The sequence below is a fragment of the Mesorhizobium sp. M0500 genome (genome assembly GCF_040321165.1).
Taxonomy (GTDB): Bacteria; Pseudomonadota; Alphaproteobacteria; order Rhizobiales; family Rhizobiaceae; genus Mesorhizobium.
Window position 1 is genome coordinate 1 of sequence record NZ_JAMYRB010000014.1, and the last position, 56143, is coordinate 56143.

58 protein-coding genes and 1 pseudogene (1 of these 59 cut by a window edge) are annotated in these 56143 nt (G+C 61.9%); 40 read left to right on the top strand and 19 right to left on the bottom strand.

All coding sequences use genetic code 11. The features are described 5' to 3' along the window. Both NKI70_RS22370 and NKI70_RS22375 read right to left on the bottom strand, forming a co-directional pair. A partial coding sequence (locus tag NKI70_RS22370) for a sulfotransferase family protein (protein ID WP_352724909.1) occupies positions 1-338 on the bottom strand: 338 nt, incomplete at its 3' end. A gap of 116 nt (positions 339-454) precedes the next feature. Next, positions 455-1708: an NAD(P)/FAD-dependent oxidoreductase gene (locus tag NKI70_RS22375; RefSeq protein ID WP_352724910.1), complete on the bottom strand. Its 1254-nt coding sequence runs from the start codon at positions 1706-1708 to the stop codon at positions 455-457. Between the two features lie 426 nt (positions 1709-2134). On the opposite strand from NKI70_RS22375, the gene NKI70_RS22380 reads away from it, so the two are divergent. From NKI70_RS22380 to trmB, 18 genes are all read left to right on the top strand, one after another. After that, entirely contained in the window at positions 2135-3424 is a 1290-nt protein-coding gene (locus NKI70_RS22380) for an imelysin family protein (protein ID WP_352724926.1), read from the top strand. 56 nt (positions 3425-3480) lie between these two features. After that, complete coding sequence (locus NKI70_RS22385; protein WP_023676882.1) at positions 3481-3792, top strand: (2Fe-2S)-binding protein; 312 nt, start codon at positions 3481-3483, stop codon at positions 3790-3792. Further along, positions 3758-4243, top strand: a complete 486-nt coding sequence (bfr, locus tag NKI70_RS22390; RefSeq protein ID WP_023676883.1) for a bacterioferritin — start codon at positions 3758-3760, stop codon at positions 4241-4243. The genes NKI70_RS22385 and bfr overlap by 35 nt, the downstream gene beginning before the upstream one ends. Positions 4244-4255: 12 nt before the next feature. Beyond that, on the top strand, positions 4256-5863 hold the full coding sequence (locus tag NKI70_RS22395) for a di-heme oxidoreductase family protein (RefSeq protein WP_352724911.1): 1608 nt from the start codon (positions 4256-4258) through the stop codon (positions 5861-5863). Continuing rightward, positions 5863-6936, top strand: a complete 1074-nt coding sequence (locus NKI70_RS22400) for an imelysin family protein (RefSeq protein WP_352698160.1) — start codon at positions 5863-5865, stop codon at positions 6934-6936. The genes NKI70_RS22395 and NKI70_RS22400 overlap by 1 nt, the downstream gene beginning before the upstream one ends. Positions 6937-6938: 2 nt before the next feature. After that, complete coding sequence (locus NKI70_RS22405; protein ID WP_352570326.1) at positions 6939-8045, top strand: DUF1513 domain-containing protein; 1107 nt, start codon at positions 6939-6941, stop codon at positions 8043-8045. Between the two features lie 159 nt (positions 8046-8204). Beyond that, a complete protein-coding gene (gene tsaB, locus NKI70_RS22410; RefSeq protein WP_352570328.1) occupies positions 8205-8957 on the top strand; it encodes a tRNA (adenosine(37)-N6)-threonylcarbamoyltransferase complex dimerization subunit type 1 TsaB in 753 nt (250 codons plus the stop codon). Beyond that, a complete protein-coding gene (gene rimI / locus NKI70_RS22415) occupies positions 8957-9451 on the top strand; it encodes a ribosomal protein S18-alanine N-acetyltransferase (protein WP_352698158.1) in 495 nt (164 codons plus the stop codon). The genes tsaB and rimI overlap by 1 nt, the downstream gene beginning before the upstream one ends. A gap of 21 nt (positions 9452-9472) precedes the next feature. Then, on the top strand, positions 9473-10273 hold the full coding sequence (olsA, locus tag NKI70_RS22420; RefSeq protein WP_352570330.1) for a lyso-ornithine lipid O-acyltransferase: 801 nt from the start codon (positions 9473-9475) through the stop codon (positions 10271-10273). A 63-nt stretch (positions 10274-10336) separates the two neighbouring features. Next, the gene (gene miaB, locus NKI70_RS22425; protein ID WP_352570332.1) at positions 10337-11746 is read left to right on the top strand and encodes a tRNA (N6-isopentenyl adenosine(37)-C2)-methylthiotransferase MiaB; all 1410 of its coding nucleotides are present in this window, start codon (positions 10337-10339) and stop codon (positions 11744-11746) included. A 26-nt stretch (positions 11747-11772) separates the two neighbouring features. Further along, on the top strand, positions 11773-12822 hold the full coding sequence (locus NKI70_RS22430; RefSeq protein WP_023676891.1) for a PhoH family protein: 1050 nt from the start codon (positions 11773-11775) through the stop codon (positions 12820-12822). Between the two features lie 17 nt (positions 12823-12839). Then, complete coding sequence (gene ybeY / locus NKI70_RS22435; protein WP_352589041.1) at positions 12840-13337, top strand: rRNA maturation RNase YbeY; 498 nt, start codon at positions 12840-12842, stop codon at positions 13335-13337. A 28-nt stretch (positions 13338-13365) separates the two neighbouring features. After that, positions 13366-14439: a hemolysin family protein gene (locus tag NKI70_RS22440; RefSeq protein ID WP_352448597.1), complete on the top strand. Its 1074-nt coding sequence runs from the start codon at positions 13366-13368 to the stop codon at positions 14437-14439. An 88-nt stretch (positions 14440-14527) separates the two neighbouring features. Next, entirely contained in the window at positions 14528-14758 is a 231-nt protein-coding gene (locus tag NKI70_RS22445; protein ID WP_352589044.1) for a VOC family protein, read from the top strand. Positions 14759-14898: 140 nt separating this feature from the next. Then, positions 14899-16485 (top strand): apolipoprotein N-acyltransferase, encoded by a 1587-nt coding sequence (gene lnt, locus NKI70_RS22450; protein WP_352589047.1) that lies wholly within the window; start codon positions 14899-14901, stop codon positions 16483-16485. Between the two features lie 137 nt (positions 16486-16622). Then, on the top strand, positions 16623-17042 hold the full coding sequence (locus tag NKI70_RS22455; RefSeq protein ID WP_023676895.1) for a helix-turn-helix domain-containing protein: 420 nt from the start codon (positions 16623-16625) through the stop codon (positions 17040-17042). 330 nt (positions 17043-17372) lie between these two features. Next, positions 17373-18662: a methionine adenosyltransferase gene (gene metK / locus NKI70_RS22460; RefSeq protein ID WP_023676896.1), complete on the top strand. Its 1290-nt coding sequence runs from the start codon at positions 17373-17375 to the stop codon at positions 18660-18662. A gap of 11 nt (positions 18663-18673) precedes the next feature. Next, a complete protein-coding gene (gene trmB / locus NKI70_RS22465) occupies positions 18674-19375 on the top strand; it encodes a tRNA (guanine(46)-N(7))-methyltransferase TrmB (RefSeq protein WP_352589053.1) in 702 nt (233 codons plus the stop codon). Between the two features lie 60 nt (positions 19376-19435). Here trmB and NKI70_RS22470 read toward each other — a convergent pair whose 3' ends face one another. Beyond that, positions 19436-19600, bottom strand: a complete 165-nt coding sequence (locus NKI70_RS22470) for a hypothetical protein (RefSeq protein WP_352448601.1) — start codon at positions 19598-19600, stop codon at positions 19436-19438. Between the two features lie 281 nt (positions 19601-19881). Between NKI70_RS22470 and rimP the strand changes: the two genes are divergently transcribed. From rimP to NKI70_RS22525, 11 genes are all read left to right on the top strand, one after another. Further along, the gene (gene rimP / locus NKI70_RS22475) at positions 19882-20514 is read left to right on the top strand and encodes a ribosome maturation factor RimP (protein WP_352589057.1); all 633 of its coding nucleotides are present in this window, start codon (positions 19882-19884) and stop codon (positions 20512-20514) included. A gap of 47 nt (positions 20515-20561) precedes the next feature. Beyond that, on the top strand, positions 20562-22157 hold the full coding sequence (gene nusA, locus NKI70_RS22480; protein ID WP_352589060.1) for a transcription termination factor NusA: 1596 nt from the start codon (positions 20562-20564) through the stop codon (positions 22155-22157). A gap of 38 nt (positions 22158-22195) precedes the next feature. Next, positions 22196-22846 carry an RNA-binding protein gene (locus NKI70_RS22485; RefSeq protein ID WP_352589063.1) on the top strand — a complete coding sequence of 217 codons (651 nt, stop codon included), beginning with the start codon at positions 22196-22198 and terminating at the stop codon, positions 22844-22846. Next, positions 22843-25410 (top strand): translation initiation factor IF-2, encoded by a 2568-nt coding sequence (infB, locus tag NKI70_RS22490; RefSeq protein ID WP_352589066.1) that lies wholly within the window; start codon positions 22843-22845, stop codon positions 25408-25410. The genes NKI70_RS22485 and infB overlap by 4 nt, the downstream gene beginning before the upstream one ends. Before the next feature lie 16 nt (positions 25411-25426). Beyond that, positions 25427-25999 (top strand): hypothetical protein, encoded by a 573-nt coding sequence (locus NKI70_RS22495; RefSeq protein ID WP_352724913.1) that lies wholly within the window; start codon positions 25427-25429, stop codon positions 25997-25999. A 104-nt stretch (positions 26000-26103) separates the two neighbouring features. Next, on the top strand, positions 26104-26529 hold the full coding sequence (gene rbfA / locus NKI70_RS22500) for a 30S ribosome-binding factor RbfA (RefSeq protein WP_352613883.1): 426 nt from the start codon (positions 26104-26106) through the stop codon (positions 26527-26529). After that, positions 26529-27482 carry a tRNA pseudouridine(55) synthase TruB gene (truB, locus tag NKI70_RS22505; RefSeq protein ID WP_023676905.1) on the top strand — a complete coding sequence of 318 codons (954 nt, stop codon included), beginning with the start codon at positions 26529-26531 and terminating at the stop codon, positions 27480-27482. The genes rbfA and truB overlap by 1 nt, the downstream gene beginning before the upstream one ends. Before the next feature lie 133 nt (positions 27483-27615). Beyond that, complete coding sequence (gene corA, locus NKI70_RS22510; RefSeq protein WP_023676906.1) at positions 27616-28710, top strand: magnesium/cobalt transporter CorA; 1095 nt, start codon at positions 27616-27618, stop codon at positions 28708-28710. Between the two features lie 140 nt (positions 28711-28850). Continuing rightward, entirely contained in the window at positions 28851-29162 is a 312-nt protein-coding gene (rpsO, locus tag NKI70_RS22515) for a 30S ribosomal protein S15 (protein ID WP_280940423.1), read from the top strand. Between the two features lie 418 nt (positions 29163-29580). Then, entirely contained in the window at positions 29581-31728 is a 2148-nt protein-coding gene (gene pnp, locus NKI70_RS22520) for a polyribonucleotide nucleotidyltransferase (protein ID WP_292654001.1), read from the top strand. A gap of 89 nt (positions 31729-31817) precedes the next feature. After that, positions 31818-32831 carry a class I SAM-dependent methyltransferase gene (locus NKI70_RS22525; RefSeq protein ID WP_352455121.1) on the top strand — a complete coding sequence of 338 codons (1014 nt, stop codon included), beginning with the start codon at positions 31818-31820 and terminating at the stop codon, positions 32829-32831. A 36-nt stretch (positions 32832-32867) separates the two neighbouring features. On the opposite strand, the gene fabI is transcribed toward NKI70_RS22525, so the two are convergent. The 3 genes from fabI to fabA form a co-directional block, all read right to left on the bottom strand. Next, entirely contained in the window at positions 32868-33680 is an 813-nt protein-coding gene (gene fabI / locus NKI70_RS22530) for an enoyl-ACP reductase FabI (protein WP_023676910.1), read from the bottom strand. A gap of 13 nt (positions 33681-33693) precedes the next feature. Further along, on the bottom strand, positions 33694-34914 hold the full coding sequence (gene fabB / locus NKI70_RS22535; RefSeq protein ID WP_352570342.1) for a beta-ketoacyl-ACP synthase I: 1221 nt from the start codon (positions 34912-34914) through the stop codon (positions 33694-33696). A gap of 122 nt (positions 34915-35036) precedes the next feature. Then, positions 35037-35555 carry a 3-hydroxyacyl-[acyl-carrier-protein] dehydratase FabA gene (gene fabA / locus NKI70_RS22540; protein ID WP_023676912.1) on the bottom strand — a complete coding sequence of 173 codons (519 nt, stop codon included), beginning with the start codon at positions 35553-35555 and terminating at the stop codon, positions 35037-35039. Between the two features lie 240 nt (positions 35556-35795). On the opposite strand from fabA, the gene irrA reads away from it, so the two are divergent. Beyond that, positions 35796-36227 carry an iron response transcriptional regulator IrrA gene (gene irrA, locus NKI70_RS22545; protein WP_023676913.1) on the top strand — a complete coding sequence of 144 codons (432 nt, stop codon included), beginning with the start codon at positions 35796-35798 and terminating at the stop codon, positions 36225-36227. 10 nt (positions 36228-36237) lie between these two features. Next, entirely contained in the window at positions 36238-36597 is a 360-nt protein-coding gene (locus tag NKI70_RS22550) for a DUF4260 domain-containing protein (protein ID WP_023676914.1), read from the top strand. An 80-nt stretch (positions 36598-36677) separates the two neighbouring features. On the opposite strand, the gene NKI70_RS22555 is transcribed toward NKI70_RS22550, so the two are convergent. Continuing rightward, positions 36678-37235, bottom strand: a complete 558-nt coding sequence (locus tag NKI70_RS22555; protein ID WP_023676915.1) for an SH3 domain-containing protein — start codon at positions 37233-37235, stop codon at positions 36678-36680. Positions 37236-37392: 157 nt separating this feature from the next. Between NKI70_RS22555 and NKI70_RS22560 the strand changes: the two genes are divergently transcribed. Next, on the top strand, positions 37393-38394 hold the full coding sequence (locus NKI70_RS22560) for a 2-hydroxyacid dehydrogenase (protein ID WP_023676916.1): 1002 nt from the start codon (positions 37393-37395) through the stop codon (positions 38392-38394). 64 nt (positions 38395-38458) lie between these two features. Here NKI70_RS22560 and NKI70_RS22565 read toward each other — a convergent pair whose 3' ends face one another. The 9 genes from NKI70_RS22565 to NKI70_RS22605 form a co-directional block, all read right to left on the bottom strand. Beyond that, entirely contained in the window at positions 38459-38947 is a 489-nt protein-coding gene (locus NKI70_RS22565) for a GNAT family N-acetyltransferase (protein WP_023676917.1), read from the bottom strand. Further along, complete coding sequence (locus NKI70_RS22570; RefSeq protein ID WP_031211813.1) at positions 38944-39705, bottom strand: molybdopterin-synthase adenylyltransferase MoeB; 762 nt, start codon at positions 39703-39705, stop codon at positions 38944-38946. Before NKI70_RS22570 ends, NKI70_RS22565 begins: the two co-directional genes overlap by 4 nt. A 76-nt stretch (positions 39706-39781) precedes the next feature. Beyond that, positions 39782-40930 (bottom strand): DNA replication/repair protein RecF, encoded by a 1149-nt coding sequence (gene recF / locus NKI70_RS22575; protein WP_023676919.1) that lies wholly within the window; start codon positions 40928-40930, stop codon positions 39782-39784. Between the two features lie 26 nt (positions 40931-40956). After that, positions 40957-42075 carry a DNA polymerase III subunit beta gene (gene dnaN / locus NKI70_RS22580; RefSeq protein WP_023676920.1) on the bottom strand — a complete coding sequence of 373 codons (1119 nt, stop codon included), beginning with the start codon at positions 42073-42075 and terminating at the stop codon, positions 40957-40959. 199 nt (positions 42076-42274) lie between these two features. Next, positions 42275-43747 carry a chromosomal replication initiator protein DnaA gene (dnaA, locus tag NKI70_RS22585; protein ID WP_352698153.1) on the bottom strand — a complete coding sequence of 491 codons (1473 nt, stop codon included), beginning with the start codon at positions 43745-43747 and terminating at the stop codon, positions 42275-42277. Between the two features lie 915 nt (positions 43748-44662). Beyond that, positions 44663-44929 carry a 30S ribosomal protein S20 gene (gene rpsT / locus NKI70_RS22590; RefSeq protein ID WP_023676922.1) on the bottom strand — a complete coding sequence of 89 codons (267 nt, stop codon included), beginning with the start codon at positions 44927-44929 and terminating at the stop codon, positions 44663-44665. A gap of 160 nt (positions 44930-45089) precedes the next feature. Continuing rightward, positions 45090-45863 carry an enoyl-CoA hydratase gene (locus NKI70_RS22595; RefSeq protein ID WP_023676923.1) on the bottom strand — a complete coding sequence of 258 codons (774 nt, stop codon included), beginning with the start codon at positions 45861-45863 and terminating at the stop codon, positions 45090-45092. A 24-nt stretch (positions 45864-45887) separates the two neighbouring features. After that, a complete protein-coding gene (gene mutM / locus NKI70_RS22600; protein WP_352698151.1) occupies positions 45888-46778 on the bottom strand; it encodes a bifunctional DNA-formamidopyrimidine glycosylase/DNA-(apurinic or apyrimidinic site) lyase in 891 nt (296 codons plus the stop codon). Further along, positions 46771-48012, bottom strand: a complete 1242-nt coding sequence (locus NKI70_RS22605; RefSeq protein ID WP_352570350.1) for a phosphopentomutase — start codon at positions 48010-48012, stop codon at positions 46771-46773. Before NKI70_RS22605 ends, mutM begins: the two co-directional genes overlap by 8 nt. 159 nt (positions 48013-48171) lie before the next feature. On the opposite strand from NKI70_RS22605, the pseudogene NKI70_RS33995 reads away from it, so the two are divergent. Beyond that, positions 48172-48300, top strand: a pseudogene (locus tag NKI70_RS33995) (phosphate/phosphite/phosphonate ABC transporter substrate-binding protein); the annotation flags it as partial. 102 nt (positions 48301-48402) lie between these two features. Here NKI70_RS33995 and NKI70_RS22610 read toward each other — a convergent pair. From NKI70_RS22610 to NKI70_RS22620, 3 genes are all read right to left on the bottom strand, one after another. Further along, positions 48403-49023: a TadE/TadG family type IV pilus assembly protein gene (locus tag NKI70_RS22610; RefSeq protein WP_023676926.1), complete on the bottom strand. Its 621-nt coding sequence runs from the start codon at positions 49021-49023 to the stop codon at positions 48403-48405. Between the two features lie 30 nt (positions 49024-49053). Beyond that, positions 49054-49614: a TadE/TadG family type IV pilus assembly protein gene (locus tag NKI70_RS22615; RefSeq protein ID WP_352455127.1), complete on the bottom strand. Its 561-nt coding sequence runs from the start codon at positions 49612-49614 to the stop codon at positions 49054-49056. Positions 49615-49766: 152 nt separating this feature from the next. Further along, positions 49767-50189 (bottom strand): pilus assembly protein N-terminal domain-containing protein, encoded by a 423-nt coding sequence (locus NKI70_RS22620; protein WP_352455128.1) that lies wholly within the window; start codon positions 50187-50189, stop codon positions 49767-49769. A 343-nt stretch (positions 50190-50532) separates the two neighbouring features. Between NKI70_RS22620 and NKI70_RS22625 the strand changes: the two genes are divergently transcribed. From NKI70_RS22625 to NKI70_RS22655, 7 genes are all read left to right on the top strand, one after another. Continuing rightward, the gene (locus tag NKI70_RS22625; RefSeq protein ID WP_023676929.1) at positions 50533-50703 is read left to right on the top strand and encodes a Flp family type IVb pilin; all 171 of its coding nucleotides are present in this window, start codon (positions 50533-50535) and stop codon (positions 50701-50703) included. A gap of 148 nt (positions 50704-50851) precedes the next feature. Beyond that, the gene (locus NKI70_RS22630) at positions 50852-51370 is read left to right on the top strand and encodes an A24 family peptidase (RefSeq protein ID WP_023676930.1); all 519 of its coding nucleotides are present in this window, start codon (positions 50852-50854) and stop codon (positions 51368-51370) included. 189 nt (positions 51371-51559) lie between these two features. After that, positions 51560-52375 (top strand): Flp pilus assembly protein CpaB, encoded by an 816-nt coding sequence (cpaB, locus tag NKI70_RS22635; protein WP_023676931.1) that lies wholly within the window; start codon positions 51560-51562, stop codon positions 52373-52375. After that, positions 52372-53901, top strand: a complete 1530-nt coding sequence (locus tag NKI70_RS22640) for a type II and III secretion system protein family protein (RefSeq protein WP_352589099.1) — start codon at positions 52372-52374, stop codon at positions 53899-53901. The genes cpaB and NKI70_RS22640 overlap by 4 nt, the downstream gene beginning before the upstream one ends. Before the next feature lie 14 nt (positions 53902-53915). Next, the gene (locus NKI70_RS22645) at positions 53916-54650 is read left to right on the top strand and encodes a CpaD family pilus assembly protein (protein WP_352589101.1); all 735 of its coding nucleotides are present in this window, start codon (positions 53916-53918) and stop codon (positions 54648-54650) included. Positions 54651-54705: 55 nt separating this feature from the next. Then, complete coding sequence (locus NKI70_RS22650; RefSeq protein WP_352621909.1) at positions 54706-55989, top strand: CpaE/TadZ family protein; 1284 nt, start codon at positions 54706-54708, stop codon at positions 55987-55989. 29 nt (positions 55990-56018) lie between these two features. Beyond that, on the top strand, positions 56019-56143 hold the beginning of the coding sequence (locus NKI70_RS22655) for a TadA family conjugal transfer-associated ATPase (protein ID WP_352455132.1). 1384 nt of this gene lie beyond the right edge of the window; the window shows 125 of its 1509 coding nt (coding positions 1-125); it begins with the start codon at positions 56019-56021; the stop codon falls past the right edge of the window.

Below are 56143 nucleotides of genomic sequence, written 5' to 3' on the forward strand. Positions count from 1 at the left end.
GCAGCATCCATCGTGAGTCCTATTGTTTGCGCCATGCTGTCATACCAGGCTTCCGGGTCACGAACTGTCAGGATAACCTTTGCATGAGGGTAGTGGTCACTCACTTCGCGCCAAAAATGCGCCGTTGGCCAATCGACCGCGGAAAAATAGCCGGCATATGCCGCATCCCAGGTCGGGAGTTGTCCCTGTCCGGCGGCGCGCCACAGCGCCTTCTGCTCGGGATTGGCGTGGACATCTGCCATGTGATGACACGGCCCGAACCCAAGATGCTCCAAGGCGAGCTTCAGCGAATATGTGCCAGTGCGACCCATGCATGCGCCAATGACATATAGAGCCATGAGCACCCCCGACGAATTTCAATTGGTCAAAATACCGCTGTTTCCTTTACTTCGCTATATGTTTTGAAGGTCAGCTCCCGGCCGAACTCGGTCATTCAGGGTGATTGGGTTTGATCTTATCCCGCAGCGCGGGCCGGCTCTGCCTGCTGGAAGGCGGCGAGCGCGGCCTTCAGCCCGTCGGGCCCGGTCGCGACAATCTGCGGCGACGGCGAAAAGCCGGCGCCGAGCATCTTGCGGCCAAGCATGTGGTCGCCGGGCCGGTTGACCGATTCGATGCCGAGCAGCCGGCTTCCGGCATAGTGGTAGATGGAGAATTTGTTCTCGGCCACGTCGCCCAGCACGACATGGCTGTCGCCGCCCGCAATCAGGCCGACCATCTGCAGCTTCATGTCACCGATATCGGACCAGAACCACGGCACTGCCGAGTAATTGTCGGTGTGGCCGGCGATGGTGCGTGCGGCGAGCCGCGCCTGGTCAGTGGCGTTCTGTACCGATTCCAGCCGCACATCGCCACCGGTGAACCAGTGCCGGTAAGACGCCGCGTCGCCGATGGCGAGGATTTCAGCCGTCGACGTACGCATCTGCTGGTCGACGCGGATGCCGTTGGTGATGGCAATGCCGGCGGCTTCGGCCAGTTCGACGTTCGGCACGACGCCAATGCCGATGACGACCATCTGCGCCGGCAATCTCTCGCCGGATGAGGTGATTGCAGCCGAAACACGGCCGTTCTCGTCCTCCAGCCGTTCGATGGTGGTGCCGGTGAGGACGCGCACACCGGTCGCCTCCAGCCGCTGGCGCACATGGCCGGCGATGACCGGTGCCACGGCGCGGCCGAGCAGCCGGTCGACCGCCTCGACCACCGTAACCTTGCGGCCTGCCGCGGTGAGCGTCGCGGCAATCTCCAGGCCGATGAAGCCGCCGCCGAGGATGACGACCTCCTCGCTTTGCGCGCTCAATTCGCGGATCAGGCGGGCATCGCCGAGCGAGCGCAGCGACACAACGCCAGAAAGCTCCGAACCCGGCAGCGGCAGCAGGCGCGGCCGCGCGCCGGTGGCGAGGATCAGCCGGTCAAACGGCAACACACCGCCGCCCGATATCTCCAGCCTGCGGCCGCCTACGTCGATCCGCTCGACCCGGAGGCCTGGCCGGAAGTCGATGGCGCTGCCGGTATAAAAAGCCTCGCCGCGCAACGGCTGCGGCTTTGCTTGCTGATCCTTGATGAAGGTCTTCGACAGCGGTGGCTTGTGGTAGGGCAGTTCGTTTTCGTCGCCGACGAGGATTACCGGGCCGTCATAGCCTTCTTCGCGCAGGCTGGCGGCCGCTTGCACGCCCGCATGACCCGCACCGACAATGACGACCCCGTTCTTCATAACAGCCCGATTCCTCATCCAAATCTAGGACGTCTCGCCAGGTGGCGATTGTCCGGCGCCGCCGCAAGAGCGCCGATCCGGGTCGCACCCGGAACGGCCGCCTGTCAACTGCGTCATGCGCCGGCATTCCTCATACGTCGGTGTTAAAGTTGACAGTTCTAGTTTAGAATAATTCTAAACTGTTGTTTCAATTGAATTTTTTCTATGCCACCAGTTGACATCCGGCGTCTTCGCCGTTTTATGGAAGCTCGCGCGTCAGCGCATCCCTTTGATGTCTGGGCCTTGAACCCTTTCGATTGGAGGCATTTCGGTGTCTTTCTTCCGCGAACCGCGCGATGGCGCGACCCTTCTTTGCCCGCTGGCAACTGCCCGCCGCGGCGCCGGCATTTCATTGATTCCCGAGGAGAGACAGTCATGAGAACGATGATGACCGCGCGGTATGGCGGCAGGCTTGCAGCGATCGGCGCCACCGCGATGCTGACGGCGGCCGTGTTCGTGCTGCCGGCCAAGGCGCAAGCCGATGCCAAGGCGGTCATCAAGACCTATTCCGACATTGCGCTCGCCAAATACGAGGAATCGCTGATCACGGCCGAGGCGCTCGACAAGGCTGTCGATGCGCTGCTCGCCAAGCCATCTGCCGAAACGCTGAACGCCGCCCGCGAGGCCTGGAAGGCATCGCGCGTTCCCTATCAGCAGACCGAGGTCTATCGCTTCGGCAATGCCATCGTCGACGACTGGGAAGGCAAGGTGAACTCCTGGCCGCTCGACGAAGGCTTGATCGACTATGTCGCCAAGAGCTACGGCACCGAGTCGGACGCCAACGCGCTCTACACCGCCAATGTGATCGCCAACAAGTCGATCGAGATCAACGGCAAGAAGGTCGACGCCACCGACCTGACGCCGGAGTTCCTCTCCGGCACCCTGCAGGAGGCCGGCGGTATCGAGGCCAATGTGGCGACCGGCTATCACGCTATCGAATTCCTGCTTTGGGGTCAGGACCTGCACGGCACCGGTCCGGGCGCCGGCGAACGGCCCTACACCGACTACGACCTCGCCAATTGCACCGGCGGCAATTGCGACCGTCGCGGACAGCATCTGAAATCGGCGAGCGACCTTCTGGTTTCCGATCTAAAGGATATGGTCGACGACTGGAAGGAAGGCGGCGCCGCCCGCAAGAACCTTGTCGATGGCGAGCCGAACGCCGCCATTTCGACCATCTTCACCGGCATGGGCTCGCTGTCCTATGGCGAGCTTGCCGGAGAGCGGATGAAGCTCGGCCTCTTGTTGCACGACCCGGAAGAGGAGCACGATTGCTTCTCCGACAATACCTACAACTCCCATCTTTACGATGCGATCGGCATCCGTGCCGCCTATCACGGCAGCTACAAGCGGCTCGACGGCACTGTCGTCGAGGGGCCGTCGGTGGCCGACATGGTCAAGGCGGCCGACCCGGCGGTTGACAAGGAATTGTCGGACAAACTGGACGTCACCGTCGCCAAGATGGAGGCCATCAAGGCGCGGGCGCTTGCCGGCGAGGCCTATGACCAGCAGATCGGAGAAGGCAACACGGAAGGCAATGCCACTGTGCAGGCGGCGATCGACGCGCTGGTCGATCAGACCAAGTCGATCGAACGCGCCGTCGGTACCCTGAAGCTCAATGCGATAGCCTTCGAGGGCTCGGACAGCCTCGATTCACCGGACAAGGTGTTCCAATAGACTATCGAAACCACCAGCCGCGCGACGCAACGAAGCGCCGTCAGCCAGAGCGACAAATGCTGATCTGCCATTGCAACATCATCACTGAAAAGGAGATAGAGCAGACGATCGTCGGACTGCTGGATGAGGACCCCTGGCAGCTGATCGTGCCGGCGAAGGTCTATCACGCCATGCACAAGCGCGGTCGCTGTTGCGGCTGCTTCCCAAATGTGGTCGAAACGATCATTCGGGTCACCGAAAATTACCATGCCCGCTCGGCGGCGAGCGGCGTGGACATCGTTTCACACCTGGATCGCGTCAGAGGCCTGCGCGTCCAATACGGGAGCAGAACCCATGAAAGGCGAACAGCAGATCATAGAGCGGCTTAACGAGGCTCTGTTTCTGGAACTTGGGGCGGTCAATCAATACTGGGTGCATTTCCGGCTGCTGGAAGACTGGGGATACGCCAAGCTGGCGAAGAAGGAACGCGCTGAATCGATCGAGGAAATGCACCATGCCGACCGGCTCGTGGCGCGCATCATCTTCCTCGAGGGCCATCCGAACCTGCAGTCCGTGGCGCCGCTGCGCATCGGGCAGAATGTCAAGGAAGTGCTCGAATCCGATCTTGCCGGCGAATATGACGCGCGCACCGCCTACAAGCGCTCGCGCGAGGTTTGTAACGAAGCAGGCGACTACGTGACGATGAAGCTGTTCGAGGAATTGCTGGCTGACGAGGAAGGTCACATCGACTTCCTCGAGACGCAACTCGACCTGCTCGCCTCGATCGGCGAAGAAAAGTACGGCCAACTCAACGCAGCGTCGGCCGACGAGGCGGAATAAGGACATGCCGGAATGCGGCGCCCCCTAGATTTCATGCGCCGCTTGCGGCCGGCCGAGCATTGTGGCCTGCCGCCTCAGAAGAAGCCGCGATACGGTATCCTTCGCGGCGCCTTTCTTGCCGTGGTGGCGACGCTCACAGCCTCGGCGCTGGCCGGGGCGCCGCAACCGGCGGGGCTTGCCACCAGCCGCACGGATCTGACGCCGAAGGATCTGGCGCGCGTCATCGCCATCACCAGGCCGACCAGCGATTTCTCCAAGCCCGAGCAATTCGAGCTGATGCAGGGCGGCGCCGGCACCTCGAAGAAGGACGTCAACAAGGACGCCTTCTCGCAATCCTCTGCCAACATCAGCTTCGAGGAAGAGGGTACCTTCAAGCTCGGCAACGCCATTTTCCGCAAGAACTGGGTGTCCTCGCCATCCTCGACACAAGCCTCGGATGGGCTCGGTCCGTTGTTCAACGAGCGCGCCTGCCAGAACTGTCATCTGAAGGACGGCCGCGGCCATCCGCCCGAAGGCGACAGCGGCACCACCTCGATGTTCCTGCGCCTGGCAAGGGAAGCCAGTACCGAGGAGGAGAAAGCCGCGCTCGCCGATCACAAAGTGCTCAACTTTCCCGACCCGGTCTACGGCACACAACTTCAGGAGCTAGCCGTTCCCGGCCTGCAGGGCGAAGGCAGGATGCATGTCGATTATCAGGAGCAAAAAGTAAAACTGGCGGACGGCAGCACGGTGTCGCTGCGCAAGCCGAGCTATTCGGTCGACGGTCTCGCCTACGGGGCGCTCGATCCACACACCACGCTGTCGCCGCGCATGACGCCGCCGATGATCGGCCTTGGCCTGGTCGAGCAGATCGCTCCTGCCGACATCCTTACGCGTGCCGATGCGGCCGACCGCGATGGTGACGGGATTTCCGGCAGGCCAAACATAATACGCGACGCCAGCAGCGGTGAACTGACGCTCGGCCGTTTCGGCTGGAAGGCGCAGGCGGCATCGATCCGCCAGCAATCGGCGGACGCTTTTGCCGGCGATATCGGCATTTCGACGCCTGAGGTGCCGAAGCACTGGGGCGATTGCAGCGCCGCGGAAAAGACCTGCCTTGCCCTACCTAACGGTGTACAGGAGCGCCTCGGTCCGGTCGAAGCGCCGCCGCCGGTCATGGACCTCGTGACCTTCTATTCGCAAAACCTTGCCGTGCCGGCCCGGCGCGATCTCGACAGACCGGACGTGCTCGCCGGCAAAAAACTGTTCTACGATATAGGCTGCATCTCCTGCCATACGCCGAAATTCGTCACCCGTCGCGGCACCCCGAACAAGGCGCAGGCCTTCCAGCTGATCTGGCCTTATTCCGATTTCCTGCTGCATGACATGGGACCCGGTCTTGCCGACGGACAGGCGGTGGGCGAGGCCACGGGAAGCGAATGGCGCACGCCGCCACTGTGGGGCATCGGGCTCACCCAGACCGTCAGCGGCAACACCTTCTTCCTGCATGACGGGCGCGCACGAAGCCTGGCCGAGGCGATTCTGTGGCATGGCGGCGAGGGCCAGAAGGCGCGTGACCGCTTTGCCGCTGCCGATGCGGCCGACCGCGCCGCGCTGATCAAGTTTCTGGAGTCGCTCTGATGCGGAAGCGTCTTGCATTCGCTCTGATGCTGGTCCTCGGCGGTGCGCTGCCGGCATCCGCGGCGGTGAAGGCATCGGATGTGATCCAGCGGGCGATCGACGGCTTCGTCCGCCCGGCCTATGCCAGACTGCATGACCATGCGGACAGCTTGGCCAAGACCATGCACGCGCTTTGCCAAGCGCCCTCGCGAGACAATCTCGATGCGGCACGCGCCGAATTCTCGGGTGTCGTGGATGCCTGGTCGGTGGTGGAAATCATCCGTTTCGGGCCGATCGCGGAAAACAACCGGCTTGAGCGCATGCTGTTTTGGCCGGACCGCAAGAGCATCGGCCTGAAGCAGGTGCAGGCGGCACTTGCCGGCAAGGATCCGACAGCCGCCGATCCGGCCCAGCTGGCTACAAAGAGCGTCGCCATGCAAGGGCTCGGCGCACTGGAATTCGTCCTCTACGGCGACGGAGCCAGTCAATTGGTCGGCAGGGACGACGCCTATCGCTGCGCCTACGGTGCGGCCATTGCCGGCAATGTCGAGACGATTGCCGGCGAAGTTGGCGATGCCTGGAACGAGCCCAACGGCTTTGCCGCGCTCTGGGCCAATCCGGGTCCGCAGAACGCGCTCTACCACGACGGAACAGAAGCGGTGACCGAACTGGTCGGCGTCTTCATCAACGAACTGGAAATGGTCCGCCACGTACGCCTGAAAGGCTTCCTGGGCGCCAAGCCGGAGGCCGACAAACCGAAACAGGCGATCTATTGGCGCTCGCAAAACACCGCCCGCTCGCTGACCGGGAATCTGGCGGGCATGGACACGCTGTTCCAGGCCTCGCAGCTTGGCGACGCGCTGCCGCCCGATGCGCGCTGGATGGCAGAATCGGTCCACATCCAGCTCACCAACGGGATCGAGGCGGCCAAGGCGATCAGGGGACCGATCGACAAGGCACTTGCCGATCCGGCGCTGCGCCAGAAGCTCGACTATTTCTCGCTGGTGACATCCAGCCTGACGACCCTGATCGGCACCAGGCTGACCGCCGAATTCGGCCTGACCGCCGGGTTCTCGTCATTGGATGGCGACTGATCATGAGGACGCCGCTGATCGATCGGCGCGATTTCCTGAGGGCCGCAGGCGCTGGTTTCGTAGCGGCGATGGCGCCGTCGGCCTGGGCAAAGACACTCGACGCCGACGCGGTCTTCGCCACCGCTTTCGTCAAGCGCGACGGCAGCTATGGCGCGGCCGTCCTGTCCAAGGCCGGCAAGTTGTTGCACACGATCGATCTGCCCGATCGGGGCCACGATGTTACCTTCGACCCGGTGTCCAAGCGTTCGGTGGTGTTTGCCAGGCAGCCGGGCACCTTTGCTGTCGTCTTCGACCATACCGGCCGCGGTGAACCGCGCACCATTGCCAGCGTTGCCGGCCGGCATTTCTTCGGCCATGGCGTGTTCTCGGCCGATGGCACGCTGCTCTACGCAACCGAGAACGATTTCGACAATGCCGCCGGCGTCGTCGGCGTCTATGACGCGCATGCGAAATTCAAGCGCATCGGCGAGTTTCCGACCTACGGCACAGGCCCGCACGAGCTTTTGCTGCTTTCCGACGGCAGGACGATCGCTGTGGCCAATGGCGGCATCGAGACGCATCCGGATTATGGCCGCGCCGAGCTCAACATCGCAACGATGAAGCCTTCCTATGTTCTGGTCGACCGCCTTACCGGCGATCTCACCGAAAAGCACGAATTGCCGCCGGCGCTGCACCAATTGTCGATCCGCCATATGGATGCCGACCGGTCCGGCACCGTCTGGTTCGGCTGCCAGTACAGGGGGCCGGGTACCGACCGTGCCCCGCTGGTTGGCCGCGCGCCGCGCGGCAAGGACTTGCAATTGCTCGATATGTCGCAGGATGTGCTCTCCGGCTTCAGGAACTATATCGGCTCGGTCGCCGCCAATCCTGCCGCCGGCACCATCGCCGTGTCTTCGCCTGAGGGCAATTCGCTTGCCGTGATCGACACGGCCAGCGGCCGCGTCGTCGCTACCAAGGCTCTGGTCGAGGTCTGTGGCGTTGCGCCCGATGGGAAAGGCTTCATCGCGACGACGGGTGCCGGCGAAATCATCGAAGCCGGTGGCGCGACCCGTTCCGAGCCGGACTATGTCTGGGATAATCACGTGCTGCGTATCGAGCAGGTCGGCTAGTCCCGATACCTATTGTGGCGATTGCGTGCGGTGGAACTTACATTCTTGGACCCGCGCCGAAGCCAAGTCGCCTGATGATTTATCCATTATTCCCTTGCGGGGATGAGCCCTGGCGGGCAGAGGGAAGCTGTTTTCGAAACTGTCTCAACCGGCCGCTTCATGAAATTGCTTGCCGTCGACTGTGCCGCCAATCTCTGCGCCGCCTGCGTCTACGACGCGGCGGCCGGGAAAGAACTCGGCCGTTCGGTGCTCGATCTCGGTAAGGGTCATGCCGAGCATCTGATGGGTGTCATCGAAAAGGCGTTGGGGACCAGCAGAACCGACTATTCCGGCCTCGGCGCCATTGCCGTTTCGACGGGTCCGGGCTCCTTCACCGGTCTGCGCGTCGGCGTCTCGGCGGCGCGCGGCCTTGCGCTGGCGCTGAAAATCCCGGCGATCGGCGTGACGACTCTGGAGGCCCTGGCGGCGCAAGCGAGAGCGGCATTTCCCGGTCGCGCCGTGCTCGCCGCGCTCGATGCAGGTCGCGAGGAGATCCATGCGGCACTTTACGATGAGAGGTCGGTGCTGATCTATGGTCCGGCTGTGACCACACTCTCGCAAGCCGCAGCCATGGCGGTCGACAGATCTGCGGTTCTCGCCGGCACGGCGGCAACCCAGATTGCCGCGGCGGCCGGGCGCAGCTTCGATCTCGGCGGGACGGCGGCCACCGCCGACATCGCCGTCTATGCCCGGCTGGCCGCGGCCCAAGGTGCCGGTAAACACGGCGAGAGCGAAAAACCGAAACCGCTCTATCTGCGCGGCGCCGACGCAAAGCCGCAGGCCGGCTTTATTCTATCGAGGCAAGACCATGATCCCAAAAAGTGGAAACCGGTTTTGGGAAAAGATCATGGTCCAAACGGAAACAAGTCCTGATGCGCATTCCCTTCCTCCAGTCGCGCCGCAGGGACTATGCGCTCGAGCCGTTGACGGTTGCCGATAGCGCGGCCATGTCGGTGCTGCATCGCGAGGATTTCGCGCGGCCGTGGACCGACGACGAATTCGCCGCCCTGCTCGAGCAGGACACGGTGTTCGGCTATGCCGCGCGCGAGACCGGACAGGGTGCCAAGCCGCCGGTCGGCTTCGTGCTGGCGCGGCTGGCGGCCGGCGAGGGGGAGATCCTGACGGTCGCGGTGGCACGCTCGCATCGGCGCCGGGGGCTCGGCTGGCAATTGATGGATGCGGTGCTGCGTGAACTGCACGCACAGCGCGCCGAGGCGCTTTTCCTCGAGGTCGACGAGACCAATGTCGCCGCGATCGCGCTCTACCGGCGGTTCGGCTTCCGCGAGGTCGGCAAGCGTGCCAACTATTACAAGTCGCCGGAGCACGGCTCGACCGGCGCGCTTGTCATGCGCCGCGATCTTCGTTAGCCAAACGCCGGGGTGGTGCGGATGATCGGAAAAATCAGGATTTTCCTGGCGCTGGGGCTGGTTGTCGTCGGCTCGCTGGTGCTTGTGCCGCTGCAGATCTTGTCGATGCGGACCGGGCTCTGGCGCGAGACCTTCATCCTGAAAATCTGGCACAGGATGATTGTCAGGACGCTGGGGCTGCGCATCCATGTCAAGGGAGCGCTGTCCGGCCAGCGCCCATTGCTGATTGCTGCCAACCACATCTCCTGGACCGACATCATGGTGCTGGGGTCGATGGTCGACGTGACGTTCATCGCCAGGGCCGATATGGCCGGCTGGCCGTTGATCGGCATGCTGTCGAAGCTGCAGCGCACGGTATTCATCGAACGTGAGCGTAAGCGTTCGTCGGGCGACCAGGCGAGCGAGATCGCCGGCCGCATGGCCAAGGGCGACGCCATGGTGCTGTTTGCCGAAGGCTCGACCGGCGACGGCAACATGATCCTGCCGTTCAAGAGCACGCTGTTCGGCGCCGCTACAATGGCGATTGCGGAAGGGGCGGCCGAACAGGTCTTCGTCCAGCCGGTGGCGATCGTCTATACGCGCCTGCATGGCGTGCCGCTCGGCCGCCGGCATCGGCCGGTTGCCGCCTGGATCGGCGATGAAGAGCTGATGCCGCACCTCAAGGTGCTGATGGCCGAGGGCGCCCTCGACGTCGAGGTGCATTTTGGCGAGGCGATTGCTTTCTCCAAGGGCTCCAGCCGCAAGGAGACGGCAAAGCAGATGGAACGCCAGGTGCGCGAGATGGTACAAGCGGCGCTCGCCGAACCGCGTCCGAGCCGGTAGGCTGCGCAGGTTCCGGCCAGATTCGTCTGTTTTTTGTCAGGGAAAGGCGTTAGAAGCCGCGAAATGGAATTGAACACGATAGAACGCGACGACATCGGCGCTGCCGCCGAAAACCTGGTCGTTCCGCCTGCCGCGACCAGAAAGGTCTTCGTCAAGACCTATGGCTGCCAGATGAACGTTTACGATTCGCAGCGCATGACCGATGCGCTGGCGGCCGACGGCTATGCCGCGACAGACGCTATCGGCGAGGCCGATCTGGTGCTGCTCAACACCTGCCACATCCGCGAGAAAGCGGCGGAAAAAGTCTATTCCGAACTTGGGCGCATCCGTGAGTTGAAGGCCGAGCGTGCAAAGGCCGGGCGCGAAATGCTGGTCGGCGTCGCCGGCTGCGTGGCGCAGGCCGAGGGTGCCGAGATCATCCGCCGCTCGCCGGCCGTCGACCTGGTCATCGGCCCGCAGACCTACCACCGGCTGCCCGGTGTGCTGGCGAGGGCGCGTGGCGGCGAAAAGATCGTCGAGACCGACTATGCCGTCGAGGACAAGTTCGAGTATCTGCCGCAGCCGAAGCGCGCCGAACTGATCAGGCGCGGCGTGACGGCGTTCTTGACCGTTCAGGAAGGCTGCGACAAGTTCTGCACCTTCTGTGTCGTGCCCTATACGCGCGGCTCGGAAGTCTCGCGGCCGGTGGCACAGATCGTCGCCGAGGCCGAGCGCCTGGCAGATGCCGGCGTGCGCGAGGTGACGCTGCTCGGCCAGAACGTCAACGCCTGGCACGGAAGAGGTGAAGACGGCGAGGAATGGGGCCTTGGCCGGCTGCTGTTCAGGCTGGCAGAGATTCCAGGCCTGGCGCGGCTGCGCTACACGACCAGTCATCCGCGCGACATGGAGGATGAATTGATCGCCGCCCATCGTGATTTGCCGACGCTGATGCCCTATCTACATTTACCGGTGCAGTCCGGCTCCGACCGCATACTCAAGGCGATGAACCGCAGGCATATGGCCAAGGACTATTTGACGTTGATCGACCGCATCCGTGCCGCGCGGAACGACATCGCACTGTCGGGCGACTTTATCGTCGGCTTTCCCGGCGAGACGGAAGCCGATTTCGAGGCGACGATGCAGTTGGTCGAAGACGTCAACTATGCCTCGGCCTTCTCGTTCAAATATTCTCCGCGCCCCGGCACGCCGGGCGCCGAGATGGGCGATCACGTGCCGGAGGCCGTCAAGGACGAGCGCCTGCAGCGGCTGCAGGCGCTGCTTCTGAAACAGCAGCAGCATTTCGGCGCAAGCCTGGTCGGCAGGACCATCGACACGCTGATCGAAAAGCCGGGCCGCCAGGCCGGCCAGAAGGTTGGCCGCTCGCCCTGGCTGCAGCCGGTTATTGTTGATGAAAAGGCCGGCGAAATCGGTGACATTATCCAGGTACGAATCACGAAGACGGGCTACAACAGCCTGTTCGCCGAATTGGCCTGAAGGTCTCGGCAGATGAGGAGAGACGGTTGAGCGCTGCTGAAGTGAAGAACCTGCCCCAGAACCTACCCTCGGGGGCCTCGGATATCGCGCACATCGTACTGACTTTCGACAACAACAAGCTTGCCAGCGCCCTTTACGGCCAGTTCGACGAGAATCTGGCCCGACTCGAGCAGAAGCTCGGCGTCGATATCCGCTCGCGCGGCAATCAATTGACCATCAAGGGCTCTTCCTCGGCCGCCGAGCAGGCACGCCGCGCCTTGGACAATCTTTACGGCATTCTGCAGAAAGGCACCGACATCGGCCAGTCCGATGTCGACGGCGCCGTGCGCATGGCGATCGCCAGCGACGACCAGCTGACGCTGCCGACACTGGAGCGCAAGGGCAAGGTGTCCGCCGCCCAGATATCGACGCGCAAGAAGACCATCTATGCCCGCTCGCTCAACCAGGACGCCTATATGCGCGCGCTGGAGCGGTCGGAACTCGTCTTCGGCATCGGCCCGGCCGGCACCGGAAAGACCTATCTGGCGGTGGCGCATGCGGCAATGCTGCTCGAACGCGGCATGGTCGAACGCATCGTGCTGTCGCGCCCCGCGGTCGAGGCCGGTGAACGGCTTGGCTTTCTGCCGGGTGACATGAAGGAGAAGGTCGATCCCTATCTGCGGCCGCTCTATGACGCGCTCTACGACATGATGCCGGCCGACAAGGTCGAGCGGGCGATTGCTGCTGAGGTCATCGAGATCGCGCCGCTGGCATTCATGCGCGGCCGTACGCTGGCGCACGCTGCCGTCATCCTCGACGAGGCGCAGAACACCACGCCGATGCAGATGAAGATGTTCCTGACCCGGCTCGGCGAGAACTCGCGCATGATCGTCACCGGTGATCCGACCCAGATCGATCTGCCGCCAAACACCAAGTCCGGCCTAGTCGAGGCGCTGAGAATCCTCGACGGCGTCACCGGCATGGTGACGGTCCGCTTCAACGAAGGCGACGTCGTCAGGCATCCGCTGGTCGCCGAGATCGTCAAGGCCTATGACCGCGACGGCAAGCTGGCCAGGGGCCTGGGTGTCGAAAGCTGATATGACTATGCGGCCGCATGGCTGAGGAGCAAAAGGCGGGGGGGCCGCTTCCCGTCGAGATCGATATCGCGATCGAGGCGGGCGACTGGCCCGACGAGACGACGCTGACGCGGCTGGTCGACCACGCCGTCTCGGCCGCCTTTGCCGAAACCGGTGCCGACGGCCGTTCCGAGCTCAGCATCGTCTTTTCCGACGATGCCCATATCCGCACGCTCAATGCCGGCTGGCGCGGCAAGGACAAGCCGACCAACGTCCTGTCTTTTCCGGCTTTTCCGTTTGCCAGGGGCGGGCCTCTGCCGCCGATGCTCGGTGACATCGTGCTGGCCGCCGAGACTGTCGCGCGCGAGGCGGCACTGGAAGACAAGCCCATCGAGGACCATATCTCCCATCTCGTCATCCATGGCCTGCTGCATTTGCTGGGCTATGATCACGAAACGGATGCCGAAGCGGAACTGATGGAAGCGACAGAGCGCGCAGCACTTGCGAGGCTTGCCATTCCCGATCCCTACACGTAATTACAAAAGACCAATTGACCGGACGATGATGAACGACAAACCAGAGACTGCCGCCCGCTCCGACGCCGGCAGTGTGATCAAGCCTTCCGAAACGACGGAAGAGGGCTCGAGTCCGAGTACCACGACCGGCAGCTTCGCCAGCGAGGCATCGCCTGCCGGTCCCTCCCTGTTCGATCGCGTGCTCGGGCTTTTCAGGCACCGCAACGGCACCAGCCTGCGCGAGGAGATTGCCGGTGCGCTTGCCGAAACGGCGAGCGATGCAGAATCCTTCTCGCCCGGCGAACGCGCCATGCTCAACAACATCCTGCGCCTGCGCGAAGTGCGCGTCGAGGACGTCATGGTGCCGCGCGCCGACATCGAGGCGGTCGAGATCACCACGAAGCTGGGTGATCTTCTGGGGCTGTTCGAGCAGTCCGGCCATTCCCGCATGCCGGTCTATTCGGAGACGCTCGACGATCCGCGCGGCATGGTTCATATCCGCGACGTGCTGGCGCACATCACCAAGGTCGCCCGCGTCAGAAAGGGCAGGACGACCAGGAAAACTCCGGTCGCGACGGTTCTCGATCTCGCCCAGGTCGATCTGGCGCGCACCATCGGCGATCTCAACCTGATCCGACCGGTGCTGTTCGTGCCGCCGTCGATGCTCGCCTCCGACCTGATGGGGCGGATGCAGACGACGCGGACCCAGATGGCGCTGGTCATCGACGAATATGGCGGCACTGACGGTCTCGTCTCGCTCGAGGATATCGTCGAGATGGTGGTCGGCGACATCGAGGACGAGCATGACGAGGACGAGCCGATGATTACCCAGGCCGGCGAAGGCGTCTTCATCGTCGACGGCAAGGCCGAGATCGACGACGTCGCCAAAATGATCGGCGAGGATTTCGCCGCCGGCGAGCACGGCGAATATGTCGACACGATCGGCGGCATGATCTTCAACACGCTTGGCCGGGTGCCGGCGCGCGGCGAAGTGGTGCAGGCCATACCCGGCTTCGAGTTTCATGTGCTCGACGCCGACCCACGCCGCGTCAAGCGCGTGCGCATCGTCGAGACACTGAAGGGCGAGCGCCGCCGCCGCGCCGTCCGCACCGAGCAGGCTTGAAAGACGCGACTTGCCCGATGCCGGTTGAGGACCCGTTCAAGCACTCGACTTAGGCTCCGGCGTCTTCTACCAGGATCCGCAGGCCGCATTGACCTGGCTTGAAAAGGCGTTCGGCTTCGAGCCGAGCATGGTTGTCAGCGATGCCGATGGCAGGCTCGTCCATTCCGAGATGCGGTTCGGCGATGGTTATATCATCGTCGATTCCGAATGGGCCGACCATATAGCCAGCCCGGCTTCAGTTGCAGGCAAGAACACGCGCGCGATCCTGAAGGCCATGTCTGGACCTTTTCCCAGACTGTCGGCTCTGTCCCACGCGTAGAGGCTGAGCGGCTGGGCGGGCTGAAGATACAAGGCTGGCATCGATAGCTATGAGCGGACTAGGTCGCTCTTATCCGGTTTGGAGCCAAGGCCGCGGCCTGATAAATCTTGCTTCCTGATTCGCACGACTCGGAAGCATAGATGGAGCGCCAGGCCGGCCGGATAATTCTGCTTTGGGGCTGGCGGCGCGCGCTAGTGGCGTTTCTTGCCGGGGCGCTGACGGTTCTTGCCCAGGCGCCTTACGATTTCTTCGCCGTCTGTTTCGTTTCGTTCCCGCTGCTGGTGTGGCTCCTCGACGGCGCGACCGGCGAAGCCTCGGACGGTTTTCTGCGGCGCTTGCGGCCGGCTTTCGCCACCGGCTGGTGGTTCGGTTTCGGCTACTTTCTTGCCGGTCTCTGGTGGGTCGGCTCGGCGCTGCTGGTCGAGGCCGACAGCTTTGCCTGGGCCTTGCCGTTCGCGGTGGTCGGCATCCCCCTCGCGCTGGCCCTCTTTTACGGTTTCGCTGCCGTGGTTGCCCGGCTGTTGTGGAGCAACGACATCGGGCGCATCGCCGCGCTCGCCTTCGGCTTTGCGCTGGCGGAATGGCTGCGCGGCTTCCTGTTCACCGGCTTTCCGTGGAATGCCGTCGGCTATGCGGCGATGCCGGTGCCTTTGCTGATGCAGAGCGTCTCGGTGACCGGCATGGTCGGCATGAACGCGCTTGCGGTCTTCGTCTTCGCGCTGCCGGCGCTGCTTGCGGCGCGCCAGCATCTTCGCCTCGGCGCGGCGTTGCTTGTCGTTCTCGTCGCCGCCCATGCCGGCTTCGGCTATATCCGGCTCGCCGCCCCCGAAAAGCCGGCCGCCCGCAGCCTTGACGTCCGTATCGTGCAGCCTGCCGTCGACCTTACGGAAAAATGGGATACCTCGGTGCGTGACCGTATCTTCGCCACCATGATGGGGCTTTCGGCTAAGGCGCCGGAACCCGGCCATGACAGGCCGCAATTGATCCTGTGGCCGGAGACGTCCGTGCCGTTTCTGTTCACCGAACGTCCGGATGCCCTGCCTGCGATCGGAGAGATGCTTGGCGATGGCCAGATGCTGGTCGCCGGCGTCGTTCGCGAGGAAGGCGGCTCGGTGGCCGGCAGCCGTTACTACAACTCTGTGGTGGCGATCGACGAAAGGGGCGAAATCGTCGATGCCGTCGACAAGGTCCACCTGGTACCCTTCGGCGAATACCTGCCTTTCGCCGATCTGCTCGGCCGCTTCGGGCTTGAGCAGCTTGTTGCCGGTCCAATGACCTTCGCGGCGGGCAATGAGCGGCATCCGATCGCGCTGCCCGGCGGTATCCGGGCGCTGCCGTTTATTTGCTATGAGGTCATCTTTCCCGATCTGGTCGCAGTTGACGCAACGTCAGCCGAGCTTATTGTGAACGTCACCAATGACGCCTGGTTCGGCGACACGCCGGGGCCGTACCAGCACTTCAGGCAGGCGCAGATCCGGGCGGTGGAGAATGGGGTGCCCCTGTTGCGCGCGGCTAATAACGGCATTTCGGCCGTTGTCGACCCGCGCGGTCGCATCGTCGACGCGCTGGCAATCGATGCACGCGGCGCGATCGATGTGCGTGTGCCGATCTCCGACCAAGCCATCGTTTCCTCCGGCCAACGACGCATTAACGGAATGCTGATCATGTTTTTGCTTGCCGTTGCGGCATGCATTTTGAACGTAAGGCAAAGGCTACGGGCGAATTGACAGCCGACACATTAGAAACTCATACTGTAAGCGCCTGAAAATTTTCGAAGTCGATAAGGTCGTTCTGTTGGGGCACGGGCCGCGGCGTCGTTTGGGCAGCAAAATAGAAAAAGCCGGAAAAATTCGGCGAGGAAAAAATGACAGAAGAAAACAAGAAAAAGCCGAATCCGATCGACATCCACGTCGGAAGCCGCATCCGGCTTCGCCGCAATATGCTGGGAATGAGCCAGGAAAAACTGGGTGAAAACCTCGGCATAACGTTCCAGCAGATCCAAAAGTACGAAAAGGGCACCAATCGCGTCGGCGCCAGCCGTTTGCAGGCAATCGCCTCCATACTCGGCGTCCCCGTCGCCTTCTTTTTCGAGGATGCGCCCGGTCAGGAGCCCGTGGGCAACCGTGGATTTGCCGAGGATGCTTCGATGACCTCCGCCGTCGAATTCTGCGGCAGCCCGGAAGGCCTCCAGCTGAATCGCGCCTTCGTCAAGATCGCCGACGTGAAAGTGCGCCGCAAGATCATCGAGCTGGTGAAGTCGCTTTCCACCGACGAAGTCGATTGACTGGCCCGTGAAGAGTTCAACAAGGAAGGGGTCGTCGTAGCTGGGCATGCAATTTCTCGCGGCTGCGCGCATTGAGGGATGTTCATTCCGCAGATGCGCTAAAGCGCAGATCGATTTCGCTCGACACGCTTCCTCGAAGTCGTTTTCCTCAGTCTGTTGGTGCAAGGGCTGATCGCAGTGCGCCCTGCCGCCGTCTCGGGATGCAAAGATAATAACGTCAAAATTCATGCCAGAACGGCTGCATGGCTTGACGAGCGACGCCCGGCACCGTTAACAACTGGCGCGCCAAAATCGGCGGCCTGCCGATATTTTTTTCAAGAGGGGACACCCGTGACGCGGCACAATTACTTCTTCACCTCGGAATCCGTTGCCGAGGGCCATCCCGACAAGGTCTGCGACCGCATCTCCGACGAGATTGTCGATCTCGTCTATCGCGAAGCCAGAAAGACCGGCATGGACCCGTGGAAGGTCCGCGTTGCCTGCGAGACGCTTGCGACGACCAATCGCGTTGTCATCGCCGGCGAGGTGCGCGTCCCCGAGACGCTGCTCAAGAAGGACAAGGAGGGCAACGTCCTGAAGGATGCGGCCGGCCATCCGATTGTCAACCCGGCCAAGTTCAAGTCGGTCGCTCGCAAGGCGATCCGCGAAATCGGCTACGAGCAGGCCGGCTTCCACTGGAAGACAGCCAAGATCGAGGTCCTGCTGCACGGCCAGTCGCCGGATATCGGCCAAGGCGTCGACAACGCCTCCGACCGGCAAGGCGAGGAGGGAGCCGGCGACCAGGGCATCATGTTTGGCTATGCCTGCCGCGAAACCCCGGACCTGATGCCGGCGCCGATCTATTACAGCCACAAGATCCTCGAATTGCTGGCGGCTGCGCGCCATGAAGGCAGCGGTGATGCCGGCAGGCTCGGGCCGGATGCCAAGAGCCAGGTCACCGTCCGCTATGTCGACGGCAAAGCGGCGGAAGTGACGCAGATCGTGCTGTCGACCCAGCATCTCGATGAGACGTGGGATTCGAAGAAGGTGCGCAACGTCGTCGAGCCCTATATTCGCGAAGCACTGGGCGACCTGAAGATTGCCGACAATTGCAATTGGTACATCAATCCGACTGGCAAGTTCGTCATCGGCGGGCCTGATGGCGACGCCGGCCTGACCGGCCGCAAGATCATCGTCGACACTTATGGTGGGGCTGCGCCTCATGGCGGCGGCGCTTTTTCTGGCAAGGACACCACCAAGGTCGACCGCTCGGCGGCCTATGCGGCGCGTTATCTCGCCAAGAACGTGGTTGCCGCAAAGCTCGCCGATCGCTGCACCATCCAGCTTTCCTATGCGATCGGTGTCGCCCAGCCGCTGTCGATCTACGTCGACCTGCACGGCACCGGCAAGGTTGACGAGGCAAAACTCGAGCGTGCACTGCGCGCCGTGATGGACCTGTCGCCTTCCGGCATCCGCCGCCACCTCGATCTCAACAAGCCGATCTATGCCAAGACGTCGTCCTACGGCCATTTTGGCCGCAAGGCCGGCCGCGACGGATCCTTCTCCTGGGAGAAGACCGATCTCGCCAAGGCGCTCAAGGACGCTCTCGCCGAACCGGTCGCCGAAGCAGTCGCCGCCTAACCGCGGCGCCTATGGATCCGAAGGACCGGCCAAGCCGTGCGACCGAGGCCTTTTTCGGTCGCCGGCGCGGCAAGACCATTCGACCACAACAGGCAGCGGCGCTGGAGAGCGGCTTCGCCGCCTACAGGCTCGATCTGACGGTTGAACCGCCGGCCGACTTGCGCAGCCTTTTCGAAGCCGAAGTTTCGGCTGTCCAGCTCGAAATCGGTTTTGGCGGCGGCGAACATCTTCTGCACCGTGCTACGGCCAGCCAGGCGACCGGCTTTATCGGCGTCGAGCCTTTCGTCAACGGCATGGCCAAGATGATGATGGCGGTCCGGGAGCGGCCGCTTGCCAATCTGCGCGTCTATGACGACGACGCCACACGTCTGCTGGACTGGCTGCCGCAGGCTTCGCTTGACGGCATTGACCTTCTCTATCCGGATCCGTGGCCGAAGAAGAAGCACTGGAAGCGGCGCTTGGTCAGCCCGGTCAATCTCGACCGCTTCGCGCGCGTCCTGAGGCACGGCGGAAAGTTCCACTTTGCGTCCGATATCGACAGCTATGTGAACTGGACGCTCCTGCATTGCCGGGCGCACGACGCCTTCACGTGGCAGGCAAGCGAAGCAGCCGACTGGCACCGGCCCTATGATGGCTGGCCGGGGACGCGCTATGAGGCCAAGGCCATTCGCGAAGGCCGACGGCCCGCCTATCTCACCTTCGTGCGCAAATAAGCGGGAAATTAGAGCTGAGCACAAGGCGAGCGGGCCGAAGGCTCTCGGCGCTCACTTGGCTCAGAAGCGACGGATCTTGTCGAAGGCTGCCGGCTCCATGCCGAGATTGCGCAGATCATGCGCACGCGGCTTGCGACCGCTTTCCACAGCCCGCGACGCGGCTACGGCACTGCCGAACACGCTAAAGACATCGCCTATGGCTGAAAAAAATCCACGATTGTTCATGATGGTACCCTTTCGAGCGCAGTGAGCGCTCCAATTGTGCAATGCAACATAGATAGTCGTGCGTGGCCGGTGCTCAAAGGGGGATCACGGCATGGGCGCCATGCATTTGGCGCAGCGCTGCGGACTCGGAGCCCTGCCGTCATGCAGGACGGGCTTGAAATGAGGACCACGATCGTCTATATCAGCTTCAAATTCTTGGTCGGTATGACGAAGAGTGGGTCCACCCGGTCCCGCTCTTTTTTATTACCTGCCGACCAACAGAAATCGAGTGACAGGACCGAATGACAGTGACGGCAAGCGAAGGCGACGACCGCATCATCCGCGAAAGCGGCATCGATGCGCGCATCGCGCTGATCGTTCAGCCGGTACTGCGCGCCATTGGCTTCCGCTTGGTACGTGTGCACCTGTCGGGCCAGAACGGGCTGACGCTGCAGATCATGGCCGAGCGCGAGGACGGCACCATGACGGTCGAGGATTGTGAAGAGGTCAGCCGGGCGGTGTCGCCGGCGCTCGATGTCGATGATCCGATCGAGAAGGCTTATCATCTCGAAGTGTCGTCGCCGGGCATCGACCGGCCGCTGGTCCGCAAATCGGACTTTGCAGCCTGGACCGGCCATCTGGTGAAGATGGAAACGTCGGTTCTCGTCGCCGACCGTAAGCGCTTCAAGGGCAAGATCGCCGAAAGCGACGCGGACGGTGTGCTGATCGAGCGTGACAAGGCCGCTTACGGCGAGGAGCCGACGGTACATGTTCCCTACGATGCGATTGCCGAAGCGCGGCTGATTCTGACCGACGACCTTATCCGCGATGCGCTGTCGAAGGACAATCGGGCGCGCAAGGAAGCCAGGAAACGCCGCGGCGAACCCGAAGACGCACCAGAGGGTGCGGAAGACGAAACCGAACAGGAAATGTGATTGGGCTGCCGGCCGTAAAGGTCGGCAATAAGCTCGGGAGAAAGAAGATGGTTGTAAGCGCCAACAGGCTTGAACTGCTGCAGATCGCCGATGCGGTCGCGCGTGAAAAGTCGATCGACAAGTCGATCGTCATCGCCGCCATGGCCGATGCGATCCAGAAGGCCGCGCGCTCGCGCTACGGCCAGGAAACCAATATCCGCGCCGACATCAATGCCAACACCGGCGAGATGAAGCTGCAGCGGCTGATGGAAGTGGTCGAGAAGGTCGATGACTACGCGACGCAGATTGCCATTTCCTCGGCGCGCGAGCGCAATCCGGACGCCCAGCTCGGCGATTTCATTGCCGAACAGCTACCGCCGATGGATTTTGGCCGCATCGCCGCCCAGTCCGCCAAGCAGGTCATCGTGCAGAAGGTGCGCGAGGCCGAGCGCGACCGGCAATATGACGAATACAAGGACCGTATCGGCGAGATCGTCAACGGTACCGTCAAGCGCGTCGAATACGGCAACGTCATCGTCGATCTCGGCCGCGGCGAAGCGATCATCCGCCGCGACGAGCTGATTCCGCGCGAAAACTACAAGTATGGCGATCGCGTCCGTGCCTATGTCTATGACGTGCGCCGCGAACAGCGCGGCCCGCAGATCTTCCTGTCGCGCACCCATCCGCAGTTCATGGCGAAGCTGTTCACCATGGAAGTGCCGGAAATCTACGACGGCATCATCGAGATCAAGTCGGTCGCCCGCGATCCGGGTTCGCGCGCCAAGATCGCTGTCATCTCGCGCGACAGCTCCATCGATCCGGTCGGTGCCTGCGTCGGTATGCGCGGCAGCCGCGTCCAGGCGGTCGTCGGTGAATTGCAGGGCGAGAAGATCGACATCATTCCTTGGTCGCCTTCGGCGGCGTCCTTCATTGTCAATGCATTGCAGCCGGCGGAAGTCGCCAAGGTCGTGCTCGACGAGGATGCCGAGCGCATCGAGGTCGTCGTTCCCGACGATCAGCTGTCGCTGGCCATCGGCCGCCGCGGCCAGAACGTCCGTCTTGCCTCGCAGCTCACCGGCTGGGATATCGACATCCTGACCGAGCAGGAAGAGAGCGAACGCCGCCAGAAGGAATTCGTCGAACGGTCGTCGCTGTTCATGGAAGCCCTCGACGTCGACGAGATGGTCGGCCAGGTGCTCGCTTCCGAAGGCTTCACCAGCGTCGAGGAGGTCGCGTATGTCGATTCCGGCGAAATCGCGTCGATCGACGGCTTCGACGAGGACACGGCTTCGGAAATCCAGACCCGCGCCCGCGAATATCTGGAGAAGATCGAAGCCGAGCATGACGAGAAGCGCAAGGCGCTCGGCGTCAAGGACGAGCTGCGCGAGATTCCCGGCATCACCACCGCCATGATGGTGACGCTCGGCGAGGACGGCGTGAAGACGATCGAGGATTTCGCCGGCTACGCCGCCGACGACCTGACCGGTTGGAAGGAACGCAAGGACGGCGAGACGAAGGTATTCCCGGGTGTGCTCGCCAACCACGGCGTATCACGCGCCGATGCCGAGCAGATGGTCCTGGCCGCTCGCCTGAAGGCTGGCTGGATCACCGAAGACGAGCTTGCCGCCGAGGGCGTGCCGGTTGACGAAACCGTCGGTGCGTGAGGTGAAACCGCATCGCACCGAACCCGCCCTTGGACGAGATGAACGATCGCACCTGCATCGTCACCCGCAGGCAAGCCGAAACGGATGAACTGATCCGTTTCGTCGTCGGCCCGGATTCGGCCGTCGTTCCGGACATCAAGAGAAACCTGCCCGGCCGCGGTTGCTGGGTGACGGCCGACCGCCTACATATAGAAAAGGCAGCGGCCAAAAACCTGTTTGCCCGTGCTTTTAAGGCGCAGGTGAGCGTGCCGGCCGATCTTGGCGGCATGGTCGACGCGCTGCTTTCCAGGTCCGCTCTGGGCATGCTTGGCCTGGCCCGCAAGGCGGGCGCCATAGCACTCGGAGCGACCAAGGTCGAGAGCGCCGTGCGCGGCGGACTTGCACTTTTCGTGCTCCACGCGACCGAGGCTTCCGACGATGGCGTCCGCAAGATAAGCCAGGCGCGACGGGCAACCGTCCACCTCGGCGGGCCTGCGATCCGCGCTTACAAACTTTTCTCCGAGGCCGAGTTGAGCTTGGCATTGGGGGGTACAAATGTGATACATGCTGCCGTTCTCGCGGGAGACGCGGGCAGGGCGGTCCAGAAGCGCATGGTTGCGCTCGACCGATATCGGGGCGGTTCCCCGGACGATCTGGCAATGCTTGCGGCCGTTGCTGACGAAGATGATGCCGCAGAGGATATGGAATGAGCGATACGAAATCGGGCGACGACAAGACGCTGAGTGTTACGCCGAAGAAGACCTTGACGCTGAAGCGCCCCGGTATGGAACAGGGCACGGTGCGCCAGAACTTCTCGCACGGCCGCACCAAGTCGGTGGTCGTCGAGACCAAGAAGCGCAAGTTCTCGCTGCCCGGCGACAAGCCGGAGCCGGCGGCAGCGCCTGTGTCCGTCTTCACGCCGAAGCCGGTCGCGGCAGCGCCCGCCGTGCAGGAAGCTCCCAAGGCGCCTCCCCCTCCGCCGCCGGTCGAACGCGGCGGCATGGTGCTGAACGAGTTGTCGCGCCAGGAAATGGAAGCACGCCGCCGGGCTCTCGAGGGCTCGAAGGTCCGCGATGTCGAGGATCGCCAGCGCGCCATCGAGGAAGCCAAGCGCCGCAGCGAGGACGAAGAGCGCCGCCGCCGCGAGCGCGAGGAATCGGCTCGCCGTCAGGCCGAGGAAGAGGCACGGCTGCAAGCCGAGGCCGAATCCCGCCGCCGTGCCGAGGAAGAGGCGCGCCGCCGTGCGCCGCTCGCCGCCGAACTGGCAACAGTCGATGACGAGGAAGAGGTCAAACCGAAGCGGACCGGTGCCGGCGCACCAGTGCGCCGTCTGGTCACGCCGGAAGTGGCGCGTCCGGCCAAACCGACCAAGGGCGAGGAAGACCGCCGCCGCGGCAAGCTGACGCTGAATTCGGCGCTTTCCGACGAGGATGCGCGCGCCCGCTCGCTCTCGTCGATGCGCCGCCGTCAGGAGAAATTCAAGCGCGCGTTGCATAACGAGCCACGCGAGAAAGTCATGCGTGAAGTGATCCTGCCCGAAACCATCACCATCCAGGAGCTGGCGCAGCGCATGTCCGAGCGCGCTGTCGACGTGGTCAAGTTCTTCATGAAGCAGGGCCAGATCCTGAAGCCTGGTGACGTCATCGACGCCGACACGGCCGAACTCGTCGCCACCGAATTTGGCCACACGGTCCGCCGCGTCGCCGAGTCCGACATCGAAGAGGGCTTGTTCAACATCGCCGATCGTCCCGAGGACCTGCAGCCGCGTCCGCCGGTGGTAACGATCATGGGCCATGTCGATCACGGCAAGACCTCGTTGCTCGATGCTATCCGCAATGCCAACGTCGTCTCCGGCGAGGCCGGCGGCATCACCCAGCATATCGGCGCCTATCAGGTCGAGAAGAACGGTCACAAGGTTACCTTCATCGACACGCCCGGCCACGCCGCCTTCACGGCGATGCGTGCCCGCGGTGCCCAGGCGACCGATATCGCCATCCTCGTGGTGGCAGCTGACGACAGCGTCATGCCGCAGACGATCGAATCGATCAATCACGCCAAGGCGGCCGGCGTTCCGATCATTGTGGCGATCAACAAGATCGACAAGCATGACGCCGACCCGCAGAAGGTGCGTTCGGAACTGCTGCGCCACGAGGTGTTCGTCGAATCCATGGGCGGTGAGGTGCTGGATGTCGAGGTGTCGGCGACCAAGGGCATCAATCTCGACAAGTTGCTCGAAGCGATCCTGCTGCAGGCCGAAATCCTCGACCTGAAGGCCAATCCGGACCGCACCGCCGAAGGCGTGGTCATCGAAGCCCAGCTCGACAAGGGCCGCGGCCCAGTCGCTACCGTGCTGGTGCAGACCGGCACGTTGATGCCGGGCGACATTCTCGTCGCCGGCAACGAATGGGGCCGGGTACGCGCGCTCGTCAATGATCGCGGCGAGCAGGTCAAGGAAGCGCCGCCGGCAATGCCGGTGGAGGTGCTCGGCCTGCAAGGCACGCCGCAGGCCGGCGACCGCTTCGCCGTGGTCAACAACGAGGCCCGCGCCCGCGAGATCACCGAATACCGCCAGCGTCTGGCACGCGAGAAGGCGGTTGCCAGGCATGCCGGCCAGCGCGGCTCGCTTGAACAGATGATGTCGCAGTTGCAGACCAGCGGATTGAAGGAATTCCCGCTGGTCATCAAGGGCGACGTGCAGGGCTCGATCGAGGCGATCAACGCCGCGCTCGACAATCTCGGCACCGACGAGGTGCGTGCGCGCATCGTCCATGCGGGGGCTGGCGGCATTACCGAAAGCGACGTGTCGCTGGCGGAAACTTCGGGGGCTGCGATCATCGGCTTCAACGTTCGCGCCAATGCGCAGGCCCGCGCAGCCGCGGCTGCGGCCGGCATCGAGATCCGCTACTACTCGATCATCTACAATCTGGTCGATGATGTGAAAGCGGCGCTCTCCGGCCTGCTCTCGCCGGAGCGTCGCGAGACCTTCATCGGCAATGCCGAGATCCTCGAGATCTTCGACATCACCAAGGTCGGCAAGATCGCCGGCTGCCGTGTCACCGAAGGCAAGGTCGAGCGTGGTGCGGGCGTGCGCCTGATCCGCGACAACGTCGTCATCCACGAAGGCACGCTGAAGACCCTGAAGCGCTTCAAGGACGAGGTTTCGGAAGTTCCGGGCGGCCAGGAATGCGGCATGGCCTTCCAGAACTACGAGGACATGCGCGTCGGTGACGTCATCGAGTGCTTCCGCGTCGAGATGGTGACCAGGACGCTATAAAGCGCTTGGCACCGATATGGGCCAGGACGTTCCAAATTTGGAAGGTATGTTCCCTCTATGGGAGTATACCTTCCAGACAAATGATACGCAGCTTAAACGTGCTGCGCGTTCGTTTTCCGATCTGAGGTATGGTCGATCCAGGCGTTGGATTCTTACAGGGCTTGCTTGGCTGATTTTGATAGCCGCAATTCTTTTGATTATCTGGACATCTGCGTTGGCCGTCGCTCTGCTGGAGTACCTTGCAAAGGGCGTGGTTTCCAGTGAGACAATTTACGTTCTGGCCCCAATTGCTATGGGGACAATATATATAATAATAGCTCGTAGTTTTTTGGTTCCTTTAAAAAGGAAGGCAAATAATAAGAAGCTTGGCAATATCGCTGAATCGGTTAAGATTTTCGACGGGTATATTATCCAGTTTTTGGACGAGAGCTCGATAAAGAATCGAAAGATAGAACGGATGCATCTCAGCAACGATTATTTATTCTTCGTTATTGACGACGGCACCCGTTTCGTTTTTGTCCCGAGAGATGTCGTTACCGCCGATGCGCTTGCGAAAATAATAATCTGGGTAGCTGACGCTCGGTCATAGAATGAGGACCAATTAACGCAGGTTCCCAAGGGTAGCCAAGCCAGTTCAACAGCGCTAAGTGGGCGGCTTGAGGCGGTTTGAACCCGCGCGAAGGAAGAATTTTTATGCCTAGACCATCAACGGCTGGCCCATCCCAGCGCATGCTGCGTGTCGGCGAGCAGGTGCGCCATGCGCTGTCCGAGACCTTGCAGCGCGGCGAGATCCTCGATCCGCTGATCGAGAACACGGTGGTTTCGGTCTCGGAAGTGCGCATGTCGCCCGATCTCAAGATCGCCACCGCCTTCGTTTCGCCGCTCGGCGCCAAGGATGCCGGGGCGGTGATCGAGGCGCTCAACAAGCATGCGAAGTTCGTGCGCGGCCGCGTCTCCGGCGCGCTGCGCCAGATGAAGTACATGCCGGAATTCCGCTTCCGGCTCGACACCAGCTACGACAATTTCCAGAAGATAAACGAGTTGCTGCACTCGCCCGAAGTGGCGCGCGATCTCAGCGCCGACGACAAAGACAAAGACGACCGGAAGGACAGCGAATAGTGGCGCGTCGCGGCAAGAAGAAGGGCCGGCCGATCTCGGGCTGGCTGGTACTGGACAAGCCGGTCGGCATGGGCTCGACTGAAGCCGTCTCCAAGATCAAATGGCTGTTCCAGGCGGAAAAGGCCGGCCATGCCGGCACGCTCGACCCGCTGGCGTCCGGCATGCTGCCGATCGCGCTCGGCGAAGCGACCAAGACCGTGCCATACGTCCAGGACGGCGCCAAGGTCTACCGCTTCACGGTTGCCTGGGGCGAGGAGCGTTCGACCGACGACCTCGAAGGCCCGGCGACCAAAAGCTCGGACCGCCGTCCGGCGGAAGCCGACGTACGGGCGCTGCTTTCGAAATATACCGGCGTCATCATGCAGACGCCGCCGCAATTTTCGGCGATCAAGATCGCCGGCGAGCGCGCCTACGACCTTGCCCGCGATGGCGAGACGATCGACATTCCGGCACGCGAGGTCGAGATCGGCCGGCTCGATCTGGTCGAGCACATGGCCGATCGCACCATCTTCGAGGTCGAATGCGGCAAGGGCACCTATGTCCGCTCGCTGGCGCGCGACATGGGCCGCGACCTTGGCTGCTTTGGTCACATCGCCGAGCTGCGGCGGGTCGAGGTCGAGCCGTTCACGCAGGAAGATTTCGTTACGCTGGCCGAGCTGGAAGCCGCCCGCTTCGGCGAGCAGGGCGAGCCGCAAGCAGCAGACGCCCCGATCGACTTCGGTGCCATCGATGCACTTCTGGTCGACACCGCCGCCGCGCTCGAATGCCTGCCGCAGGTCGCGATCAGCGATGATGCGGCAACCAAAATCCGCCTCGGCAATCCGGTCATCATTCGCGGCCGTGACGCGCCGGTAGAAGCGGAGGAGGCCTGCGCCACCGCGCGCGGCAAGCTGGTCGCCATCGGCGCCATCGAGCAAGGCATGTTCAAGCCAAAGCGGGTCTTTATCGGGTAACAGCTGTCTCGCGGCGCATGATCTCCAACCGGATTCTATTTTGCGAAAGGATCATGCGCTAAATCAACAGGGCGACGGCGTCGTTTGCCGTCCGAAGGGATGCGCGGCACCGACGCTGCATTCGAGGGGGCACATGGCAAAGGCTGAGACGGGCAGGAAGCGGGCGGTGCTCAACACACGGCGGCCGCCCGTCGGGGCTTCGCCCGGCACGCTGATCGCCGACCCGGCGGCACGCCGTTCCGAGCTCAGGCTGACATTGATCTCGCCCGAAAAGTTCAAGACCATCGACAATGCCAGCATCGACGACGTCAACACCCATTGCCACAATTGGCCGGTTATCTGGCTCGATTGCACAGGCCTCGCCAACATCCAGCTGATCGAGGAGATCGGCCGGATCTTCAACCTGCATCCGTTGGCGCTGGAAGATGTCGTCAACACCGGCCAGCGGCCGAAGGTGGATTTCTTCGAGGACCATGCCTTTGTCGTCGTCAGGATGATCGACGATGTCACCGCGCATCGCTACGAACAGATCGCCGTCTTCTTCGGCAGGAACTTCGTCGTCACCTTTCAGGAGCGCGAAGGCGACCCGTTCGATCCCGTCCGCAAGCGGATCGCAAGCTCGGTGCCCAACCGCTTGCGCTCGCGCGGCGCCGACTATCTCGCCTATGCTTTGATCGACGCCATCGTCGACAGCTATTTCCCGCCGATCGAGGCTGCCGGCGAATTGGTCGACAGCATTGAGGACCAGATGCTGAACCAGGCGCACAAGCATCAGATGCGGCAGCTTCACGAATTGCGGCGCGATGCCAATGTGCTGAAGGGCGTGCTTTGGCCGATGCGCGACGCGCTGGCGACCATGATCCGCAACGACGTCTCTTATGTGAAGGCCGAAACCAAGATATTTCTGAACGACACGCTCGATCATTCGCTGCGATTGATCGAACTGGTCGAAACCCAGCGCGACATGCTGACCGGCCTGATCGAGATGCACTTGTCGCTCAGCCAGGCGCGCACCAACGACGTCATCAGCTATCTGACGATCGTCTCGGTGATCTTCATGCCGCTTACCTTTCTCGTCGGCGTATGGGGCATGAATTTCGACCCCGACACCTCGCCCTGGAACATGCCGGAGCTGAAAGCCTATTACGGCTATCCCCTGTCGCTCGTCTTCATGGCGCTTGTTGCGGTCGGGCTCTTTGCGTACTTCAAATGGAAGAAATGGCTCTGACTAGGCGGAAGTGCCCGTTTATGCAGCAAAAAGCCGGCTTGTGAATTAGGCTGGCCTTTTTGTCGGAATTGCACTATATGCGCCGCAGCCTCGCGCTTTGACGCGTTGCTTGCACCGGCCCCTGCTGGACGACATCCCGGCTGAGGGCGTCCCGTTTCCTCAAACAGACAAGGAAAAACACGATGTCGATTACTGCCGAACGCAAGAAGGAATTGATGGGCGAATTCGCAACCGCCAAGGGCGATACCGGGTCTCCGGAAGTCCAGGTGGCCATCCTTTCGGAGCGCATCAAGAACCTGACCGACCATTTCAAGGACCACAAGAAGGATAACCATTCCCGCCGTGGTCTGCTCGCTCTCGTTTCCCAGCGCCGCAGCCTGCTTGATTATCTCAAGCGCAAGGACGACGCGCGCTATCAGACGCTGATCGAGAAGCTCGGTCTGCGCCGTTGACGAATTGACCGGCGGGTTCTTTCGAGAGCCCGCCGGTCGCGCATTGGAGCATCGGGTCATCCAAGGCTCCATGAAGGAAGTAGGAAGGAAGTAGAGCGCCGCGCATCGGTTTGGATGCGCAAAGGACGCTCTGAAGTTTAGATTTGCGCAGGATATTTTCCGAAAACCTGGTTTTCGGGTTCACGCGCAAGGCCACTCGGATCGATTGGCCAACCCGGTTTCGAAACAGCAGAGGGCCGCTCGAAACCGCCCATGGACGGTCATGGGGCAGGATTGCAGGACGCTCGTGCGGCACCGCGCCGAATAAGCCGAGCCTCCCGTTGTCTTGCCCGTGGCTGCCCGAGAAAGGAAGCCAAGGGAAAGGGGCATCCGCGCACGCTGAAACGGCGCGGCCCTTTCCGCATACGAAGGACAAGACATGTTCAATTACCACAAAGTGGAAATCGAATGGGGCGGCCGCCCGCTCATTCTCGAAACCGGCAAGATCGCGCGTCAGGCTGATGGCGCGGTGCTGGCCACCTACGGCGAAACCAAGGTTCTCGCCACCGTCGTCTCGATGAAAGAGCCGAAACCCGGCCTCGATTTCTTCCCGCTGACGGTCAACTACCAGGAAAAGACTTACGCCGCCGGCAAGATCCCGGGTGGTTATTTCAAGCGTGAAGGCCGTCCGAGCGAGAAGGAAACGCTGGTTTCCCGCCTGATCGACCGCCCGATCCGCCCGCTCTTCGCCGAAGGCTACAAGAACGACACCCAGATCGTCGTCACCGTCGTCCAGCACGATCTCGAAAATGACCCGGACATCCTGTCGATCGTCGCCACCTCCGCCGCCCTGACCTTGTCCGGCGTGCCGTTCATGGGCCCGGTTGGCGGCGCCCGCGTCGGCTACATCAACGGCGAATATGTGCTCAACCCGCATGTCGACGAGATGCAGGAATCGAAGCTCGACCTGGTCGTCGCCGGCACCGCCGACGCCGTGCTGATGGTCGAGTCCGAAGCCAAGGAACTCGGCGAGGACCTTATGCTTGGCGCCGTCATGTTCGGCCACAGGGGCTTCCAGCCGGTGATCGACGCGATCATCAAGCTGGCTGAAGTCGCGGCCAAGGACCCGCGCGACTTCACCGCGCCGGACTATTCCGCACTTGAAGCCGAGATGCTCAAGATCGTCGAAGGCGAGCTTCGCGACGCCTACAAGATCACCGACAAGCAGAAGCGCTATGCCGCCGTCGACGCCGTCAAGGCGAAGGTCAAGGCCGCGTTCGCGCCGGCAGAAGGCGAAGAGGCCAAATACACGTCCGAACAGATCGGCACCGTGTTCAAGGAGCTCCAGGCCAAGGTCGTGCGCTGGAACATCCTCGACACCGGCTCGCGCATCGACGGCCGCGACCTGAAGACGGTCCGCAAGATCGTCTCGGAAGTCGGCGTCCTGCCGCGCACGCACGGCTCGGCGCTGTTCACTCGCGGCGAGACCCAGGCACTGGTTGTCGCCACGCTCGGCACCGGCGAGGACGAGCAGTATGTCGATTCGTTGACCGGCATGTACAAGGAGAAGTTCCTCCTGCACTACAACTTCCCTCCCTATTCGGTCGGTGAAACCGGCCGCATGGGTTCGCCGGGCCGCCGCGAAATCGGCCATGGCAAGCTCGCCTGGCGCGCCATCCGGCCGATGCTTCCGACCGCCGACCAGTTCCCCTATACGTTGCGCGTCGTTTCGGAGATCACCGAGTCCAACGGCTCGTCGTCAATGGCTACCGTCTGCGGCACCTCGCTGGCTCTGATGGATGCCGGCGTGCCGCTTGCCAAGCCGGTCGCCGGCATTGCGATGGGCCTGATCAAGGAAGGCGAGCGCTTCGCCGTGCTCTCCGACATCCTTGGCGACGAGGACCACCTCGGCGACATGGACTTCAAGGTTGCCGGCACCGCCTACGGCATCACCTCGCTGCAGATGGACATCAAGATCGAGGGCATCACCGAGGAGATCATGAAGATCGCCCTCGACCAGGCCAAGGATGGCCGTCAGCACATTCTCGGCGAAATGGCCCACGCGCTGTCCGGCGCACGTGCCGAGCTCGGCGAGTTCGCGCCGCGCATCGAGGTCATGCACATCCCGACCGACAAGATCCGCGACGTGATCGGCTCGGGCGGCAAGGTCATCCGCGAGATCGTCGAAAAGACCGGCGCCAAAATCAACATCGAGGACGACGGCACCGTCAAGATCGCCTCGGCCAATGCCAAGGAGATCGAGGCGGCGAAGAAGTGGATACACACCATCGTCGCCGAGCCGGAAGTCGGTGAAATCTACGAAGGCACGGTCGTCAAGACCGCCGACTTCGGCGCCTTCGTCAATTTCTTCGGTCCGCGTGACGGCCTCGTCCACATCTCGCAACTCGCCAATGACCGCGTTGCCAAGACCTCCGATGTGGTCAAGGAAGGCGACAAGGTCTGGGTCAAGCTGATGGGCTTCGACGAGCGCGGCAAGGTCCGCCTGTCGATGAAGGTCGTCGACCAGGCCACCGGCAAGGAAATCGTGCGCGACAAGAAGAGCGAAGGCGAAGAAAACGCCGCCTAAGCTGATCTAACTATGCAATCGAAGCGGGCGCGCCGGAAGGTCGCGCCCGTTTGCGTTTCAACAACAGCCTTGCAGTTCAAGAGTGGTGAATGTCCGCCGAGCCGCTGAAAACGCTTTTCCATCCGTTCGAGGCCGGTGCTGTTTCCCTGCCACGAAAGGATGAACGCATACTCTTTCTCGGTGCCGAGCCCGGCTTTCGCTTGCCGGAAGGGTTTGATGCCAAGCTTCATCTTGTCCAAGGCTTCAGGCCGCACTTTCGCGCCTTGCAGGCGTCCGGCTTCGCGGTCACGCCGCAGGTCGAAGGCGAGGCTTTCGACGCGGCATTTGTGCTCGCTGGCCGCCATCGCGGCCAAAACGAGTTGCGCGTTGCCGAAGCGGTCGAACGCGCAGCACCAGGCGGGTTGATCGTCGTCGCCGGCAGCAAGGACGATGGAATCGCCAGCCTGCGCAAGCATGTCGGCGCCCTTGTGCCGCTCGAAGGCCACCTGCCGAAGCATCACGGCATTGCCTTCTGGTTTCGCCGGCCGGCCGATACCGTTGCCGCGGCAACGCTTCGCGCCGCCAATCCGGACTTGGTGGTCGAGGACCGCTTCCGCACGGCCCCAGGCATGTTTTCCTTCGACAAGATCGATGCCGGATCGAAGCTGCTGGTCGAAAATCTGCCCAACGATCTGCGTGGCAGCGTTGCGGATTTCTGTGCCGGTTGGGGCTATGTCGCCGCCGAAGTCGCCGCCCGCTCACCCGGCATATCGGCGCTTGACCTTTACGAAGCGGATTTCGAGGCGCTGGAGGCGGCCAAGGCCAATGTCGGCAACACAGGCGTGGAGCCACGTTTCTTCTGGATAGATCTTTTGAGCGAACCGGTCGAGCGCCGCTACGACGTGGTCGTCATGAACCCGCCCTTTCACCGCAGCCGGGCGACTGAGCCGGAAATCGGTGCCGGCATGATCCGCGCGGCAGGCAAGGCGCTGAAGCCCGGCGGCCGGCTGTTCATGGTGGCAAACCGTCAGCTTCCCTACGAACCGGTGCTGGCGGCCGCCTTCTCCAGCCATGCGGAGCTCGCCCGCGACGGCATGTTCAAGGTCTTATCGGCGCGACGCTGAAATCCTGCGGGGCAAGCCGGCGATACGTCGCTCGCGCTATTCCCGCCCGCCGTCGGTCTGCTTCAATTCGTCAAGCGTCGGCATGGAAACGATGTGATAGCCGGAATCGACATAGTGGATTTCGCCGGTGACGCCGGAGGACAGGTCGGACAGCAAATAGAGCGCGGAGCCGCCGACTTCGTCGATCGTCACTGTACGACGTAGCGGCGAGTTGCGCTGCTGGTAGGAGAACATGTGGCGTGCGTCGGAAATCCCAGCGCCCGCAAGCGTCCGTACCGGTCCCGCCGATATGCCGTTCACCCTGATGCCGCGCGGGCCGTAGTCGTTGGCGAGATAGCGGACGCTGGCCTCCAGCCCCGCCTTGGCGACACCCATAACGTTGTAGTTCGGCATGACACGGACCGAACCGGCATAGGTCAGCGTGATCATCGAACCGCTATCCTTCATCAATGTGGCGGCGTGACGGGCGATCTCGGTGAAGGAGTAGCAGGAGATCACCATTGTGCGGATGAAGTTGTCGCGGCTCGTGTCGGCGTAGAGGCCTTTCAGCTCGTTCTTGTCGGAAAAGCCGATTGCATGGACGACGAAATCCAGCCCGCCCCACGCCTTCCCCAAAGTCTCGAAAGTCGCGGCGACCGACACGCTGTCCTCGACGTCGCAAGGCACCACCAGGGATGCGCCCAATTTCTCGGCGAGCGGCTTGACCCGGCGCCCGAAGGCCTCGCCCTGATAGGTGAAGGCGAGGTCCGCGCCATGTTCGGACAGTTTGCGGGCGATACCCCAGGCGATCGAATGATCGTTGGCAACACCCATGACAAGCCCGCGCTTGCCCTTCATCAATCCGTCCATGGTCGGCAAATCCTTATGCGGAATAGCGCTGGAAAATCAGCGTTGCGTTGGTGCCACCGAAACCGAACGAATTGGACAAAACGGTGTCGATCCTTGCATCGTCGATGCGCTTGCGCACGATCGGCATGCCCTCGAATTCCGGATCGAGGTTCTCAATGTGGGCGCTCTCGCCGATGAAGCCGCCTTGCATCATCAGGATCGAGTAGATCGATTCCTGCACGCCGGCGGCGCCCAGAGAATGGCCGGTTAGCGATTTGGTCGACGTGATGAAAGGCATCTTCTCGCCGAACACCTCGCGGATGGCGCCCATTTCCTTGGAGTCGCCGACCGGCGTCGAGGTGCCGTGCGTATTGATGTAGTCGACCGGCGAGGACACCGTTGCGAGCGCCTGCTTCATGCAGCGCGCCGCGCCTTCGCCCGACGGCGCCACCATGTCGTAGCCGTCCGATGTCGCGCCATAGCCGACGATCTCGGCATAGATCTTGGCGCCGCGTGCCTTGGCATGCCCGAGCTCTTCAAGAATCAGCACGCCGGCGCCGCCGGCAATGACGAAACCGTCGCGATCGACGTCGTAGGCGCGTGAGGCGACCGATGCCCTGTCGTTGAACTTGGACGACATGGCGCCCATGGCATCGAAGAGATCCGACATCGTCCAGTCGAGATCCTCATGGCCGCCGGCGAAGACGATGTCCTGCTTGCCCCACTGGATCAGCTCGTAGCCATTGCCGATGCAATGCGCAGACGTCGAGCAGGCCGATGAGATCGAATAGTTGACACCGTGGATCTTGAACCAGGTGGCAAGCGTCGCCGACGCGGTCGACGACATCGCTTTTGGCACCGCGAACGGCCCGATCCGCTTGGGGCTGCCGTTTTTGATCGTGGTCTCGGCCGCCTCGACGATTGCACGGGTCGACGGTCCGCCGGAGCCCATCACGATACCGGTGCGCTCGTTGGTGATGTCGGCCCCGTCGAGGCCGGCGTCTGCGATCGCCTGGTCCATTGCGACATGGTTCCAGGCAGCACCCTGCGACAGGAAGCGCATGGCGCGACGGTCGATCATGCCCGATGGGTCCAGCGTCGGCGCACCCCACACCCGGCAACGGAAGCCATGCTCGGCGAAAGAGTCGGAGAAGCTGATGCCGGATCTGGCATCGTGCAGCGAGGTCTGCACCTCGTTGGCATTGTTGCCTATCGACGACACGATGCCGAGACCTGTGACTACGACCCGTCTCATTCGCAACTCCTTCCAGCGCGGACCCCGAACCTGAAATCAATTTCCGGAATGGAACCATGCGCAAAATTAAAGTGCTACAGCGTTCATCAGACGTCCAAGACGTCGTACTGTAGGGTCTTCGTTCAGACGGCGGCCGATTGCTTGGACAGACCGACCTTCAGATCCGTTGCCGCGTATATGGGCTCGCCATCTGCCTTCAGCCAGCCATCGGCGATGCCAAGCACAAGCCGACCGCGCATCACTCGCTTGAAGTCGACGCCATACTCCACCTTCTTGACCGAAGGCGTGACCATGCCTTTGAACCTCACCTCACCGGTCGACAGCGCCATCCCCTTGCCGGGTTCACCGAGCCATCCGAGATAGAACCCCGTCAACTGCCACATGGCGTCCAGGCCTAGGCATCCTGGCATGATCGGATTACCGATGAAATGGCAGGCGAAAAACCACAAATCCGGCTTGATATCGAATTCCGCGCGGATGAAACCCTTGTCGAACGCACCGCCGGTCTCGCTGATCTCGGTGATGCGGTCGAACATCAGCATCGGCGGATAGGGCAGCTGCGCATTTCCCGGTCCGAACAGCTCGCCGCGGGCGCAGGCAAGCAATTCCTCGTAACCGTAGCTGGATTTCGAACCCGCCATCAATCTCGTCCCCGTGATCGTCCCGGGCGATAGGCGCCCTTGTCGGTGGTTTCCTAACACAATCTGTTTCAGGCCGGAAACCGGCGCTTGCGCTTAACCTGCCCGTCTGCCCGGGTCAATGCGCGCTATTGATCGCATTCGGTCGACAGAATATATGTCAGGACACGTCCAGTTTCGGCAGATGCTCAATTTCTGCCATTTTGGACCTGTCTGAGGCGGAACTGTGAGCGCGACGGATAGATGGATCTGGGTTGCCGGAAGGATAATGTCGCTGTGGACAAGCGGGTTCGCGAGGCCGGTCTGAGGCCGACACGCCAGCGCATCGCGCTGGCCGATCTGCTTTTCGCCAAGGGCGACCGCCATCTTTCGGCCGAGGAACTGCACGAGGAGGCGCTTGCCGCCGGCGTGCCGGTGTCTCTGGCCACCGTCTACAATGCTCTGCACCAGTTTACCCAGGCCGGTCTTCTGCGCATCCTTGCCGTCGAGGGATCGAAGACTTATTTCGACACCAACACCTCCGATCACCATCATTTCTATATCGAGGGCGAAAACAGGATCTTCGATATCGACAGCGGCCCGGTGACGGTTTCCAACCTGCCGGAACCGCCGGAGGGCATGGAGATCGCCAATGTCGATATCGTGGTGAGACTGCGTCCGAAACGCTGCGACTGACCGGCGCCTTATGAAATTCCTGGATTTGACGCTCCGGCTCGAATGGGTCGCCGTCGCGGTGGCGGCTCTTGTCTTCTATGCAATCGCCGGTGTTTCCTGGTGGCTGTTTGCCGTGCTCATTCTGGCGCCCGACCTGTCGATGCTGGGTTACATGGCCGGGCCGCGCGTCGGGGCCGTCGCCTACAACGCCTTGCACATACTGATCTTGCCCGTTCTGCTGGCGCTTGTCGGCAGCGTCTTTGACAATGCAATGGCGATAGCTGTCGCGCTGATCTGGATCGCCCACATCGCCATCGACCGCGCTCTGGGCTATGGTTTGAAGCTGTCGAGCAGTTTCCAGGATACCCATCTCGGCCGCATCGGCCGCTAAACCATCCCCGAACCGAAGATCAGCGAAACAAATGCCGATCCGGTGCTTGCAGCGCTGGCCTGACCTCCGGTTCGGAAAGGTCAGTTCTTGACCTTTTCGCCGGGATAGGCACCCCAGACGAGCGACTGTGCGAGCCAGCCGGTATGGCCGTCGAAGGTCATTTCGCACCATTGGCCATCGCAGGACTTGATCGTGCCCATTACCCCCGGTTCGAGGATCGCGATGACGCCTGCATCTTTTGCCGGGTCGTCAAGGAGGTTGACGCGAGCGTCCTTGCCGCGCTGCCAGGGGGCGACGATCGCCGTGCGACGGCCCGAAAGCAGCGACTGATTGATCCAGCCTTCCGAGCCGTCGGCATCACGCACACGGCGCCACGTATCGAACTCCTGGATGATCTCCATCGGCAGGCCTGGCTTCATATACATCCAGTCGACGGAATAATTGACGCCCGGCCCAACGCGCGAGTTGACGCGGCCGGATTTCAGGCTGACGAAGCGCGGCAGCGGCAAGCCGCTTGGTCCGAGCGTGACGCTCTGGGCGGGTGCGGCGGCACTTTGCGCCATCACCAGTGGGCTATGGATGAGAGCGCCGAGGAATGCTGCACTGAGGGTCAGGCGGAGCGACGCGAAACCAGACACTTTCGTTCCTTTCGGCGCCCACCCATCGGCCTTCGCGCCCATTTTTCTTTGTCTTCGGCGGAACCGCTTGTTACATGGATGACCGGTACCGCGATCGGCTCTCAGTTTCGCCGTTCTTGGTTAAAGAGGTCTCAACGAGATCGAGTTCGAGGAAACAATGGCAGGCAAAAAGAAGCCCCTCGTCGTCATCACGCGCAAGTTGCCCGACCTAGTCGAGACCCGCATGCGCGAGTTGTTCGACGCCCGCTTGAATGTGGAGGACAGGCCGATGACGCAGCCGGAACTGGTGGCGGCGGTCAAGGAGGCCGACGTGCTGGTGCCGACTGTGACCGACAATATCGACGCGGCGCTGATTGCCCAGGCCGGCGACAACCTCAAGCTGATCGCCAACTTCGGCAATGGCGTCGACAAGATCGACGTTGCGGCAGCGGCCAAGAAAGGCATCACCGTCACCAACACGCCGAACGTGTTGACCGAAGATACGGCCGACATGACCATGGCGCTGATGCTGGCCGTACCGCGGCGGCTGGCCGAAGGCGCCAACGTGCTGACCGGCGATAAGAAATGGGCGGGCTGGTCGCCGACCTGGATGCTCGGCCGTCGCATCTGGGGCAAACGGCTCGGCATTGTCGGCATGGGTCGCATCGGCACTGCCGTCGCCAGGCGCGCCAAGGCCTTTGGCCTCTCGATCCACTACCACAACCGCCACCGCGTGCTGCCGGCAATCGAGGAGGAGTTGGAAGCCACGTATTGGGAAAGCCTCGACCAGATGCTTGCCCGTATGGACATTATCTCGGTCAATTGCCCATCGACACCGGCAACTTTCCATCTGCTTTCGGCACGGCGGCTGGCGCTTCTGCAACCGTCCGCTTACATAGTCAACACCGCGCGCGGAGATATCATCGATGAGGAATCGCTGATCAAGCTCATCCATGACGGCAAGATCGCCGGCGCCGGCCTCGACGTCTACGAGCACGAGCCGGCGCTGAACAGCAAGCTGCTGAAGCTTGCCCACAAAGGCAAGGTCGTGCTGTTGCCGCATATGGGTTCGGCGACGCTCGAAGGCCGTATCGACATGGGCGAGAAGGTGATCATCAATATCCGCGCCTTCTTCGATGGTCATCGCCCGCCCGACCGCGTGCTGCCGTTGAGGGCGTGACCTGCCGTCACGCCGACACGGTCTTGCCGCGGCAACCGCGCGTTCGTCGTTGGATAGCGTTGGCTTACGAAAACGCCTTGCGCATGGTGATTGAGGTCGGCCGCTCGTAGCCCTTGTGCGCTGTCCGTTCGGTTTCACGAAAACCGAGGCGGGCAAAGGCTGCGTGATTTCCGGTCAGCTCGATCCGGGTCTGGAGCTCGATGGCGGTCCTGTTGTGGCTGCGGGCAAGATCTTCGACGGCCTGCATCAGCTGTTTTCCAATGCCTTGTCCCTGAAGAACCGGCTCGACCGCGAGCTTTCCAACATAGAGCTCGTCTGCGCGCTTCAGGATGAAGACGCAACCGACGATCTCGTTTTCCTTCAGCGCCAGGAATGCTGTCTCCTCCAGCGCTCTAGCCCTGAGATTTTCAACGGTGAGCCGATGCGCCGAGGACGGCGGGTCAATAACCCCGTCCATAAAGGCGAAGGCCCGCATGACCAGCGCCAGCACCTCGTCCCAACGGTCGAAATCGGCCGCAAGCTGCACGGTGGAAACGTCGGCAGGCAGGCTCACGGGCTGGTTCGCTTGTAGCGGATCGTGTCGAAGCGTGCCGCCAGCGCATCGTAGAGCAGCAGTCGTCCGACCAGCGGCTCGCCAATCCCGGTGATCAGCTTGATCGCTTCCATGGCTTGCAGCGTGCCGATGACCCCGGTCAGCGCGCCGACAATGCCGGCCACCGCGCAGGATGGCACCAGTCCCGGCGGCGGCGCCTCGGGAAAGAGATCGCGGTAGCTTGGGTTCAACTTGCCGTCCGGGCCGGTTTCGAATGGCTTCAGTACGGTGACCGAGCCGTCGAAGCGGCCAACGGCGGCATGCACGAGCGGCCGGCTTTCCGCGGCGCAGGCGTCGGCCACCGCGTAGCGTGTCTCGAAATTGTCGGAGCCGTCAACGACGATGTCATAACGGGCAATGAGGGTAGGGGCGTTGTCCACGGTCAGCCTGAAATTGTGCTCTTCCACGACGACGTTTGGATTGATGCGGATGATCGCCGCTCTGGCGCTGTCGGTTTTCGCCACCCCGACATCGCCCGTGGCGTGGATCACTTGTCGTTGCAGGTTGGAAAGCGAAACGATGTCGTCGTCGACGATACCGAGAGTGCCAATCCCTGCGGCGGCGAGATATTCGAGCACCGGCGCTCCCAATCCGCCGGCGCCAATGACGAGCACCCGCGCCCGCTTCAGCCGCTGCTGGCCGGCGCCGCCGATCTCGGGCAGCACGATGTGGCGGGCGTAGCGTTCGAGCTCTTCATCGGTGAGGGCGGCTGTGATCATCGCCGGACCATATAACGGAGGAAAAAGCTTGTCAGGCGTCAATGCATGCAGCTCAGAAATGCGCCATGGACGAAATTCAAATGGTCGGCCCGACCTTGCCGTGATCGACGGTCAGGAATTGCGCGCGTCCCTTGAGGCTGTCAAACAACGCGGCATCGGTCCCGGTCATGAAGGCCTGGCAGTTTAGTTCCTCCAGGATCGAGAACAAGGCCGCCCGTCGACCGCCGTCGAGATGGGCGGCGATCTCGTCGAGCAGCAGGATCGGTGTCATGCCCGACATCTCGCCGGTTAGCCGCGCATGCGACAAGACAATGCCGACCAGCAGCGCCTTCTGCTCGCCGGTCGAACAGAGCTCGGCCGGCATCGCCTTGGGCCGGTGGCGCACCACGAGGTCGGAACGGTGCGGGCCGTCGAGCGTGCGTCCGGCGGTGCGGTCGCGGTCGCGCCCCTGGGCAAGCGCACGACGGAACCGTTCCTCTACGTCGACGGCCGGCAAAATACCGAGTTCGCCTTCCAGTTCGCCAGAGATGCCGATGTCGGCTTGCGGAAACGGTCCGTCGCCGGGCAGCCGGTCGATCATGGCGGCGAGCAGGCGCACCAGTTCGGCACGCGCCGCGGCAATCGCCACGCCGGTCTCGGCCATTTGCATCTCGATCGCATCGAACCAGGCACCGTCGCGTGAACCGTCGGCGAGCAGTCTGTTGCGGCCGCGCATTGCCTTTTCGTAGTCAAGCGCGCGCTGGCCGTGGCCAGGATCGATCGCCAGCACCAGCCGGTCTAGGAAGCGCCGGCGGTCGGCAGCCGGCCCGGGGAACAGGCCGTCCATCGCCGGTGTCAGCCAGACCACGCGCAGCCATTCCAGCATGTCTTCGGCTGAGCGTGCCGTCGCGCCGTTGATCCGCACCCGCCGGCCGGCTTCGCCGTCGCTGCCCGATATTCCGGTACCGATCTCGACCTGGCCTTCCGGCCCGTCAAGCCGGGCATGCAGCGCAAAGCCACCGTCGCCGCCTTCGCGCGCCACCTCGGAATAGGGTGCGCGGCGCAGGCCGCGGCCCGGCGTGAGCAGCGAGATCGCTTCAAGCAGATTGGTCTTGCCGGCGCCATTGTCGCCGGAGAAAACCACAGCGCCGGGATCAAGGTCGATTGCCAACGCCGCATAGTTGCGGAAATTCGTAAGTGTGAGCTTACTTATGTACGTCTGCTGCGGTTTTGCAGATCTGGTCACGACAGCAAGATGGCCCCGTTCGGGCCCTACACCCGCATCGGCATCAGCACGTAGAGCGCGGTCTCGTCGGCCATGTCGTGGATCAGCGTCGGGGAACCGGCATCCGCCAGCATGAACTTCGCCTCCGTGCCGGTCAGTTGCGCGGCAACGTCGAGCAGGTATTTGGCGTTGAAGCCGATTTCGATCGGATCGGAGGAATAGTCGGCCGCCAGTTCCTCGGTGGCACTGCCCGAATCCGGGTTGTTGACCGCAAGCGTGACCTGCCCTTCGGCGATCGAAAGCTTCACCGCCCGGCCGCGTTCGGACGAAATGGTCGAAACGCGATCGACGGCAGCGGCGAAACTCTGGCGATCGATAATCAGCTTCTTGTCGTTGCCGGTCGGAATGACGCGCTGGTAGTCCGGGAAAGTGCCGTCGATCAGCTTGGAGGTCAAGATAACGCTGCCGATGGTGAAACGGATCTTGGTGTCGGACAACTCGGTGGTGACTGCAACATCGGGATCGTCGACCAGCTTTTGCAGCTCGCTGACCGTCTTTCGCGGGATTATGACGCCAGGCATGCCCTCAGAGCCTGCCGGCGCATCGATCTCGGCGCGCGCCAGCCGGTGGCCGTCGGTCGCGACAGAGCGCAGCTTCAGCTTGCCGCCGGCCTCGTGCGTGTGCAGATAAATGCCGTTCAGATAATAGCGCGTCTCCTCGGTCGAGATGGCGAACTGGGTCTTTTCGATGAGGCCCTTTAGTCCGACGGAATCGAGCCGGAAAATATGCGAGAACGACCCGGCTGAAAGCTCGGGAAAGTCGGACTGCGGCAGGCATTGCAGGCGGAAGCTCGAGCGCCCCGACGTCACCGTCATGGCGTTGCCGTCTTCGTCGGTCTTCAGCGCCACCTCCGCGCCGTCGGCAAGCTTGCGCACGATGTCATAGAGCAGATGTGCCGGGACCGTCGTCGCCCCGCCACGTTCGACCTTTGCCGGCGTTGCTTCGGTCACCTCCAGGTCGAGGTCGGTCGCCTTCATTTCAAGGCTGGCCCCCTCGGCGCTGAGCAGCACGTTCGACAGGATCGGAATGGTATTGCGCCGCTCGACCACGCGGTGAACATGGTTGAGCGACTTCAGGAGATTTGACCGTTCCAGGATAACACGCATGACGAAACAGGCTCGCTTGAATGAATGAACGGGTCTCCGGCAAGCGGCGCCCCGCGAAAGGTCTGAACAGGCTCAGAATCTGCGTAAACTGACAGGAAAAACCCGGCAAACGCAAGCCCGCGCCACCGGTTCGGACCGGCTGCACGGGCTTTCTGGGGATAAAAAGGCCGGAGTCCGCGAGCCGGCGTTTTTCGGGCCGTCAGGCCTGGTCGTTGATCAGCCTTCTCAGCAATTCGAGTTCCTGCGCCAGTGTGTTGTCGGCACCGGAAAGATCCTCGATCTTGCGCACCGCATGCAGCACGGTCGTATGGTCACGACCGCCGAACCGCCGCCCGATCTCCGGCAGCGAGCGCGGCGTCATCACCTTCGACAGATACATGGCGACCTGCCGTGGCTTGACGATGGTGCGTGTGCGCCGGTTGGACAGAAGTTCGGTCTTCGACACGTTGTAGTGGCGCGCGACGATGCGTTGGATGTCCTCGATACGCACCCGCTTGGGTTCGCCCGAACGATAGATGTGGCCAAGGATCTCGTCGATGCGGTCGATGGTGATCTGCGGTTCGAAGGATTGGCGAAACAAAAGCTGGTTGAAGGCACCTTCGAGCTCGCGTCCGCTGCCGGTCACCGTGCGGGCGACGTGGTTGAGGATCTCTTCGGAAATATCGAGCGACGCATCGTCGAGCTTGGCGGTGGCAAGCCTGAGCTTGAGCATACCGATACGCATGGCGAAATCCGGGGCTGACATTTCCAGCGCGACGCCGCCGTTGAGGCGCGAGCGGACGCGTGGCTCCAGCGACTCCAATTCCGACGGCGGCCGGTCGGCAGCGACCACCACTTGCTTGGCGCTGTCGAGCAGCATGTTGATCAAATGGCAGAATTCGTGCTGGATCGACTTGCCCTGCAGGAACTGCATGTCGTCGATGATGAGGAGGTCGATGTCGCGCAGCTGTTCTTTCAGCGTCAGTGCGTTGTTGTCGCGGATCGCGGTGGCGAACCGCCACATGAAATACTCAGCCGTCAGATAGACGACCCGCGATTTCGGATTCTGCTTCAGCGATTCTGCGGCGATCGCCTGCAACAGGTGCGTTTTGCCCAGCCCGACCGTCGCGTGAAGAAAGAGCGGATTGAAACGCACCGCGCTCGACTGCGATTCCGCGACCGCCTTGGCGGCGGCAAAAGCCACTCGGTTCGATTGTCCTTCGATGAAGGAGGTGAAAGTATAGCGTGGATCGAGTGGCGAACCGAGAACATTGTGCCGGAACTCGGTTTCTGCCGGCATCCCCGGGCGGGGTACCGGGACCCGTTCGACCCTGCTGGGGCTCGCCGTGCCCGCAGAGAGCGCGGTTTGCGTCTGCCTGGTCATCTTGCGCGCCGGGGCCACTTCTGGCTCGACGCTGTTGCGGCCCTGCCGTGTGGCGGTGCGAACCACTATCTCGATCTTGAGGATCTCCGGATCCTCGTGCTTCCACAACTCGGTGATGAGATCGAGATAGTGGCCGTTGATCCATGAACGCAGGAATGCGGTTGGCACTGAGATGCGGACAATGCCCTTAGAGGATTCAGCGACCTTCATGCGCCCGAACCAGCTCGAATAGACCTCGGTTCCCAGACGCGCCTTCAACTGGGCCTTGACCCGATCGAACTTCTGTTCAGCTTCATTGGAAGCCGCCATGTCGTTCCTTCCGATTAACGTTCCAGGAAATGGGAGGTCGCCTGTAAGCTCCCTTTCGATGCCGCCGCTCTGCATGATCGAGTTCCTTGTCTCTTGTACCTGTTTTCCGCCGGGGATGCGCCTCCTGCATCCATGTTTCCGGCGACCGTGTCTTCGCTGCGACACCATCGCCGCCGCCGGCTGATGAATCGCCTCGTTGTCGGTCCGGCGCCGAAGAGCCGATCCGCTTTGGTCATGTCAGGGCAACAAAATGCCGTCCGGCGAAAAACCGCCGGCGCACCGTCGACCTGCCATGTACAATTACGCCAGTCCCCTACCGTATCGAAAAGACAAACCAACCCCGTCCGCGGAGTTGAATCCGCGGTGTAAACTCTGCCAATTTGAGCTGGCCGGTTTCAGGCTGGTCAAGGGCCAAGGGCCCGTCCCTTCGATGGACAGACATTACCGAAATCGCTGTGGATAGGGCAAGGCCACCCCTAACGGATTTTTAAGGAATCTGACTAGCAAGGGACGTTTCGAACGCCATGCTGCAACAGTTGATTTTGACAAAGCCATTGTGATTCAAACCCTTTTCCGGCGAATATGAAAAAGGCCACACAACGCGAAATTTTCTGAAATAATTCACTTGACAGCCAATTGCCGCCTATCGGCCACAGCCGATGTGAACAAGCTGTGGATCACCATCGGTAAGCCTCTGAAAAAAAACAGTAATCTGTGACGTTCGGAAATTTTCGCATTGGCGGTTTCGAAGGCTGCGAATATCAGCAGGCATGTATATGCCGGCAAAGCATTTCGAACTTTGAAATGCCCGCGGAGCGCCATTTTGCGGGCTTTCTTTTAAGTACTTGCCGGCAAACGAAAAAAACCCGGCGCGATTGGCCGGGTTTGAAGAAGCGCAGTTCAGGAAAAGGTATATTAGGCCGACAGCACCTTGACCCGTTGGGCCAGCCGCGACACCTTGCGCGATGCCGTGTTCTTGTGCACCACGCCCTTGGTCGCGGCGCGCATCAATTCCGGCTCGGCCACCTTGAAGGCAGCCTGTGCGGCCGCCTTGTCGCCAGCTGCGAGCGCCTCTTCGACCTGGCGGATGTAGGTCCGGACGCGGGAGCGGCGGTTCTTGTTGATCGCTGCGCGACGGGCGATCTTGCGCGTTGCCTTTTTGGCCGAGGAGGTATTGGCCATGGTGCCTCTCTTCTGATCTGGTGGGCGCTTGCGGGATACCGCAGGGCGCAAAAAACAAACGGGCAGCCACAGGGCCGCCTCGATTGGTGCGGCTTATAGTTCAGCTTTTCCGGCGCGTCAACGCTGCAGCGCTTTCTTTTTGACCGGCGCCTTCGTCATCTCATCGGTTCGTGAAATTCGGCTTCCGCTTGCCGGTGAAGGCCGCCATGCCTTCCTTCTGGTCATCCAGCGCAAACAGCGAATGAAACAGCCGGCGCTCGAACCGCAGACCCTCGGTGAGCGTCGTCTCATAGGCGCGGTTGACGGCCTCCTTTGCCATCATCACCGACGGCAAGGAAAAACCAGCGATCTTGGACGCTGCCTTAAGCGCTTCCTCGATCAACTCGCCGGCTGGCACCACGCGCGAGACAAGGCCGGAACGCTCGGCCTCGGCTGCGTCCATCATTCGACCCGTCAGGCACATATCCATCGCCTTTGACTTGCCGACAAAGCGGGTCAGGCGCTGCGATCCGCCCATGCCGGGCATGACGCCCAGCGTGATCTCGGGTTGGCCAAACTTGGCGGTGTCGGCGGCGATGATGAAGTCGCACATCATCGCCAGTTCGCAGCCGCCCCCCAGCGCATAGCCCGCCACCGCCGCGATGATCGGCTTTCGTGCCCGCGTAAATTCTTCCCAGCCGACGAAGAAATCCTGCAGATAGGCATCCACATAGGAGATGGACTGCATTTCCTTGATATCGGCACCTGCCGCGAAAGCCTTTTCCGAACCAGTGATGACCATGGCGCCGATGTCGGCATTGGCGCCCATGCTATTCACCGACGCGACCAGTTCCGCCAGCACTTGTGAATTCAGCGCGTTGAGCGCCTGCGGCCGGTTCAGCGTAATCAGCCCGACCTTGCCGCGGGTTTCGACGATGATGGTTTCATAGCCCATGCTTTGCTCCTCCTCGCTTCTGGTTCAAGCCTGACAGGCCCGGCAGTGGAAAGTCGAACGACCGCTTTGCACGATACGCTCGATGTGGCCGCCACAACCAGGCTTGGAGCAGGCTTCCCCCTCGCGATCGTAAACCGCGAAGGAATGCTGGAAGTAGCCCAGCGATCCATCGGTCTGCATATAATCGCGCAACGACGAGCCGCCGGCGGCGATCGCATCGGCGACGACCGAGCGGATTGCTGCGGCCAGGCGTTCGCTCTGCTCTTTGGCTTTCTTGCCGGCTCTCGCGAGGGTGCCCGCTTCGCGCAGCGGCGACAGGCCGGCCCGCCAAAGCGCTTCCGAGACGTAGATATTGCCTAGCCCGGCAATCAGCCTCTGGTCCAGAAGTGCCGCTTTCAGCGGTGACTTGCGACCTTTCAGCAACGAAGCGAGCAGCGCGCCGTCCAGTGCGTTGCCTGTAGGCTCGACGCCTAATCCCGCCAGCATCGGATGCATGTCGGGCTCGCCTTCCGAAAACAGCATGAACCCGAAGCGGCGCGGGTCGTTGAAGATCACGCGAGAGCGGACGCCGGCAGGGGATGCGATGTCGAAGACGACGTGATCGTGAGCAGTGTTTTTCGAACGTTCGTGGTGGAACGCGCCGGGCGTTGCGCTCTCGTCGGCCGTTTCGATGCGAAACGAACCCGACATGCCGAGATGGCAGATCAGAACCGGGCCGTTGTCCATGTGCATTGTCAGATATTTGGCACGGCGGCCGAGCGCCGCAATCGTCTTGCCGGTCAGCCGCTCCGAAAATCTCTCGGGGAACGGAAACCGCAAATCCGGCCGGCGTGCCTCGACACCGACAATGCGGGCACCTTCAAGGGCCGGCTGCAGACCGCGCCTGACTGTCTCTACCTCCGGCAGCTCAGGCATGGCCACCTATCGTGGCATGGAAGGAGGTGCCGTGACGGCCGCGCGCCAGCCCGAGATGTTCGGCCACGGTTTCGCCGATGTCGGCAAATGTTGTCCTCAGTCCGATCTCTGCGCCTTTGAAACCCGGCCGTGTCCCGATAATCGGAATACGCTCGCGCGTGTGGTCGGTGCCGCGCCACGTCGGATCGTTGCCGTGATCGGCGGTCAAAATGAGCAGATCGCCTGGCCTCAGCCGTGCGAATGCCTCGGGCAGGCGCCGGTCGAAAGCTTCGAGTGCGGCGGCATATCCCGCAACGTCGCGCCGATGCCCGAACTCGGTGTCGAAGTCGACAAAGTTCGCGAAGACGAGGTCGCCGTCGCGGGCGTCTTCCATGGCACCAAGCGTTTTGTCGAACATCGCCATGTTGCCGGCAGCCTTGCGGACTTCCGAGATCCCCCGATGGGCGAAAATGTCGCCGATCTTGCCGATCGCGATAACCCGGCTGCCGCGCGCCGTCAGCCGATCGAGCAGCGTCGGTTCCGGCGGCGGTACGGCATAGTCGCGACGATTATGCGTTCGCTCGAACGTGGCGGCGGTTTCACCGATAAACGGCCTCGCGATGACGCGGCCGATATTCAGCGGATCGACGAGCCTGCGCACCACTTTGCAGAACTCGTAAAGCCGTTCCAGGCCGAAATGAACCTCATGCGCGGCGATCTGCAGGACGGAGTCGATCGAGGTGTAGCAGATCGGCTTGCCGGTGCGGATATGGCCTTCGCCGAACCGTTCGATAATCTCGGTGCCCGGAGCATGGCAATTGCCGAGGATGCCAGGCACCTTCCCTTCACGCACCATTGCGTCGGTCAACTCGGCCGGAAAGGCGGGAATCTTGTCTGGGAAGTAACCCCAGTCGAAACGGACCGGCAGGCCGGCTATTTCCCAATGGCCCGATGGCGTGTCCTTGCCGCTCGAAACCTCTTGGGCCGCGCCGTGAAAGGCGGCGGCAAGCGGCGCACTGCCGGCATTCTCGAACCTGAAACCCGTCGCCGTTGCCGCGGCCTGGCCGAGGCCGAGCGCGAGCATGTTTGGTACAAGAAGGGGTCCGGCACGCAGGCTTTCGCGATCGGCGCGGCCTTCTGCGCAGGCCCGCGCGATGTGTGCGAACGTATTAGAGCCGGTGTCGCCATAACGTTCGGCATCGGCCGCGCCGCCGATGCCGAAGGAGTCGAGGACAAAAAGGAAGGCGCGTGCCATCGAAAGGTTCATCATTGCCTGTGTGTTGGCTCAGACATAGGGTTCCGCGCCGCCATTGGCAATTCGGAAACCCAACGGCACGGCTTGGCGTGCTGGTCCCGGAGAGACGAATCGCGGCATGGTCGATCTGCGGATGGAAATGCGCGGCGCGGAGCTCGCATGAGGCTTGCCCTGACGGCATTCGCCGCCGTACTGGCTTTGCTGCTGGATGCGTCTTGCACAAACCTGGCGCGAGCCGATTGGCGCGATGTTATCGGAACGTTCCGTATCGGTATCGTCGCCGAACCGTTGCCGGTCCGAGGGACTATGTGCTGGCTGCAGCCATCGTGCGTCTAGTCTCGGCCCGCGGTCGCAAGCAATAGCAACAGACCGGTTAGCGGGCTTCAGGCGTCAGCAATCGCTGCACGGAATGGTCGGGCTCCTGCGCGGCCGCAGATAATAAGTTTCCGCCATCGATATCGAATTGAAGACCGAGCTCAACCCGAACCGGCTTTGGCCGTCCGCCGACCAGGTGATGATTGGCTTGTAGGCGAGATCGCTTTCGACCCGAATGAGGAACGTGCCTTTGATCTTGAGCGCGCTCGGGACCGTTGTGGTGGAATCCTTGACAGCGTCGACGCTAGAGACGCCATCGACCAGTTTGCGCGACCACACGACCAGGACTTTCGGCGTCGTCTCGTTCGTCACCTGTATCGCCGTGATAATGATCTTCGGTTTCGAGCGGTTGTAGGGCTGGAGCGTGGAACTGCCGATCGCCATGATGGCATCGACATCGGCCGCCTTGACGGTCTGCTGCTGCGTGACGAGGTCCGCTACCATGCTGCCGATGCGGCTGACCTTCTTGCTGGTCTCGATGGCTTGCGAGGCCTCCATTGTCATAAAGTACATGATCAACAGGACAGGCACGATGAGGGCAAACTCGACAGCCGCAATACCGCGGCGGTCCGAGCAAAGCCGGACTGCTCTTGTACAAATCCCTGCGATGCCCAGCTGTGCCCCCGCACGAATCATGGCTTTGCCCTTTTCAAGCGACTACGTGGTTCAGTTGTCGAACGGCTCGTTCTGCCAAGTGATCGAAGCAAAATGCAGCGTTTTGCCGTCCTTCAGGTTGGCCATCGATTTGGCCATGAAGTCGGTCATCACCGGCCATTTGTAAAAAACACGCAGCATGTTTCTCGACTCCGCCAGGCCAGGTGCGACGGTGAAGGTCTGTGTGCTCGTGCCCTTGGTCAGCACGACATCGCCATCCTGAATCTTGAAACCGGCCAGCGCCGCATCGGCGAAGGTCGGATATTCCCGCAAGTCCACCAGCAATCCGGGACAGGTCTTGGCGACCATGATCTCCAATTTGGTGCAGATCATATCCCGCAGCTTGGTCCCGGACACATCGGCCGGTCTTAGTTGGCCGGTACGCAGCTGGCGCGCGATGTCGTCGGTGGCGTTTGCCATCACTTCCTGTGCGGCAAAAGAAATGCAGCTCTCCAGGATGGCGAAGACAAGAAGCGCGAAAGGAATTGCAAGCATGGCGAATTCGATCGCCGTGCTTCCGCGGCGGTCGCCCAAAAACCGTCTTGGAGAACCTGCTCGTCCTGCCTTGTTCATGTCCTCTGCCCGCCGATGCCGCTTCTGTATCGGTCCCACCCTTAGTCGGAACCGATTGAAGTCCGGTTGGAATGACCGTTAAATTCAACGGGAAGGCCTTAACCCGGCGATAACCGAAGCACGTTCCCGCCAAAGGCGGACACGTCGGCTAGCTAATGCCCGGCGCTCATTTCGGCTTCAGAGGCCTTCTCGGCATCGCTCTTATACGAGCTTTCGCAATATGGCGCGCAGGACATGGTCTGTACTTCGGAACGCCGATAGATGCGCACCGACGACGCTGCCTGGCGCACGACGGTTATTTGCTCATCGACGATCGGGTTACCCTCCTGGTCGAGGACGACGAGATTGGTGACGCCAAATCCCTTGCCGGTCAGTACGATCGTCGATGCGTCCTGCACGGAGGCGTCGGCGATCGCCGGATTGCCGACGACAATCGTATCGGCGGCGCGCGACAATTTGATGATCTTTGCCTGGTTCATCGTCACCTCGATGCCGGCGCCGGCCTTGGCTGGAAAGGCGAAAGCCGCTGCGGCAAAAAGCACGGCAACTGGAAATGATGATCTCGGCCCGGCCATTGAGGCGCCCCCTGGCAAACTGTTCAACGGAACATGAACGAGATTGGTGAACCAACCGTTAAGCGGCTGGAGTTCAGGATCAAGCCGGAACCGGCATTGGGCCTAGCCGGCACGGCTGGAACGTCTTTGCCGAATTGCGCCTTTTGCGCCTTTTGTCAGCCCGGGCGCCTAGCGGCGGGTATTTTAGTTCTGGGTTAACCACGCAATCTCGTCGAAGCGGGAAAGGAATCGGTAAGCCTGTTTATTAAGCCGATTGAAACAGCTTCTCCTTAGATTCGCAGTATCCGATCAGCCACCAAGAGAAGTTGACGGAAGTGCTGTAACAATTGGAGTAGGAGCTCGAATGTCTAACCTCATCGCACGTTTTGTGAAGGACGAATCCGGCGCGACCGCTATCGAATACGGTCTGATCGCCGCTCTTATCGCACTCGCCATCATGGTCGGCGCCGGCCAGCTCGGCAACTCGCTGAACGCCAAGTTCACCGCCATCTCCACTAAGGTGAACGGTAGCTGACCGTAACGGGTTCGGTTGTTCTGAAATAAGGGCCGCCGCACTGGCGGCCCTTATTTAGTCCTGGTATGATTTGAAATTTAGGCCTCATCAGTCGTTAATCGAATAGGATTAGGCTGGGGCCAGATGCAATTGGGTCATAGGCGCGCCGATGCTTGAAGCCGTGATCTTCGTCGTGTTTCCGTTCTGCATGCTTTTTGCCGCGATCTCCGACATGCTTTCGATGACGATCGCCAATCGCGTGCCGGTGTTGCTTGTGGTTGTCTTCGCCTTGGTTGCGCCTTTGACCGGCATGGACTGGGCCACCTATGGCTGGCATTTCGCCGCCGCCGGCCTGGTTCTCGCGGTGACGTTCGGCCTGTTCGCGCTGGGCGGCATGGGCGGCGGCGACGCCAAGCTTCTGGCTGCCACTGCCATGTGGATGGGACTGAACATCCATCTCATCGAATACCTCGTCGCCTCGACATTCATCGGCGGCCTGCTGACGCTAGCCATCCTCGCCTATCGAAAATCGCCGCTTGCCGCCGTCACAAGCCACAATCCGTTCCTGCGCCATTTCGCCGATGAGGCGACCGGCGTTCCGTACGGCATTGCGCTTGGCATTGGCGGTCTGCTCACCTATTCCGACTCGCCGTTGATGGCCTGGGCACTTACCAGGCTGGCGGGCTGAATTTCGCTTTACGCCATTGGCGCCGAGCAGGCGAGTTGGCCACGTTTTCCTTCGGGCCGGGCTTGTCGGTCCAATTTATGTAAACGTTAAATTAATCACGATCGTAAGTATAACATTAACCTTGTTTTGACGATTGCCGCTGCAAAGTCCCGCTTGGCTACGTGGTTTGCCAAGGCGAGGTTCGGACAGATGCCAGCATCCCGATTGATTATTCTGAGCGTGGCGATAGCCGCGGCCGGTGGTGCAGGCTATGTCGCGAAGAACATGGTCGTGGCTCCGCCGCCTCCGGTTGTCGATTCCGGTCCTCAGGCGCCGGCGATCGCGCTGCAGGATGTGCTTGTTCTTTCCGGCGACGTTCCGATGGGCAGTCCGCTTGAAAACAACATTTCCTGGGAGTCATGGCCGTCCGCAGGCATCAACGCAAATTTCATCACCCGCGCCGCCGAGCCTGAAGCGCTGGACAAGCTGAAGGGCGCCGTCGCTCGCGTGGCGCTCTACGCCGGCGAGCCGCTGCGGCGCTCGAAGCTGATCGGTGAAGGGCAAAGCTTCATGTCGTCGATCCTGCCCTCCGGCATGCGGGCCGTTGCCACAAGCATCTCGGCCGACACCTCGGCCGGTGGCTTTATTCTTCCCAACGATTTCGTCGACGTCATCATGACCCGCAGAGCCGATCCCGCCAATGGCGGTGGTCCGGGCTTCACGACCGAAACTATCCTGAAGAACATTCGCGTCCTGGCGATCGACCAGACCATTCAGGAGGACGAGGAAGGTAAGAAGACCAGGGTTGGCCAGACCGCCACCCTGGAACTGACGCCGCAGCAGTCCGAGATCATCACCGTCGCACAGCAGATGGCGGATCGCCTGACATTGGCGCTGCGCTCGATCAAGGACAGTCAGGACAAGAATGTGGGCGAAGCCGATTACCTGGTTTCCGGCAATGGCCGGCGCGGAACCGTGCGGTTGATCAAGTCGGGCGAAGTTTCCGAAGTGGGGGCGAGGAAATGAGGCTAAAAACCAAATTGCCGGTCACGCTGGCTGCGGCGATCGGCCTGCTTTTCCTTGGAACGAATGCATATGGCGTTCTCTGTGCCAGCGCAGCAGGCGACAACGCCAGGGTCACGGCTTCGACCGCCACCCAGCGGGTCAAGCTCGGACTGAACAAATCGGTGGTCATCGACCTGCCGAGCGATGCCTACGATATTCTCGTCGCCAACCCAGCTGTAGCCGACGCGGTGACCCGCACTGCCAGGCGCATCTATCTGTTCGGAAAGGCGGTCGGCGAGACCAACATCTTCGTCTTTGGCCCGAATGGCGAGCAGATCGTCAGCCTTGATCTGGCGGTCGAACGCGATGTTGCCGGGCTGGAGGACTATATCAGGCGCTTCATCCCGTCATCGACCGTCAAAGTCGAACTCCTGAACGACAATGTCGTTCTGACCGGAACCGTGGACACGCCCCTGGATGCCAAGCGGGCGGAACAGCTGGCCACCATCTTCGTGTCGGGCGGTGAAGCGACCACGGGACAATATTCGCAGACTGCCGCCGGCGGTTCGGCCGAGGCTGGCGTCGCCATTGACAACCCGGATGCCGAGCGTCGCGTCAGCCAGATCGTCAACCTGCTGCAGATCATCGGCGACGACCAGGTCACGCTGAAGGTGACGGTTGCGGAAGTCAGCCGCTCGGTGATGAAGCAGCTCGGCGTCAATATGATGGGCAGCGGCAGCAGCAACGGTATCAGCTGGGGTGCGGTAAGCGACAATTTCACCGGTTTGGGCAAGTCGCTGTCGAACTCGGGCCTCGCCATCGGCAGCTCGACGCTGCAGGCCTACATCAACGCCATGGAACAGTCAGGCGTCATGAAAACCCTGGCCGAGCCAACACTGACAGCGGTATCCGGCGAGAAGGCGACCTTCAAGGTCGGCGGTGAATACAATATGGTGACCAGCGTTTCCCAAGCCGTATCCAACGATAACCAGACAGGTCTGAAGACCTATTCAATCGAGAAGATCGAATATGGCATTGGCCTGGAATTCCAGCCGGTGGTGCTGTCTCCCGGCCGCATCAGCCTGAAGGTCAGGACCTCGGTCTCCGAGCCGACAACGGAGGGATCAGTATCTTTGTCCGAAGGCGTAACAAGCCCCGGCATGAACGCCCTGTCGCTCCGCAAGCGCTTGGCCGACACAACAGTGGAACTGCCTTCGGGCGGCTCGATGATGATTGCCGGCCTTGTCCGCGATGATCTCAGGCAAGCCGTCAACGGCTTGCCCGGTCTGACAAAGATTCCAGTGCTTGGCGCGCTGTTCCGCAGCAGGGATTTCGTTCGCAACGAGACCGAGCTCGTCATCATCATTACGCCGTATCTGGTGAAGCCGGTGGCGCGCAACGATCTTGCCAAGCCGGATGACAATTTCAACGCCGCCAGCGATGGTGCCGGCATTTTCCTTGGCCGCGTCAACCGTGTCTACGGCACCATGCAGACCGACAAGCCCAACGGCCGTTACCACGGCGTTGTCGGCTTCATCTACAAGTAAGCGGGGAAGCGGTCATGTCTAAGGCAGCATCGAAGGCACGGGCGATCACCGCGACGCGGTCGGTCCATTCGCGAATCTGGCGGCCGGCCGTTCCCATTATGGCGATCGCGGTGGCGGCATTGCTGGCCGGCTGCGCCAATCGCGACAGCGTCACGGTGGGTGCCATACCGGACGATTATCGCACCACCCATCCGATCGTCATAGCCGAGAAGATACAGAAGATCGACCTTCCGGTCGGCGCCGGCGACCGTGGCATGACCAGATCCCAGCGCGACACGCTCCTGGGCTTCCTGGACGGATACGACAGGAGCGCGGCTCCGGTGCTGACGATCGAGATTCCGAGCGGTTCGGCCAACGAAATCGCGGCGGCCGCCGCCGGCCGCGATTTCGCCAGGCTTGCCATGGCCAGCGGCATCAGCCGGAAGCGGATCGCCATGCGGTCCTATCAATCCGGTTCGGTCGAAGCGTCCGCCCCGGTCCGTGTCGCCTACGTCTCGGTGAAGGCTCAGACGGATAAATGCGGGCGCTGGCCCGAAGACCTGCTGGAGACTTCGGAAAACAAGCACTATGCCGATTTCGGCTGTTCGTACCAAAACAACCTTGCCGCCCAGATGGCCAATCCGGTCGATCTGATCGGACCGCGCAAACAGACACCCATCGACGCGGCAAATCGGAGCGCGGTGATCGACGTCTATCGTGACAGAGGTATTTCGGACGAATTCCTCGGCAATTCGGAAGTCGAATATTAACGAGTGTTGAGGCTCAACAAACCCTAAGCCGCGCAAGTCACGGAAAGTGATGACAATGAGCAATCTTGCCTACGACACAGAGGTACCGGGCGGCGAAACCTCGGAGCAGGATATTGCCGCGATGCAGGCGTTGCGGCCGATCCCGCGCATTTCGATCCAGGCATTTTGCGAGACCGAAGGCGTAGCCAATCCGGTCGAGCGCGCCGGCGAGGATCGCCGCATGGCCAAGGCCCATCTGAAAGTGCATATGGGGGGCATCCCTACCGCTATCGAATTCTATCAGTCGGCGCCGACACCGAACCTGATCCTGCTTGAATCGCGCAGCGAGCCGAAGCTGTTGCTGGAACAACTCGCCCAGCTCTCCGAGCATTGTGACCCGACCTCCAAGGTGGTGGTTGTCGGCCACTACAACGATGTCGGCTTGTACCGCGAACTCATCCGTTCGGGCATTTCCGAGTATGTCATCGCGCCCGTATCGATGGCCGACATCGTCAGCGTGGTGTCTTCGATCTTCGTTGATCCGGAAGCTGAGCCGATCGGCCGCTCGATTGCCTTCATCGGCGCCAAAGGCGGCGTCGGCTCCTCGACCATAGCCCATAATGTGGCCTGGGCCATGTCGTCCCTTTTCAAATCCGAAGTGGTTGTCGCCGATCTCGACCTCGCCTTCGGAACGGCCAATATCAATTTCGACCAGGATCCGGCGCAAGGCATTGCCGAGGCAGTCTTCTCGCCGGAACGCGTCGACGAGGTCTATCTCGACCGGCTGCTCGCCCAATGCGCCGAGCACCTGTCGCTGCTTGCGGCCCCTTCGACGCTGGAGCGGGTCTACGATTTCGATCCCGACGCCTTCACCCAGCTTATCGACATAGCCCAGCGTAGCGCGCCGCTCCTCGTGCTCGATGTTCCCCACGTGTGGGCCGGCTGGACCAAGAACACGCTGGTCAAGGCCGACGAGATCGTCATCACGGCGACGCCCGAACTGGCCAATCTGCGCAACACGAAGAACCTGGTCGACATGCTGAAGCGGCTTCGTCCGAACGATCCCGCGCCAAAGCTTGTGATCAACCAGGCCGGTGTGCCGAAACGTCCTGAGATTACGCCGTCCGACTTCTCCGAATCGCTCGGCCTTTCGCCGATGTCGGTCATCCCGTTCGAGCCGCTTTTGTTCGGAAATGCTGCCAACAACGGACGTATGCTCGGTGAGATGGATGCCAAGAGTCCGGTTGTCGCCACGATCAACGAGATCGCCCATGTGCTGACAGGGCGCAGCGAAATCAAAGTGAAGAAAAAGGCTGGCCTCGGCAATCTGATCGGCAAGCTTTCGCGCAACAAGAAGTGATGCCTCAGCGGTGGAATTGGTAAGCGATCATGTTTGGTAAAAGAGGCAGCGACGACGGCAACCGGACCATTCCGGAATTCCGTCAGCCAGCACCCGCACCTGCTGCGCCGGCGGCCGCGAACCCTGTGGAAGCGGCTGTAACTGCCAGGTCGGC

What these genes read in the sequence shown, in the direction of transcription:
- infB (WP_352589066.1), top strand. Translation starts at nt 22,843, where the DNA reads ATGAGCGATACGAAATCGGGCGACGACAAGACGCTGAGTGTTACGCCG.
- pnp (WP_292654001.1), top strand. Translation starts at nt 29,581, where the DNA reads ATGTTCAATTACCACAAAGTGGAAATCGAATGGGGCGGCCGCCCGCTC.
- NKI70_RS22385 (WP_023676882.1), top strand. Translation starts at nt 3,481, where the DNA reads ATGCTGATCTGCCATTGCAACATCATCACTGAAAAGGAGATAGAGCAG.
- NKI70_RS22455 (WP_023676895.1), top strand. Translation starts at nt 16,623, where the DNA reads ATGACAGAAGAAAACAAGAAAAAGCCGAATCCGATCGACATCCACGTC.
- NKI70_RS22620 (WP_352455128.1), bottom strand. Translation starts at nt 50,189, where the DNA reads ATGGCCGGGCCGAGATCATCATTTCCAGTTGCCGTGCTTTTTGCCGCA.
- NKI70_RS22470 (WP_352448601.1), bottom strand. Translation starts at nt 19,600, where the DNA reads ATGAACAATCGTGGATTTTTTTCAGCCATAGGCGATGTCTTTAGCGTG.
- NKI70_RS22550 (WP_023676914.1), top strand. Translation starts at nt 36,238, where the DNA reads ATGAAATTCCTGGATTTGACGCTCCGGCTCGAATGGGTCGCCGTCGCG.
- fabB (WP_352570342.1), bottom strand. Translation starts at nt 34,914, where the DNA reads ATGAGACGGGTCGTAGTCACAGGTCTCGGCATCGTGTCGTCGATAGGC.
- NKI70_RS22645 (WP_352589101.1), top strand. Translation starts at nt 53,916, where the DNA reads ATGTCTAAGGCAGCATCGAAGGCACGGGCGATCACCGCGACGCGGTCG.
- NKI70_RS22630 (WP_023676930.1), top strand. Translation starts at nt 50,852, where the DNA reads ATGCTTGAAGCCGTGATCTTCGTCGTGTTTCCGTTCTGCATGCTTTTT.
- NKI70_RS22640 (WP_352589099.1), top strand. Translation starts at nt 52,372, where the DNA reads ATGAGGCTAAAAACCAAATTGCCGGTCACGCTGGCTGCGGCGATCGGC.
- bfr (WP_023676883.1), top strand. Translation starts at nt 3,758, where the DNA reads ATGAAAGGCGAACAGCAGATCATAGAGCGGCTTAACGAGGCTCTGTTT.
- NKI70_RS22375 (WP_352724910.1), bottom strand. Translation starts at nt 1,708, where the DNA reads ATGAAGAACGGGGTCGTCATTGTCGGTGCGGGTCATGCGGGCGTGCAA.
- NKI70_RS22650 (WP_352621909.1), top strand. Translation starts at nt 54,706, where the DNA reads ATGAGCAATCTTGCCTACGACACAGAGGTACCGGGCGGCGAAACCTCG.
- NKI70_RS22595 (WP_023676923.1), bottom strand. Translation starts at nt 45,863, where the DNA reads ATGGGCTATGAAACCATCATCGTCGAAACCCGCGGCAAGGTCGGGCTG.
- dnaN (WP_023676920.1), bottom strand. Translation starts at nt 42,075, where the DNA reads ATGCGTGTTATCCTGGAACGGTCAAATCTCCTGAAGTCGCTCAACCAT.
- NKI70_RS22570 (WP_031211813.1), bottom strand. Translation starts at nt 39,705, where the DNA reads ATGATCACAGCCGCCCTCACCGATGAAGAGCTCGAACGCTACGCCCGC.
- fabA (WP_023676912.1), bottom strand. Translation starts at nt 35,555, where the DNA reads ATGGCGGGTTCGAAATCCAGCTACGGTTACGAGGAATTGCTTGCCTGC.
- rimI (WP_352698158.1), top strand. Translation starts at nt 8,957, where the DNA reads ATGCGCATTCCCTTCCTCCAGTCGCGCCGCAGGGACTATGCGCTCGAG.
- NKI70_RS22380 (WP_352724926.1), top strand. Translation starts at nt 2,135, where the DNA reads ATGACCGCGCGGTATGGCGGCAGGCTTGCAGCGATCGGCGCCACCGCG.
- rpsT (WP_023676922.1), bottom strand. Translation starts at nt 44,929, where the DNA reads ATGGCCAATACCTCCTCGGCCAAAAAGGCAACGCGCAAGATCGCCCGT.
- miaB (WP_352570332.1), top strand. Translation starts at nt 10,337, where the DNA reads ATGGAATTGAACACGATAGAACGCGACGACATCGGCGCTGCCGCCGAA.
- NKI70_RS22625 (WP_023676929.1), top strand. Translation starts at nt 50,533, where the DNA reads ATGTCTAACCTCATCGCACGTTTTGTGAAGGACGAATCCGGCGCGACC.
- cpaB (WP_023676931.1), top strand. Translation starts at nt 51,560, where the DNA reads ATGCCAGCATCCCGATTGATTATTCTGAGCGTGGCGATAGCCGCGGCC.
- rbfA (WP_352613883.1), top strand. Translation starts at nt 26,104, where the DNA reads ATGCCTAGACCATCAACGGCTGGCCCATCCCAGCGCATGCTGCGTGTC.
- NKI70_RS22605 (WP_352570350.1), bottom strand. Translation starts at nt 48,012, where the DNA reads ATGGCACGCGCCTTCCTTTTTGTCCTCGACTCCTTCGGCATCGGCGGC.
- nusA (WP_352589060.1), top strand. Translation starts at nt 20,562, where the DNA reads ATGGTTGTAAGCGCCAACAGGCTTGAACTGCTGCAGATCGCCGATGCG.
- mutM (WP_352698151.1), bottom strand. Translation starts at nt 46,778, where the DNA reads ATGCCTGAGCTGCCGGAGGTAGAGACAGTCAGGCGCGGTCTGCAGCCG.
- NKI70_RS22495 (WP_352724913.1), top strand. Translation starts at nt 25,427, where the DNA reads ATGGGCCAGGACGTTCCAAATTTGGAAGGTATGTTCCCTCTATGGGAG.
- NKI70_RS22440 (WP_352448597.1), top strand. Translation starts at nt 13,366, where the DNA reads ATGAACGACAAACCAGAGACTGCCGCCCGCTCCGACGCCGGCAGTGTG.
- lnt (WP_352589047.1), top strand. Translation starts at nt 14,899, where the DNA reads ATGGAGCGCCAGGCCGGCCGGATAATTCTGCTTTGGGGCTGGCGGCGC.
- irrA (WP_023676913.1), top strand. Translation starts at nt 35,796, where the DNA reads ATGGATCTGGGTTGCCGGAAGGATAATGTCGCTGTGGACAAGCGGGTT.
- NKI70_RS22615 (WP_352455127.1), bottom strand. Translation starts at nt 49,614, where the DNA reads ATGAACAAGGCAGGACGAGCAGGTTCTCCAAGACGGTTTTTGGGCGAC.
- NKI70_RS22400 (WP_352698160.1), top strand. Translation starts at nt 5,863, where the DNA reads ATGCGGAAGCGTCTTGCATTCGCTCTGATGCTGGTCCTCGGCGGTGCG.
- NKI70_RS22525 (WP_352455121.1), top strand. Translation starts at nt 31,818, where the DNA reads ATGTCCGCCGAGCCGCTGAAAACGCTTTTCCATCCGTTCGAGGCCGGT.
- ybeY (WP_352589041.1), top strand. Translation starts at nt 12,840, where the DNA reads ATGGCTGAGGAGCAAAAGGCGGGGGGGCCGCTTCCCGTCGAGATCGAT.
- NKI70_RS22610 (WP_023676926.1), bottom strand. Translation starts at nt 49,023, where the DNA reads ATGATTCGTGCGGGGGCACAGCTGGGCATCGCAGGGATTTGTACAAGA.
- NKI70_RS22395 (WP_352724911.1), top strand. Translation starts at nt 4,256, where the DNA reads ATGCGGCGCCCCCTAGATTTCATGCGCCGCTTGCGGCCGGCCGAGCAT.
- rimP (WP_352589057.1), top strand. Translation starts at nt 19,882, where the DNA reads ATGACAGTGACGGCAAGCGAAGGCGACGACCGCATCATCCGCGAAAGC.
- fabI (WP_023676910.1), bottom strand. Translation starts at nt 33,680, where the DNA reads ATGGACGGATTGATGAAGGGCAAGCGCGGGCTTGTCATGGGTGTTGCC.
- tsaB (WP_352570328.1), top strand. Translation starts at nt 8,205, where the DNA reads ATGAAATTGCTTGCCGTCGACTGTGCCGCCAATCTCTGCGCCGCCTGC.
- NKI70_RS22405 (WP_352570326.1), top strand. Translation starts at nt 6,939, where the DNA reads ATGAGGACGCCGCTGATCGATCGGCGCGATTTCCTGAGGGCCGCAGGC.
- olsA (WP_352570330.1), top strand. Translation starts at nt 9,473, where the DNA reads ATGATCGGAAAAATCAGGATTTTCCTGGCGCTGGGGCTGGTTGTCGTC.
- dnaA (WP_352698153.1), bottom strand. Translation starts at nt 43,747, where the DNA reads ATGGCGGCTTCCAATGAAGCTGAACAGAAGTTCGATCGGGTCAAGGCC.
- NKI70_RS22560 (WP_023676916.1), top strand. Translation starts at nt 37,393, where the DNA reads ATGGCAGGCAAAAAGAAGCCCCTCGTCGTCATCACGCGCAAGTTGCCC.
- corA (WP_023676906.1), top strand. Translation starts at nt 27,616, where the DNA reads ATGGCAAAGGCTGAGACGGGCAGGAAGCGGGCGGTGCTCAACACACGG.
- NKI70_RS22485 (WP_352589063.1), top strand. Translation starts at nt 22,196, where the DNA reads ATGAACGATCGCACCTGCATCGTCACCCGCAGGCAAGCCGAAACGGAT.
- trmB (WP_352589053.1), top strand. Translation starts at nt 18,674, where the DNA reads ATGGATCCGAAGGACCGGCCAAGCCGTGCGACCGAGGCCTTTTTCGGT.